The sequence below is a fragment of the Streptomyces sp. CB00455 genome (assembly GCF_001905445.1).
Taxonomy (GTDB): Bacteria; Actinomycetota; Actinomycetes; order Streptomycetales; family Streptomycetaceae; genus Streptomyces.
The window spans coordinates 113,649-171,020 of record NZ_LIVQ01000005.1 but is presented as its reverse complement, the minus strand read 5'-3'; the positions used below and the strand labels follow the sequence as shown (position 1 = coordinate 171,020).

Annotated in this window: 51 protein-coding genes (2 of these 51 running past the window's edge); 34 read left to right on the top strand and 17 right to left on the bottom strand. The window is 74.0% G+C overall.

The window, feature by feature from the left end:
• The 6 genes from AMK16_RS20990 to AMK16_RS20965 form a co-directional block, all read left to right on the top strand.
• Positions 1-458, top strand: partial view of an MFS transporter gene (locus AMK16_RS20990; protein WP_073918093.1) — the final stretch only. 958 nt of this gene lie to the left of the window's left edge; 458 of the gene's 1,416 nt are visible here — the last part of the coding sequence; its start codon lies off the left edge, out of view; its stop codon occupies positions 456-458.
• Between the two features lie 104 nt (positions 459-562).
• The gene (locus AMK16_RS20985) at positions 563-1,753 is read left to right on the top strand and encodes an MFS transporter (protein WP_073918091.1); all 1,191 of its coding nucleotides are present in this window, start codon (positions 563-565) and stop codon (positions 1,751-1,753) included.
• A gap of 207 nt (positions 1,754-1,960) precedes the next feature.
• Complete coding sequence (locus tag AMK16_RS20980) at positions 1,961-4,030, top strand: SpoIIE family protein phosphatase (protein ID WP_073918089.1); 2,070 nt, start codon at positions 1,961-1,963, stop codon at positions 4,028-4,030.
• 130 nt (positions 4,031-4,160) lie between these two features.
• Positions 4,161-4,517, top strand: a complete 357-nt coding sequence (locus tag AMK16_RS20975) for a hypothetical protein (RefSeq protein ID WP_073918087.1) — start codon at positions 4,161-4,163, stop codon at positions 4,515-4,517.
• A gap of 101 nt (positions 4,518-4,618) precedes the next feature.
• A complete protein-coding gene (locus AMK16_RS20970) occupies positions 4,619-4,987 on the top strand; it encodes a PRC domain containing protein (protein ID WP_073918085.1) in 369 nt (122 codons plus the stop codon).
• Between the two features lie 697 nt (positions 4,988-5,684).
• Positions 5,685-6,461 carry a PP2C family protein-serine/threonine phosphatase gene (locus AMK16_RS20965; RefSeq protein ID WP_073918083.1) on the top strand — a complete coding sequence of 259 codons (777 nt, stop codon included), beginning with the start codon at positions 5,685-5,687 and terminating at the stop codon, positions 6,459-6,461.
• Between the two features lie 34 nt (positions 6,462-6,495).
• Here AMK16_RS20965 and AMK16_RS20960 read toward each other — a convergent pair whose 3' ends face one another.
• The gene (locus tag AMK16_RS20960) at positions 6,496-6,945 is read right to left on the bottom strand and encodes a PRC-barrel domain-containing protein (protein WP_073918081.1); all 450 of its coding nucleotides are present in this window, start codon (positions 6,943-6,945) and stop codon (positions 6,496-6,498) included.
• A gap of 168 nt (positions 6,946-7,113) precedes the next feature.
• Here AMK16_RS20960 and AMK16_RS20955 point away from each other — a divergent pair, with 168 nt between their 5' ends.
• Entirely contained in the window at positions 7,114-7,506 is a 393-nt protein-coding gene (locus AMK16_RS20955; RefSeq protein ID WP_073918079.1) for a DUF3662 domain-containing protein, read from the top strand.
• A 59-nt stretch (positions 7,507-7,565) separates the two neighbouring features.
• Here the strand turns inward: AMK16_RS20955 and AMK16_RS20950 are convergent, their stop codons facing one another.
• Complete coding sequence (locus AMK16_RS20950; RefSeq protein WP_073918077.1) at positions 7,566-8,861, bottom strand: sensor histidine kinase; 1,296 nt, start codon at positions 8,859-8,861, stop codon at positions 7,566-7,568.
• A 293-nt stretch (positions 8,862-9,154) separates the two neighbouring features.
• On the opposite strand from AMK16_RS20950, the gene AMK16_RS20945 reads away from it, so the two are divergent.
• Positions 9,155-9,520 (top strand): hypothetical protein, encoded by a 366-nt coding sequence (locus tag AMK16_RS20945; protein ID WP_073918075.1) that lies wholly within the window; start codon positions 9,155-9,157, stop codon positions 9,518-9,520.
• A 195-nt stretch (positions 9,521-9,715) separates the two neighbouring features.
• On the opposite strand, the gene AMK16_RS35850 is transcribed toward AMK16_RS20945, so the two are convergent.
• Positions 9,716-10,729 (bottom strand): hypothetical protein, encoded by a 1,014-nt coding sequence (locus tag AMK16_RS35850; protein WP_073918073.1) that lies wholly within the window; start codon positions 10,727-10,729, stop codon positions 9,716-9,718.
• Between the two features lie 174 nt (positions 10,730-10,903).
• On the opposite strand from AMK16_RS35850, the gene AMK16_RS36695 reads away from it, so the two are divergent.
• Positions 10,904-11,050: a hypothetical protein gene (locus tag AMK16_RS36695; RefSeq protein WP_199885510.1), complete on the top strand. Its 147-nt coding sequence runs from the start codon at positions 10,904-10,906 to the stop codon at positions 11,048-11,050.
• Between the two features lie 162 nt (positions 11,051-11,212).
• Here the strand turns inward: AMK16_RS36695 and AMK16_RS20935 are convergent, their stop codons facing one another.
• Positions 11,213-12,904 (bottom strand): phospholipase D family protein, encoded by a 1,692-nt coding sequence (locus AMK16_RS20935; protein ID WP_073918071.1) that lies wholly within the window; start codon positions 12,902-12,904, stop codon positions 11,213-11,215.
• A gap of 126 nt (positions 12,905-13,030) precedes the next feature.
• On the opposite strand from AMK16_RS20935, the gene AMK16_RS20930 reads away from it, so the two are divergent.
• The 5 genes from AMK16_RS20930 to AMK16_RS20910 all read left to right on the top strand — a co-directional run bounded on the left by AMK16_RS20930 (position 13,031) and on the right by AMK16_RS20910 (position 20,473).
• The gene (locus AMK16_RS20930; RefSeq protein ID WP_073918069.1) at positions 13,031-13,567 is read left to right on the top strand and encodes a zinc ribbon domain-containing protein; all 537 of its coding nucleotides are present in this window, start codon (positions 13,031-13,033) and stop codon (positions 13,565-13,567) included.
• A gap of 238 nt (positions 13,568-13,805) precedes the next feature.
• The gene (gene lanKC, locus AMK16_RS20925; protein ID WP_073918067.1) at positions 13,806-16,448 is read left to right on the top strand and encodes a class III lanthionine synthetase LanKC; all 2,643 of its coding nucleotides are present in this window, start codon (positions 13,806-13,808) and stop codon (positions 16,446-16,448) included.
• On the top strand, positions 16,445-16,582 hold the full coding sequence (locus AMK16_RS35205; protein WP_073918065.1) for a SapB/AmfS family lanthipeptide: 138 nt from the start codon (positions 16,445-16,447) through the stop codon (positions 16,580-16,582). Before lanKC ends, AMK16_RS35205 begins: the two co-directional genes overlap by 4 nt.
• Positions 16,583-16,649: 67 nt before the next feature.
• Positions 16,650-18,617, top strand: a complete 1,968-nt coding sequence (locus tag AMK16_RS20915) for an ATP-binding cassette domain-containing protein (RefSeq protein ID WP_073918063.1) — start codon at positions 16,650-16,652, stop codon at positions 18,615-18,617.
• Positions 18,614-20,473: an ATP-binding cassette domain-containing protein gene (locus tag AMK16_RS20910; RefSeq protein ID WP_073918061.1), complete on the top strand. Its 1,860-nt coding sequence runs from the start codon at positions 18,614-18,616 to the stop codon at positions 20,471-20,473. Before AMK16_RS20915 ends, AMK16_RS20910 begins: the two co-directional genes overlap by 4 nt.
• 50 nt (positions 20,474-20,523) lie before the next feature.
• On the opposite strand, the gene AMK16_RS20905 is transcribed toward AMK16_RS20910, so the two are convergent.
• On the bottom strand, positions 20,524-21,132 hold the full coding sequence (locus tag AMK16_RS20905; RefSeq protein ID WP_073918059.1) for a response regulator transcription factor: 609 nt from the start codon (positions 21,130-21,132) through the stop codon (positions 20,524-20,526).
• A 431-nt stretch (positions 21,133-21,563) separates the two neighbouring features.
• On the opposite strand from AMK16_RS20905, the gene AMK16_RS20900 reads away from it, so the two are divergent.
• The 3 genes from AMK16_RS20900 (at position 21,564) to AMK16_RS20890 (ending at position 27,403) form a co-directional block, all read left to right on the top strand.
• Positions 21,564-23,453: a serine/threonine-protein kinase gene (locus tag AMK16_RS20900; protein WP_158071231.1), complete on the top strand. Its 1,890-nt coding sequence runs from the start codon at positions 21,564-21,566 to the stop codon at positions 23,451-23,453.
• 346 nt (positions 23,454-23,799) lie between these two features.
• Complete coding sequence (gene helR / locus AMK16_RS20895) at positions 23,800-25,953, top strand: RNA polymerase recycling motor ATPase HelR (protein ID WP_073918055.1); 2,154 nt, start codon at positions 23,800-23,802, stop codon at positions 25,951-25,953.
• A 124-nt stretch (positions 25,954-26,077) separates the two neighbouring features.
• Positions 26,078-27,403, top strand: coding sequence for a hypothetical protein (locus tag AMK16_RS20890; protein ID WP_199885509.1), 1,326 nt, complete (start codon positions 26,078-26,080; stop codon positions 27,401-27,403).
• A 33-nt stretch (positions 27,404-27,436) separates the two neighbouring features.
• Here AMK16_RS20890 and AMK16_RS20885 read toward each other — a convergent pair whose 3' ends face one another.
• A complete protein-coding gene (locus tag AMK16_RS20885; RefSeq protein ID WP_073918051.1) occupies positions 27,437-28,420 on the bottom strand; it encodes an aldo/keto reductase in 984 nt (327 codons plus the stop codon).
• A gap of 98 nt (positions 28,421-28,518) precedes the next feature.
• Here AMK16_RS20885 and AMK16_RS20880 point away from each other — a divergent pair, with 98 nt between their 5' ends.
• Complete coding sequence (locus AMK16_RS20880; protein ID WP_073918049.1) at positions 28,519-29,094, top strand: TetR family transcriptional regulator; 576 nt, start codon at positions 28,519-28,521, stop codon at positions 29,092-29,094.
• A gap of 21 nt (positions 29,095-29,115) precedes the next feature.
• Here the strand turns inward: AMK16_RS20880 and AMK16_RS20875 are convergent, their stop codons facing one another.
• Positions 29,116-30,381 carry an MFS transporter gene (locus tag AMK16_RS20875; protein WP_073918047.1) on the bottom strand — a complete coding sequence of 422 codons (1,266 nt, stop codon included), beginning with the start codon at positions 30,379-30,381 and terminating at the stop codon, positions 29,116-29,118.
• Positions 30,382-30,647: 266 nt separating this feature from the next.
• Entirely contained in the window at positions 30,648-31,328 is a 681-nt protein-coding gene (locus AMK16_RS20870) for a M15 family metallopeptidase (RefSeq protein WP_073918045.1), read from the bottom strand.
• Between the two features lie 154 nt (positions 31,329-31,482).
• Here AMK16_RS20870 and gdhA point away from each other — a divergent pair, with 154 nt between their 5' ends.
• Complete coding sequence (gene gdhA / locus AMK16_RS20865) at positions 31,483-32,832, top strand: NADP-specific glutamate dehydrogenase (protein ID WP_073918044.1); 1,350 nt, start codon at positions 31,483-31,485, stop codon at positions 32,830-32,832.
• A gap of 200 nt (positions 32,833-33,032) precedes the next feature.
• On the opposite strand, the gene AMK16_RS20860 is transcribed toward gdhA, so the two are convergent.
• The gene (locus AMK16_RS20860) at positions 33,033-34,505 is read right to left on the bottom strand and encodes an MFS transporter (protein WP_443333591.1); all 1,473 of its coding nucleotides are present in this window, start codon (positions 34,503-34,505) and stop codon (positions 33,033-33,035) included.
• Between the two features lie 101 nt (positions 34,506-34,606).
• On the opposite strand from AMK16_RS20860, the gene AMK16_RS20855 reads away from it, so the two are divergent.
• The 3 genes from AMK16_RS20855 (at position 34,607) to AMK16_RS20845 (ending at position 37,993) form a co-directional block, all read left to right on the top strand.
• Positions 34,607-35,521, top strand: a complete 915-nt coding sequence (locus AMK16_RS20855; protein WP_079191621.1) for an MmyB family transcriptional regulator — start codon at positions 34,607-34,609, stop codon at positions 35,519-35,521.
• 62 nt (positions 35,522-35,583) lie between these two features.
• Entirely contained in the window at positions 35,584-36,138 is a 555-nt protein-coding gene (locus AMK16_RS20850; RefSeq protein ID WP_073918039.1) for a PadR family transcriptional regulator, read from the top strand.
• 133 nt (positions 36,139-36,271) lie between these two features.
• A complete protein-coding gene (locus tag AMK16_RS20845) occupies positions 36,272-37,993 on the top strand; it encodes an acyl-CoA dehydrogenase family protein (protein ID WP_073918037.1) in 1,722 nt (573 codons plus the stop codon).
• Positions 37,994-38,065: 72 nt separating this feature from the next.
• Here the strand turns inward: AMK16_RS20845 and hemC are convergent, their stop codons facing one another.
• On the bottom strand, positions 38,066-39,001 hold the full coding sequence (hemC, locus tag AMK16_RS20840; RefSeq protein ID WP_073918035.1) for a hydroxymethylbilane synthase: 936 nt from the start codon (positions 38,999-39,001) through the stop codon (positions 38,066-38,068).
• Between the two features lie 214 nt (positions 39,002-39,215).
• Between hemC and AMK16_RS20835 the strand changes: the two genes are divergently transcribed.
• Complete coding sequence (locus AMK16_RS20835) at positions 39,216-40,118, top strand: aminoglycoside phosphotransferase family protein (protein WP_073918033.1); 903 nt, start codon at positions 39,216-39,218, stop codon at positions 40,116-40,118.
• A gap of 45 nt (positions 40,119-40,163) precedes the next feature.
• On the opposite strand, the gene AMK16_RS20830 is transcribed toward AMK16_RS20835, so the two are convergent.
• The 3 genes from AMK16_RS20830 to AMK16_RS20820 form a co-directional block, all read right to left on the bottom strand.
• Positions 40,164-40,421 carry a hypothetical protein gene (locus AMK16_RS20830; protein ID WP_073918031.1) on the bottom strand — a complete coding sequence of 86 codons (258 nt, stop codon included), beginning with the start codon at positions 40,419-40,421 and terminating at the stop codon, positions 40,164-40,166.
• A complete protein-coding gene (locus tag AMK16_RS20825; protein ID WP_242438827.1) occupies positions 40,408-40,734 on the bottom strand; it encodes a DUF6400 family protein in 327 nt (108 codons plus the stop codon). The genes AMK16_RS20830 and AMK16_RS20825 overlap by 14 nt, the downstream gene beginning before the upstream one ends.
• Positions 40,735-40,825: 91 nt before the next feature.
• Entirely contained in the window at positions 40,826-41,281 is a 456-nt protein-coding gene (locus AMK16_RS20820) for a DUF7144 family membrane protein (RefSeq protein ID WP_073918029.1), read from the bottom strand.
• 313 nt (positions 41,282-41,594) lie between these two features.
• On the opposite strand from AMK16_RS20820, the gene AMK16_RS36275 reads away from it, so the two are divergent.
• From AMK16_RS36275 to AMK16_RS20805, 3 genes are all read left to right on the top strand, one after another.
• Entirely contained in the window at positions 41,595-41,930 is a 336-nt protein-coding gene (locus AMK16_RS36275; protein WP_158071230.1) for a hypothetical protein, read from the top strand.
• 381 nt (positions 41,931-42,311) lie between these two features.
• Positions 42,312-42,515 carry a hypothetical protein gene (locus AMK16_RS20810; RefSeq protein ID WP_073918025.1) on the top strand — a complete coding sequence of 68 codons (204 nt, stop codon included), beginning with the start codon at positions 42,312-42,314 and terminating at the stop codon, positions 42,513-42,515.
• Positions 42,516-42,672: 157 nt separating this feature from the next.
• Positions 42,673-43,518, top strand: coding sequence for a polysaccharide deacetylase family protein (locus AMK16_RS20805; RefSeq protein WP_073918023.1), 846 nt, complete (start codon positions 42,673-42,675; stop codon positions 43,516-43,518).
• 16 nt (positions 43,519-43,534) lie between these two features.
• Here the strand turns inward: AMK16_RS20805 and AMK16_RS20800 are convergent, their stop codons facing one another.
• On the bottom strand, positions 43,535-44,035 hold the full coding sequence (locus AMK16_RS20800) for a hypothetical protein (RefSeq protein ID WP_143196845.1): 501 nt from the start codon (positions 44,033-44,035) through the stop codon (positions 43,535-43,537).
• Between the two features lie 26 nt (positions 44,036-44,061).
• On the opposite strand from AMK16_RS20800, the gene AMK16_RS20795 reads away from it, so the two are divergent.
• Positions 44,062-44,403 carry a hypothetical protein gene (locus tag AMK16_RS20795; protein WP_073918019.1) on the top strand — a complete coding sequence of 114 codons (342 nt, stop codon included), beginning with the start codon at positions 44,062-44,064 and terminating at the stop codon, positions 44,401-44,403.
• A 191-nt stretch (positions 44,404-44,594) separates the two neighbouring features.
• Positions 44,595-45,074, top strand: a complete 480-nt coding sequence (locus AMK16_RS20790; RefSeq protein WP_242438826.1) for a hypothetical protein — start codon at positions 44,595-44,597, stop codon at positions 45,072-45,074.
• A gap of 22 nt (positions 45,075-45,096) precedes the next feature.
• Here the strand turns inward: AMK16_RS20790 and AMK16_RS20785 are convergent, their stop codons facing one another.
• Positions 45,097-45,804: a hypothetical protein gene (locus AMK16_RS20785; protein WP_073918015.1), complete on the bottom strand. Its 708-nt coding sequence runs from the start codon at positions 45,802-45,804 to the stop codon at positions 45,097-45,099.
• Between the two features lie 73 nt (positions 45,805-45,877).
• Positions 45,878-46,372: a hemerythrin domain-containing protein gene (locus AMK16_RS20780; protein ID WP_073918013.1), complete on the bottom strand. Its 495-nt coding sequence runs from the start codon at positions 46,370-46,372 to the stop codon at positions 45,878-45,880.
• Positions 46,373-46,716: 344 nt separating this feature from the next.
• Here AMK16_RS20780 and AMK16_RS20775 point away from each other — a divergent pair, with 344 nt between their 5' ends.
• From AMK16_RS20775 to AMK16_RS20750, 6 genes are all read left to right on the top strand, one after another.
• On the top strand, positions 46,717-50,679 hold the full coding sequence (locus AMK16_RS20775) for a Pls/PosA family non-ribosomal peptide synthetase (protein WP_073918011.1): 3,963 nt from the start codon (positions 46,717-46,719) through the stop codon (positions 50,677-50,679).
• Between the two features lie 140 nt (positions 50,680-50,819).
• On the top strand, positions 50,820-52,229 hold the full coding sequence (locus AMK16_RS20770) for a M1 family metallopeptidase (protein ID WP_073918009.1): 1,410 nt from the start codon (positions 50,820-50,822) through the stop codon (positions 52,227-52,229).
• 195 nt (positions 52,230-52,424) lie between these two features.
• Positions 52,425-52,913: a helix-turn-helix domain-containing protein gene (locus AMK16_RS20765; protein WP_199885507.1), complete on the top strand. Its 489-nt coding sequence runs from the start codon at positions 52,425-52,427 to the stop codon at positions 52,911-52,913.
• Between the two features lie 38 nt (positions 52,914-52,951).
• Positions 52,952-53,587 (top strand): hypothetical protein, encoded by a 636-nt coding sequence (locus AMK16_RS20760; RefSeq protein ID WP_242438825.1) that lies wholly within the window; start codon positions 52,952-52,954, stop codon positions 53,585-53,587.
• A 14-nt stretch (positions 53,588-53,601) separates the two neighbouring features.
• Positions 53,602-54,843, top strand: coding sequence for an MAB_1171c family putative transporter (locus tag AMK16_RS38135; RefSeq protein WP_073918007.1), 1,242 nt, complete (start codon positions 53,602-53,604; stop codon positions 54,841-54,843).
• Positions 54,840-56,414, top strand: coding sequence for an amidase (locus tag AMK16_RS20750; protein ID WP_073918005.1), 1,575 nt, complete (start codon positions 54,840-54,842; stop codon positions 56,412-56,414). The genes AMK16_RS38135 and AMK16_RS20750 overlap by 4 nt, the downstream gene beginning before the upstream one ends.
• Positions 56,415-56,700: 286 nt before the next feature.
• On the opposite strand, the gene AMK16_RS20745 is transcribed toward AMK16_RS20750, so the two are convergent.
• Positions 56,701-57,372 carry the 3' portion of a serine/threonine-protein kinase gene (locus tag AMK16_RS20745; RefSeq protein ID WP_073918003.1) on the bottom strand. Its footprint extends 198 nt past the window's final position, so only the last 672 of its 870 coding nucleotides appear in the window; its start codon lies off the right edge, out of view — the gene reads right to left on this strand; the stop codon is at positions 56,701-56,703.

Here is a 57,372-nt window from a genome sequence, read left to right as displayed (position 1 = left end):
GTCTGGTCTTCGGCGTCCAGGGCGTCGCCTCCGTCCTCGCCGGGTCCTGCGCCCCCCGGGTCATCGGCCGCTTCGGCGCCCGGCGCACCCTGGTCGGCTCCCTCTTCGGCCAGGGCGTGTTCGTCGCCGCACTGCTCGCCGTGGGAGCGGAGTCGGGCGCGCTCACCGCGACCGTAGCCGTGTCGCTGGCCAGCATGTTCCACCTCGGCGCGATCATCTCGTACGGGCTGACGGTGACGAGCGGCGTGCCCGACGAGGAGCAGGGGCTGGCCACCGGGCTGGTCACCACCACCCAGCAGGTGGGCCTCACCGTCGGCATCCCCCTGCTGGGTGTCCTCGCCACGACGCAGGCCTCGCTCTTCGACGGGGTGCGGACGGTCCTGGTGATCGACGCGGCCCTGGTGATCGCCGCGGCGCTGCTGGTGGCTGTCGGCCTCGGCCGCCGGAAGACCTCGTAGCCGCGGCCCCGGGGAGCGGGGGTGGTGAGTCATGAGGGTGATGACGCGGACCGCCCCCCTTCCCCTGCCCGGCAACGGCGGCGGGCGGGGTTACCGTCGGCGGCATGGACGGTGATCGCCGAGGGCGGCGCGCGTGTTTGCTCAGCGGCGCGGTCTTCGCCGTGTGCATGGCCGGCACCACGCTGCCCACCCCCCTCTACGGCCTCTATCAGGAGGAGTTCGGCTTCTCCGAGCTCACGGTGACCGTCGTGTACGCCGTGTACGCCTTCGGGGTCATCGGCGTCCTGCTCCTGGCAGGCAACGCCTCGGACGCGCTGGGCCGGCGGCCGGTCCTGCTGGCGGGCCTGGCCTGTGCGGCGGCGAGCGCCGTCTGCTTCCTGTGCGCGAGCGCACTGGGCTGGCTGTACGCGGGACGGCTGCTGTCGGGACTTTCGGCCGGCCTGTTCACCGGGGCCGCCACGGCCTACGTCATGGAGCTGGCCCCGCCGCGGGACGCCTCCCGGGCCACGTTCGTCGCGACGGCCGCCAACATGGGCGGGCTGGGCTGCGGCCCGCTGCTCGCCGGGGTGCTGTCCCAGTACGCCCCCTGGCCCCTCCACCTGACCTTCGCCGTGCACCTCGTCCTCGTGGCGGCCTCGGCGGCCTGCCTGCTGTGGCTCCCGGAGACCGTACGGGAGCGGCGCCCGCCGAGTTCCGTACGACCGCAGCGGCCGGGCCTGCCGGCGCAGGTGCGGACGGTGTTCGGGCCCGCGGCGATCGCCGCCTTCGTGGGCTTCGCCCTGTTCGGGGTGTTCACCTCGGTCAGCCCGGCGTTCCTCGCGCAGTCCTTGCACATCGACAACCGTGCGGTGATCGGACTCTTCGTCGCACTGGCCTTCTTCGCCTCGACCGCAGGGCAGCTGGCGGTCGGCCGTGTCGGGGTGGGGCGTTCACTGCCGCTGGGCTGCGCCGTACTCCTGGCGGGGCTCGCGCTGCTCGCGGGCGCGCTGCGGTGGGAGCTGTCGGCGATGGTGGTGCTCAGCGCGCTCGTCGGCGGGGTCGGGCAGGGACTGGCCTTCCGCGGGGCGCTGTCGGCGGTGGCCGGTGCGTCTCCCGAGGACCGGCGCGCCGCGGTGATCTCGACCCTGTTCGTGGTGGCGTACGCGGGCATCTCGGTGCCCGTGATCGGGGTGGGGGTGCTCGTGGGACCCCTTGGCCTGGAGGGTGCGGGCCTGGTGTTCATCGCGTGCATGGCCGTCCTGGTCTCGGCCGCCGGCCTCTACCTGCTGCGCCGTCCGGTCCGCGCCGGGACCTGAGCCCCGGCGGGGCCGGCGCGGCGCCGGGAGGCGGCGGGCGCGGACGCCGGCGCCGCGGCGCCGGGAGGCGGTTCCGGGTCCGCCGGACGACGATGGAGGGGCACCGCCGGCCCGGTCGGCCGGACACCCCCGGGCGGCAGATCCTCCAGCCCGTGGCCGCCGGGTACGCGCCCGCAGCGGGCACGGTCTCCCACAGTGCGAGCGCCCATGAACGCACACATGCCGGTCGAGGACCTCATCAGCAGCGCCGCCCAGGCGGCGGGCGGATGGCTCGGCGCGCTGCCCGTGGCACTGATCGCCACCAGCGCCGACGGCACCATCGTGCGCTGGAACCAGGTCGCCCAGGACCTGCTGGGCTACGCGCCGCGACAGGTGCTGGGACGCAACATCGCCGGCCTCCTCCAGCCGGCCGCCGACCGCAGCCTGGGACGCTCCTTGTGGGAGACCGCGGCCGGCGGGCGGGGCGTGATGGGCACGGTCACCGCCTGGCACCACGACGGGCACCCCCTGGAGGTGGAGATCTGGGCGGCGCCCGTGCCCGACCGCCGGCACAGCGCGGCCACGGTGCTGGTCTTCGCCGCCGACGCGCACGCGGCACGGCGCATCCGGGGCTCCTCGGCGGTGTGGGAGGGCCTGTTCGCCCGCTCGCCCGTCGGCATCGCCATCCTCGACACCCAGCTGCGGTTCCTCCAGGTCAACGCCGCGCTGGAGGTGATGAACGGTCTGCCGGAAGCCGCCCACGTGGGACGGCGGCTGGCGGAGATCCTGCCCGAGGTGAACGCCGGGGAGATGGAGGCGGCGATGCGGGAGGTCCTGGCCGGCGGGGAGCCGGTGCTGGACCGCCGCCGGGTCGGACGCACCCCGGCCGAACCGGAACACGACCGGGTGTGGTCCTGCTCCTACGTCCGCGTGGAGGATCCCGCGGGCCTGCCGATCGGGGTCATCGCCACGCTCCTGGACATCACCGAGCAGCAGCGCGACCACTCGGAAGCCGAAGCGGGCCGGCGCCGGCTCGGCCTGCTCAGCGAGGCCAGCATCCGCATCGGGGGCAGCCTGGAACTGGAGCGTACGGCCCAGGAGCTCGCCGAGCTCGCCGTGCCGCGCCTCGCCGACGCCGTGACCGTCGACGTCCTGGGCGCGCTGGCCGACGACGACGATCCCGGCTCCGGCCTGACCGGTGGCGCGGCCCTGCGGCGCCTGGGCAAGGCCCCGCTCGGCTCACCGGTCGCCGACGTCCTGACACCGCTCGGCGGGTCCCTCACCTTCCCCGCCGCCGCCCCCTTCAGCCGGGCGCTCGCCGCCCGGCAGCCGTTCCTGGTTGCCCGCTTCGACGAGTGGAGCACGTCGCCCGCCGCCCGCCACTCCGGCGCCCCCGCCCGGCTGCTCGCCGCGGGCGTGCACTCGATGCTCATGCTTCCGCTCGTGGCCCGGGAGACCGTGCTGGGCGTCGCCACCTTCTACCGGGCCGAGCAAGCCGCCCCGTTCGTCTCCGACGACGTCACCCTCGCCGGGGAACTCGCCGCCCGCGCCGCCGTCAGCATCGACAACGCGCGCCTCTACCACCGCGAACACGAAACGGCGCTCATCCTCCAGCGCAGCATGCTGCCGCAGCACATCACCCCGCCCCCCGGCATCACGGTGACCCACCGCTACCTCCCGGCCAGCGACGTCAACGAGGTCGGCGGCGACTGGTACGACGTCCTCAGCCTTCCCGACGGCAAGGCGGCGCTGCTCATCGGCGACGTGATGGGCCACGGCATCGGCGCCGCCGCGGTCATGGGCCGCCTCGCCGCCTCCGTACGGGCCCTCGCCCGCCTCGACCTCACCCCCGTGCACCTGCTGCGGCAGCTGGAGGCGGCACTCAGCGACCTCGCCGAGCCGATGCTGGCCACCTTCCTCTACGTGGTCTGCGATCCGGCGACCGGCCACTGCACCATCACCCGCGCCGGCCACCCGCCGCCCGTCCTCGTCGAACCGGACGGCGCCGCCCGGATCCTGGACACCCCGCCCGGTGTCCCCCTGGGCGTGGGCGGCATCGACTTCACCCCCACGGATTTCACCCTGGTCCCGGGGAGTCTCCTCGTCCTGTACACCGACGGGCTCATCGAGGCGCGCGGTCACGACCTCGACGAACGGCTGGCCGAGCTGACCGAGCTGCTCTCGGGCCGCGACCGGCAGCTCGACCACATCTGCGACTCCCTGGTCACCCACCTCGTGCCCGTGGCCGCCGACGACGACATCGCCCTCCTCGTGGCGCGGATAGGGCACGGGTCGTGAGAGGCGGGCGCGCCCGCCCGGGAACCGCGCCGCCGGGTTCCGCGCCGGACCGGGCGTGGTGCGGCCGGGACGGGGTAGCGGCGTCGGTGGGGCATCACGGCACCAACCGCTGCGTGGAGAGGTGAGCGACATGACCGTTCCCGAGGAGACGGACGGGCCGGACAGGTCCGGGTCCGTGGCGGGAGTGCGTCCCCTGGCGGACGTCGATCGCGCGCTGGAGCGGCTGGCGCCGCCCGGGAGAGCGGCCGGGCAGTCTGCCGCCGGCGCGGCCGCCGCCTACCGTTGGGCCCTGGGCCGCACGGCGCGTGCCCCGGTCACGAGCGCTCATGCCCACGGCGTGCCGGACCTGGAGCTGCTGACGGCCGAAGTCGACGCCGCCATCGTCCAGTTGGGGGATCCCACCCTCCCGGTCGACCTGCGTGACTTCACCCTCGGTGTGCACGACGCCCTCGGCTGGGTCTGCGGGTACAACGACCAGCAGCCCTGACCCCGTGTGAGGCGGCGCGTGCGGGGCACGCGGGAGTCCGGGCGGACCCACGAGAAGGACAGCCGACGGTCCGCCGTCCGTACCGGAGGAGATGTATTCGCGTGACTGAGCATGTGTGGAGCTACAAGTCGACCTCGGGCTACCTGGCGGGCACCGACCTCACCGGCTTCAAGGTCGAGGCGACGGACGGCGGGATCGGCACGGTGGACGAACACTCCGACCAGGTAGGCGACGCCTACCTGGTGGTCGACACGGGAGTCTGGATCTTCGGCAAGAAGCTCCTCCTGCCCGCGAGCACCGTCGTCAGCGTGGACCCGCAGGAGCGGAAGGTCCATGTCGACCGCACGAGGGGCCAGATCAAGGACGCTCCCGAGTTCGACCGCGACCGGCACCTCGACGACCCCGTGTACCGCGACGAGCTGGGCGGCTACTACGGCACGGGCATCCCCTTCGGGGGGCGGCCCGCCTGAGCGTTCCCCACGGACGACCACCGGGGCCCCCGGCCACTCCAGGCCGGGGGCCCCGGTGCGTCCCGGTCCGGTGGCCGGGCCGCGGCGGCACGGTCGGCCGGGGGCGCCGACGGATCCGCGTCGGACGGCCCGCCACCGGGGGGACCAAAGTCCCGGTGGGTGCGGCGGCGTACGGGGCAGGGGGACGGGGGGACCGCCGCGCGGGTATGGACGGGCCCCGGCGCCCGGGACCGGGCCGCCCCGACAGGCCGTCCGTGTACGAGCCCCCGCACACCACAGGGGGCTCCGTACGACGGCTCAGACCACTGCTCCGGAGGATGTTCGGCCATGCAGCGTTTCGATGCCCCGGCGGCCCGCACGGGAGCCCGCCGGACGGCCCTGGCCCTCCCCTGGCTGTTGTGGGCGGCGACGGTCGCGGCCGAACTGTGGACCGGGCCCGGAACACACCTGGGCCCGCTCCTCGCCGCGGTCCCCGCCCTCGCGGCGGCCAGCCACGCCTGGCCCCGGGTCCTCGTCTTTGGCGCGCTGTCCGTCGTCACCCTGGCGGCCTTCCGCTGGTGGGGCCCGGTGCCCCGGCCCCCGGTCCTCGGCGTGCTGCTCGCCATCACGCCGAGGACCGGGGGCCGGGGCACCGGCGGCCGCAGCCCGCGACCGCGAGCACGAACGGCTGGAGCGGCTGGAGCGGCTGCGCTCCACCGTGGGCAAGGTCCAGCGGGCCGTACTGCGCGAGCTGCCCGACCAGGTGTGCGGGTACCAGGTCGCCGGCACCTACCGGTCGGCTGATCCCGAAGCCCGGGTCGGGGGAGACTTCTACGAGGCACTGGCCACGCCGTACGGGCTGCGGGTGGTCCTCGGTGACGTGTGCGGCAAGGGTCTGCCGGCCGTCGATGCCACCGTCACCCTGCTCGGCGCCTTCCGGGAGGCCGCGTACCAGGAGGCGGACCTCACCGACGTCGCCCGCCGCATGGACCAGTCGCTGCTGCACCGGCAGGAGGCGACCGGGGACGCACGCTTCGCCAGCGCGCTCCTCGTACAGGCAACGGCCGGAGGCAGGATGACGCTGGTCAACTGCGGCCACGTACCGCCCCTGCACATCGAACACGACGGGCGGGTCCGGGAGATCCCCCTGCCTGCGGGACTCCTCCTCGGACTGCCCGACAGCGGACGTCACCTGCCGCCCGCGACCGCGCACACCCTGCCGTCAGGGGCCTGCCTGCTGGCCGCGACCGACGGCATCACCGAGGCACGCGACCCCGGCCGCACCTTCTTCGACCTCGTTGCGGCCGTCGCCCGGCACCCCCACACCGGCGCCCGCGACCGCATCCGGACCCTGCTGGACGAGTTGCACCTGCACACCCGGGGTCACCTCAACGACGACGTCGCAGCTCTCGCCATCGCCTGCCCGGAGCAGGTACGGGCCGGGACGGCGGACCGGCAGGCGCCCCCACCCGCGCCCACCGCGGCCGCCGGATGACGCGCGCCGTACCGCCCCGCCCCGGCCCCCCGGGTCACTGCCCGGGCCGGGCCGACCGCAGACGGGAACGGTCCTGCTCCTGGCCCGCCGTGCCCTCCCGGATGGTCTGGGCCCGGTCCATCTTCGCCCAGCCGGCGCCGCCCTCGGCATTCACCTCGTCGCGCACGTCCCTGATGCCGTAGTGCCCGAACAACCGCTCCTCCTCGGCCACGGAGAGCACGCTCCCGCAGTCCAGCGCCGCGCACGGGGCCTGCTCGATCACGGCGACGGCATACGGGACCACCAGTCGCCCGTCCTCCAGCACCGCCTCGCGCAGCGGGACGAAGACGCCGCCCAGACCCGAGGCCCGATCGGTGATCCGCGCCCATTCGGGCCGGCCGGTGGTGTCGTCCACCAGGACGTAGTCCACCGCCCCCACGCGCTGGCCCTGGGCCGTGTGGGCCGCGCATCCGGTCACGGCCACCAGCTGCTCCTGAGTGATCACTGCTTGCTCCTCACCTCTCTGCCGCGCGCACTGTCCCCCGTCGGCTACCCGCGCAGCCCCCTGAGAAGCACGGTTCCGGGGCCGGATCTGCGCCGGGAGCGGCCGGAAAACACCGAATGCGCGGGCGGACCGGGGGTAGGGCGCGGCGCGGGCGGGCAAGCGCGCTCCATGAACGCTCTGAGCAGATGGGAAGACGCCGTCGAGCGGTGGGAGGACGCCCTGCTTGCCCGGGTGTCGCCCCGTGAACCCGTCGAACTGATCGAAGCCCTGCGCCGCGAGTGCGACGAGCAGGCGGTCGTGTGCAGCCACCGCCGGGTCGTGGTGCCCAACGCCTACGAGGTGGAACTGCCCCCGGACGTCCACGGACAACTCGCACCGCACGCCGACGGCATCGGGCTCCAGCTGACCGACGCCCTGGCCCGGCACGGCGAGGCGCGGGACTACGAGTGGGCCGGTCCGCTGACGGTACGGCTGCGCGCCTCGGAACACCTCGGCGACAGCCGCTACCGGGTGGCCAGCGCGGCCATGCCTCACATCAGCGCGGACGCGTTCCCCGGCTGAGGCCCGGCACTCGGGGGGTACGGGGCAGGCGCGGGCGCAGGCAGGGCGAAGCGGAGGACTCAGGCGGGATCGCCGCTGCTGCTGTTGTTGCTGCCGTTGCCGCCATCGCTGCCGCCGGCGCGGTCGCCGTCGTTGTCGCCGTCGGCCCGACGGGGTGGCGGCGTACCGAGATCGAGGAGCGCCTGGGCGCCCCCGCCGGGCGGGTTCGTGAACCGGAGTTCGGCACCGATCAGCTGCGCCTGCGCCGCCGCGATGGTCAGCCCCAGCCCCAGCCCCGACTGCGCGGCGCCGGTGCGAAAACGCTGCGGGCCGTGGGAGAGCAGGTGCACCGGGAAACCCGAGCCGTGGTCGCGCACCCGTATCACCTGGCCCGTCACCTCGACGAGGACCGGCTGCGCCCCGTGCCGCAGCGAGTTGCTGACCAGGTTGGTCAGCACGCGCTCCACGCGACGCGGATCGGTGTGCACGAGCATGTCCCGGACCACCTCCACGCGCACCGCGGGGGCCGGCCGACCGGGCACCGCACGCCCCTCCACGGCCGCCCGGGCGGCGCGCCGGGCCAGCACGCCGCTCTCCACCCAGCGCATCTCGGCGTCCTCGCCGCCGTTGTCGAGGCGGGCGACTTCGAGGACGTCCTCCACCAAGTCGCGGAGCCTGCCCACCCGTTCCCTGACCATGTTCTCCGCCGTCCCCTCGGGGAGCAGCCCGGCGGCCGCGACCAGACCGGCGACGGGGGTGCGCAGTTCGTGCGCGATGTTCGCGGTGACCTCGCGCTCGGCCTGGAGCCGGCCGCCGAGCGCCTCGGCCATGGCGTTCACGGCGCGGGTGAGGACGGTGATCTCGTCGCGCCCCTTCTCGGAGAGCCGCGCCGACAGTTCGCCCCGGGTGATCCGCTCGGCCGCCTGCGCCGAGAGCCGCAGCCTGCGTCCGAAGCGGGCGGCCACGGCGACGCCGATCAGGCCGGCGACCCCGACGCCCACGGCGCCGGACTTCCACATCACCTGCTCCAGCTCGTCGATGACGGGGCTGCGCCGGCCCGTCATGACCAGGTAGCCGCGCTCCGTGGGCGCTCCGGCCCAGATCCGCTTGCCCTGCGGCGTGTCCTGCACGTGCGTGGCCCGGCGGCCCCGGTCGAGCTGTTCGCGCAGCGGAACAGGCAGGTTGGCGGGGTTGAGCCGCAGCCCGAACCGGGTCTCCCCGGACTCGTCGTAGATCCGCTCGGCGAACTGGAGCCGCTCCGCCACGGTCTCGCGCTCGCGGTCGGTCAGCATGCCGGGCACCTGCACCGCGGTGACCAGCACCGCGATGGTCGAGGTCGCCGCGATGGTCGTCCCGATCTTGACCCGCAGACCCATTCGACGTCCCCCCGAACTGTCGCCGCCCCCTGTGTCCGGAGACGTGCCGCCCCGAAACCGGCTTTGCGATCATACCGGGCGTGATCACGGCAGACCGGGCCGCGCCCCGCGGCGGGCGGTACGGTGCGGCCGGGCATAGGCTGGAAAGTGGCGGCCGGTGGGTGAGCGGCCTCCCGGCCGCTGGGCCTGGCTGCGGGCTCACCCCTCCCTGAATCGGCCCGCGCCGGCCCCCCGCTTCCCGGGCGGGGTGTGCCTCCTCGGCCGCGCTCCGGTACCGGGGCTACCCTCCCAGGATGGAACGCGCAGAGGTCCTCAAGCGAGTCATCGGCATCCTCACCGAATCCCAGGAGATCCGCCGGGCGGCCGAAGCCGGAGAGGCGGACGACGTCCCCGAAGCGGAAGCGGGTGTCGTCACCCAGCTGCTGAACGAGATGCTGCCGTCGATCAGTGTGCCCGCCGAGGCCACCCCGCAGCAGGTGGCGCGCCTGGTCGCCGAGGCGCTCGGCCCGGCTCTGCACACCATGGTCGCCGGTTTCAGCCTGGCCTTCACCAGCCTGGCCATGGCACACGACGGCGGCCGTACGGACGTCTCCTCGATCCAGGTCCTCCAGGAACTCGCCCTGGAGGTGGAGGCGGGGACTTACGACGAGGGGGCCTGAAGGCCATCGCCGCGACCCTGCCGAGGGAGGGCAGCCGGATGCGCGGTCGGCCCCGCCCTGCGGGGGTGCGTGGGCGGGGCCGTTGACCTCTCCTCGGGGGAGGGGAGAAGGTCACCGCCGGCACAGCATTGCACTGGTTTCAGCCAAGCGACAAGACCTTGGCCGAAAAGCTGCTCCTCGGCCGGTGCGGGTGAACTAGGGCTGCGCAGGCGCCTTCTCGGGCGCCGCCTCGGAAGCCGGAGCCGCAGAGGTGGCCGCAGGGGCGCCGGTGGCCGCAGCGGTGTCGGTGGCCGGAGCGCTCGCGGGGGCAGGGATCGCGGTGTACATCACGGAGCCCTGCTTGTGCTCCTTCTCGATGAGCCCCTTCTTGGCGAGGGCTTCCAGGGTGTTGCGCACCACCTGGGTGGAGGCGGGGCGGCGGCCGGGGTGCGTCTCGGCCAGTTCGGTGGTGACCTCGCTGACCATGCGGGGCTCCGCGGCGCCGAGCAGCAGGGCCAGGACGAGCTCGCGCAACGGGGGTTCGCCCGCGGCGGCGCCCGCCTTCGCCTTCGCCCGGGGGGTCACGGCCGTCTGCGGCGTCGTTTGCGGGGTCTTCCCAGAGGCCTTTCGCGGGGCCTTGCGCGCCGCCTCCTCCTGCGGCGCCGCCTTCGCGAGCGTCTTCGCGGCCGCCTTCGTGGCCGTCTCCGGCGCCTTCCGCCCGGCTGCCGGTGCGGTCTTCTCCGCAACCGGGGCGGTCTGCTCCTCCACCGGTGCTGTCTTCTTCCCCGCCGCCGTGGCGGCTTTCTTCGCGGCCGGGGCAGCGGACCGCGCGGCGGCCTTGGCCTTCGTGCCGGAGGCGGCCGTCCCCGAGGCCTTCTGGGCCTGCACCGGCTTGCGGGTCCGCGCCGTCGCCCCCGCGGTCTTCTTCGCCCGCCGCGGTGCGGGGACGGCGCCCGCCTTCGGTGCGCCGTCAGCGGCGGGGGCCGGGGCGGGGGCCCTCTTCACGGCGCCCCGGCCGGTGGCCGCGACCGCCCGGTCCCCGCCGGTGGGCAGCGCGTCCTGCACCCCGGCCAGCCAGTTCTCCTCCGCCTTCAGTTCCTTCAGGCGCGCGTCGAGCTCCGCGATCTGCGCGGAGACGTCCTCCTGCTCCTTGCGGTTGGTCTCCAGGTCGGCGGCGAACCGCTGTGCGTACACGCTGTGGATGGGCATGGTGTTGGGCTCGTTGGCCATTGCGGCTCGCTTTCCTCATACCTCACGGTGTTGCTGTCGGATGCTACTCACCATCCGGCAGCCGCAGTTCCTGTTCCCGCATGATCGGGACCTCACCCGTGCGCCCGCGCATCAACGGACCGTGGCCGGGTACACGGCGTTGTGTCACCAGGGACTACGCACCGGGAGGATTCCGTGCCGGGACTACTCGCCAAGATCAAAGAGTTCAGCCGTAGCCCGCAGGGGCAGCGCACGATCGCCTCGGTCCGCCGTGCGGCGGCCGATCCGCGCAAGCGGGAGCAGGCCCGCGGGCTCATCGGCCGCCTGCGGGGCAGGCGCTGACCGCCGCGCACCCGACCGCCGGAGCGCGCCCGCACACCGCGCCGCTCCCCCCACGCACACGACGCCGGCCTGCCCCGTAGAGCAAGGGGCAGGCCGGCGTCGTCGTGTGCATGGGGGGAACCGCCGTACGGATGCGCGGCACCGAACCGATATGACAAGTGGTCAGAAACTGCGGCGCCGGCGCAGCCGCAGGGGCCGGCCGTCCGGATCGACGAGCAGGCGGTACAAGGGCATGGACCACGCCTTGGTCACCGACGACAACTGCGGAGGTCCGTAGGCGCGCAACCGGCCGGGCGGCCTGGGACCACGGCGACCGCCCTCGTGCCAGGCGTCCAGTGCCGCCGCCGTCCCGGCGAACATGTCGTAGGCGCGCACGGGATCACACAGCGGGTCCTCGGCCTGTGGCAGCGCGGGCTCCTGCACACCGAGGTGTTCGCGCGAGAGCCGCAGCCGCAGTTCCCTGGCGAAAGTGCGCGCCCCGTCCCCCAGACCGGCGGGATCGAGCGGCTCGCGCGGATCCGCGCTCTCGTCCAGCACGGCGCAGTTGAGTTCCGAGTCGTGGGTCCAGGAACGAAGGTTGATGTTGTCGGAGCCGACCGAAGCCCACGCGTCGTCGATCAGGCACACCTTCGCGTGCACGTACACCGGCGTCCCCGCGTCGTTCTCCAGCCCGTACACCGCGACGCGGTCACCGCCGGCCCGGCGCAGCGTCTCCAGCGCGGTGACGCGTCCGACCAGGTTCATCGGCAGCGTGAGGCGGCCGTCCTGCTCGGGGACGGCGGGAATGACCGCGATCAGGCGCAGCTCCGGGTTGGCGGCCAGGGCGTCGGCGAAGCACTTCACGACGTGCGGGGACCACAGGTACTGGTCCTCCAGGTAGATCAGTTTCCGCGCCCTGCGCAGGGCCTTCAGGTAGCTGCGCGCGATGCTGCGCTCCCCGTCGGGCGCGAAGGGGTAGCCGCGGAACAGGCGGTTCGGATACGTGCGCAGCACCTGCACGGTGTGCGTACCGCAGGGCTCGGGGTCCGGCAGCTGGGGCGGCAGGGGATCGGCGGAGGTGTCCTCGTGATGGAGCAGTTCCCGCAGCCGGTTCAGCGGGCTGCGGCTGAGCGGCGCCGGGTCCTCCCAGCGCTCGCGGAAGCCCGCCTCCAGGTCGCCGACGGCCGGACCGCGCACCGCGAGCTGCACGTCGTGCCACGGGGGACGGGAGCCGTACGCCTCGGCGAGGGGCACGGCCTGCGGGTCCCCCTCGTGGGAGGCGTCGTCGTTGCGGCTGTGGCACAGGTCGATGCCGCCCACGTACGCGACGTCCCGCTCGGGGCGGCCGGGGTGACGCAGCACGACGAGCTTCTGGTGGTGCGAGCCGCCGGGGCGCACCCGCATGTCCAGGAGGCATTCGCCGCCGGCGGCTTCGATCTCCTCGCCCAGGTGCCGGTTCTCCGTCTCGCTGAACTGGAGGCCGTCCAGGTGAGAGCGCCAGATCAGACCCTTGACGATCACGCCTCGCTCGGCCGCCGCGCAGAGCACGGCCCCGATGGCGCTGTCGCTGTCGCTGTCGCTGTCGCTGTCGCTGTCGCTGTCGCCGCCGCCGTCGCTGTCGCCGGGTTCGCCTCCGCCGCCGCCGAGCCGCTGGTCCGGGTCGCCGCGCCAGTCGGTGAAAAGCAGCAGGTCCCCGGCGCGCTGCGCGCGGATCGCGTCGTGCAGCTCCCGGAAGTACGTACTGCCGTGGACCAGGGGACGTACGTCATTGCCGCGCGACCATGCCGCGCCGTCGCGGTGGCGGCTGTCCAGACGCGTCGCGTCGTTGCCGCGCTCGCCGGTCGTCAGCAGCCAGTCGGATGGTTCCACGCTCATGGGCCTCCCCTTCGCGGGGGCGCCTACCCCGTTTGGGTACGCTCATTCGAGCACCGCGCGCGAGCCGGCCGCTGTGTCGTATACCGGAGTGGACCGTCAGGCGCCGGCGAGGGGAAAGCAAGGTCGATGGCAGGAACGGCCCAGGTCCAGGAGACGACGGGAGCCGAGGGGACCGTCGAGGGAGTCGCCCTCGGTGAGCTCCTCCAGGGCGTCGCACAGGACGAGAAGGGTGCCCTGTGGCGGCTGCGCCGCCACGGCCGGCAGCTGGACGCCAACGTGGTGCGACTGCCTTCCGGCGGTGAGGTCGCCGTCCACACCGAGGCCCACCTCGATGTCGTCGTCATCGTCGTCGCGGGCGGCGGCCGGCTGACCGTGGCCGGGCAGGAGCGGGAGGTGCGCCGGGGCACCCTCGCCGTCCTGCCGGCCGGTGCGCCGCGCGGCTTCCGGGCCGGCCGCGACGGGCTGGTGTACCTCACCGTCCACCGCCGCCGCGCCGGGCTGCGCATCGGGCGCCGGCCCGCCGCCGCAGCGGTGCCCGAGACCGGCGACCACTGCGAGCTCCATGTTGTCTGCGGCCAGTGCCACCGGCACGCCATCGAGGCCGACGCCCGTTTCTGCAGCCGCTGCGGCACTCCCCTCAAGCCCGCGGAGGACCAGGGCTGAACCACCCCGGCGAGCCCGCAGCGCTCCCGCGACGGGCGGCCCCTCCCTCCCTCCCTCCCCCCTCCCCGACTCCCTCGCCCCTCCCTCCCCCCTCCCACTCTGAAGGTGCGCCCCGAGGGGCCGCCCCGCCCCCAAGTGACCCGTGCGTACTGCACACCCCACCGGTGACACCCGTGACTGTCGCAACCCCCCTTCGGAGTGACACGGTTTGTTCACGCCACCGACCGAGGGAGCAGGAGTGAACAAGGGGTACGCAGCCTTCTGCGACGCCGACCGCTGGTTCTACGACGCGCCGTACCGGCGGGTCGAGGAGAGCTACCCGGCGGCCCTCGCTCCCGTACCGGCGGGGTGGCAGACGCACCGCAGCGGGGACTGGCTCGCACTGCGCCCCCTCGACGCCGAGCTGCCCGCCCAGGGCTGGAAGATCCACGTATCGGCCTGCCTCGACAACGCCGAGTCCGTCCTCCAGCGGGTCTACGACCACTGTGTTTCCCGCAGGATCGCGTTCAAGTTCGTGCCAAGCCGCTACCTGCTGCAGATACGCAACGCGAAGTACGCCGACCGCGGGGCGAGCGGCAAGTTCCTCACCGTCTACCCGGCGGACGAGGAGCAGTGCCGCCAACTGGCCGGGGAACTGGACACCCTGCTGGCCGGCGAGCCCGGCCCGTACATCCTCAGCGACCTGCGCTGGAACGACGGACCGGTGCACCTGCGCTACGGCAGCTTCACCCTGCGGCACTGCTACGACGACAGCGGCGAACTGGTCCCGGCCATCGAAGAGCCGGGGGGCCGGCTGGTGCCCGACCCGCGCGGCCCGGTGTTCCAGCCGCCCCGGTGGATGGAACTGCCCGCGTTCCTGCGGCCCCACCTCGACCGGCGCGCGGCCGTCACCCTCGAAGGCATCCCCTACACCGTCGAGAGGGCCCTGCACTTCTCCAACGGCGGCGGCGTCTACGCCGGCCGCGACACCCGCACCGGCGAAGCGGTGGTCCTCAAGGAGGGCCGCCCCCACGCCGGGCTGGCCGCCGACGGCGCCGACGCCGTGACCCGGCTGCACCGCGAGCGCCGCGCGCTGGAGCAGCTGGCCGGGCTGGACTGCGTCCCCGCCGTCCACGGCACCTTCACCGTCGCGGACCACCACTTCCTGGTCATGCAGCACCTCGAAGGGCGGCCGCTCAACACCTACTTCGCCCGCCGGCACCCCCTGATCGAGGCCGACCCCGATCCGGCGGAGCTCGCCTCCTACACGCAGTGGGCGCTGAAGATCCACCAGCGGGTGACGGAAGCGGTCGACGCCGTGCACGCCCGGGGCATCGTCTTCAACGACCTGCACCTCTTCAACATCATGGTCGCGGAGGACGAGACGACCGGCGAGCCCTCCGTGGCGCTGCTCGACTTCGAAGCCGCGGCGCACGTCGACGAGGGGCTCCGGCAGACCGTCGCCAACCCGGCCTTCGTCGCGCCGCCCGACCGACGGGGCTTCTCCGTCGACCGGTACGCGCTGGCCTGCCTGCGCCTCGCCCTGTTCCTGCCCCTGACCAGCCTGCTCGTCATGGACCGCGCCAAGGCGTCCCACCTGGCCGAGATCGCCGCCGCGCAGTTCCCCGTACCCCGGCGGTTCCTCGACGAGGCCGTCGAGGAGATCCTCGCCGGACCCACGGGCGAAGCGCCCCCCGGGCGGACGTCCGCCGCGGCCACCCGCTACCTGCCCGTGGAACCGGGGGACTGGGAAGGGGCCCGCGCCTCGATGACGGCCGCCCTGCACGCCGCGGCCACCCCCGACCGGGAGGACAGACTCCTTCCCGGCGACATCGCCCAGTTCGCCACCGCGGGCGGCGGAACCGCCTTCGGCTACGGAGCAGCCGGCGTCCTCTACGCACTCGCCGAGACCGGCGCCGAACCGTGGCCGGAAGCCGAGGAATGGCTGCTGGCCCGCACCAAGCAACCCGCCTCCGGCACGCCGCTGGGCTTCTACGACGGCCTCGCGGGGCTCGCCTGGACCCTGGAGCGGCTCGGCCACCGCGACCGCGCCATGACCCTCGCCGAACAACTGCTGCGCCAGCCCTGGCAGTCCGCCGGCCCCGACCTGCACAGCGGCCTCGCCGGCATCGGCCTCGCCCTGGACTCCCTGGGCACGGCCACCGGAGAGGGCGAACTGCACGCCGCGGCCCTGCGCTGCGCCGAGCTGGCCTCCGCATCGACGCCGGGTCTCAAACGCACCGGGCTCCTCCACGGCCACAGCGGACCGGCGCTGCTGTACCTGCGCCTGTACGAACGCACCGGCGACCAGGAACTGCTGACCCGGGCCGGCCGCGCGCTGCACCGCGACCTCGACCACTGCGTGACCAGCGCCTTCGGCACCCTCCAGGTCAACGAGGGATGGCGCACGATGCCCTACCTCGGAGCGGGCAGCGCGGGCATCGGCATGGTGCTGGACGACTGGCTGGAACACGCCGCGGACGACCGCTTCGAAGAGGCCCGTCCGGCCATCGTCCGAGCGGCCCAGGCGACCTTCTACGCCCAGCCCGGCCTCTTCCGCGGCGCCGCCGGCATGATCCTGCACCTGGCGCGGACCACGACCCCCGGACCCGGCACCCGGGCCGAGGACATCGCCCGGCAGATCGAGGCCCTGGCCCGCCACGCCGTCCCCTACCAAGGCCATCTGGCCTTCCCCGGCGAGCAGTTGATGCGCCTGTCCATGGACCTGTCCACGGGCACGGCCGGTGCGCTCCTCGCCCTCGGCAGCGCCGCGCCCGGCGGGCGCGCACACCTGCCGTTCCTTCCGCCGCTGCGGTCCACCGCGGCGGCCCCAGAGCCGGTCCCCCACCGGGGGGCCGTGTCCCATCGGAACACCATCACAGTGAAGAGGAATCAGACATGACGCTTCTCGACCTGCAGTCGATGGACACCCCCAAGGAAGAGACCACCGAGGCCGGGCACCTCACGGGTGGCGGCAGCCGCGCCAGCCTGCTCCTGTGCGGCGACAGCAGCCTGAGCGTCACGACCTGTAACTGATCAGGTCTCTTCCGGGCCCGGGCGGTTCCACCGCCCGGGCCCGCACCACACCCCTGGAGCCGCCGCCATGACCGCGCCCGATCCAGACGGGGAACCGGACGCCGAAAGGGCCTTGGCCGCGGACAAGACGCGGGCTGCGGCCCCGGCCGAGGAGACCGACGCGGCCGTCGCGCGCGACGCCGACCGGGCCCTGAAGGCCGCGGCGCGGCACAGCGCCGGCCGCACCACCGCCGTGTTCGGCTGCTCGGTGGCCGCCGCCTGCGCCGCGCTCGCCGAGCCCGCCGTCCTCGGCCATACCCTCGACCTGCTGTTGCGCCGCGACCCGTCCGCGAGCCCGTGGATCCTGTGGTGCGCGGTGGTGATCACCGCAGAGGTCCTGCTCGACGCCGCGACCGCACGGATCACCGGGAGCGTCGACGCCCGCTCCACCGGCCTGCTGCGCCGGCTCGCACTGACCCGGCTGCTGCGCACCGCACCGCACCACGCGGCCCGCCACCGCCCCGGTGACGTCTCGGCCCGGCTCACCGCCCACGCCACCGAGGCCGGCACCGTCCCGGCCGCCACCGTGACCGCCGCCGCGGCCCTGCTGCCCCCGCTCGGCGGTCTCGTCGCGCTCTTCCTCATCGACGTCTGGACCGCGCTGGCCTTCCTCGCCGGGCTTCCGCTGCTGGCGCTGCTCCTGCGGGCCTTCGCCCGCGCCTCCGGCGCCAGTGTCACCCGCTACCAGCAGGTACAGCTCGCCATGGCGGCCCGCCTCGTCGAAGCCCTCGACGGCGCCCGCACCATCGCCGCGGCCGGCACCGGAGAGCGCGAAGCCTCACGGATCCTCTCCCAGCTGCCGGAACTGGGCCGCGAAGGACGCCAGATGTGGCGCGTCTACGGCGCGACCATGGCCCGCACCAGCGCCCTGATGCCCCTGCTGCTCTACGTCGTGCTCGGCGTGGGCGGCATCCGGCTCGCGGCCGGAGCCCTCGGCGTCGGCGCCCTGCTCGCCGCCGTCCGCTACGCCGGCCTCGCGGCCGGCGTCGGCGCCGTCACCGGCCGGCTGGCCGCGGTGGTACGGGGCAGGGCCGCCGCCCGCCGTACCGCAGCCCTCCTCGGCCTGCCGGAACTGCCGCAGGGAACCCGTGAGCTGCCGACGGGCGGGCCGGGCACGCTGGAGCTGCGCGGGGCAGGGGTGGTGCGCGCTGGCGCCGTCGCCCTGCGCGACATCGACCTGCGGATTCCCGGAGGCACCACCGCCGCCGTCGTCGGGCGCTCCGGCTCCGGCAAGTCACTGCTGGCCGCGGTGGCGGGGCGGCTCACCGCCTGCGACGAGGGCCGGGTGCTGCTCGACGGGGTACCGCTCGACGAACTCTCCGCCGAAGCGCTGCGCCGGGAGGTCGGCCACGCCTTCGACCGGCCGGCGCTGTTCGGGGAGAGCGTGGGCGAGACCATCGCCTTCGGGGCGCCGGCGCAGCCGGGGGAGAGGCCCGGCCCCGGCTGTGGGGCCGTCCCCCGCTCCGGCCCCCGCCCGGACCCCGAGGCCGTGCGGGCGGCGGCCCGGGCGGCCGGGGCGGACCCCTTCGTACGGCGCCTGCCCGAGGGCTACGACACGCCGGTCGCCGATGCGCCGATGTCCGGCGGGGAGCTTCAACGCCTGGGCCTGGCGCGGGCGTTCTTCCATGCGGGACGACTGCTCGTACTGGACGACGCCACCTCCAGCCTGGACACCGTCACCGCGCGCGAGGTGGAACGGGCCCTGGCCCACGAGGTGCGGCCGGGCACCCGCCTGGTCGTCACCCACCGCCTGTCCACGGCGGCCCGCGCCGACCTCGTCGTATGGCTGGAGGCGGGGCGGATCCGGGCGACCGGCACGCACGCGCAACTGTGGCGCCACGCCGACTACCGCTCGGTCTTCGGCCCCGAGGGCGAGCCGCCGGAGGCGCGGACCGGCGACCTGCCCCCCGCCGAGGAGCGGCCCGAGCACGAAGCGGCCGCGGATCCCGCGCACGGGGCCGCCGCGCCGCGGACCGCGCGCGAGGCGGTCCGGTGAACGGGTCCGGGGCCTGGGGGCGGGTGGCCCGCGAGGGCCGCCGCTTCCTGCGCGGCCGCCCCCGCACCCTGGGGCGGCTCGTCCTCTGGTCCCTGCTGGAGTCCGCGCACACCTTCCTCGGCGGCTACGCGGTGGCCCGCGCCCTGGACGACGGCTTCCTCGCCGGCCGTACCGGGACGGGTCTCGCCTGGCTCGCCGTCGCCGGGGCCGGCGCCCTGCTCGGCGCCCTCGCCATGCGCGGCGTGTTCGGCGGCCTCGCCGACCTGGTCGAGCCGCTGCGCGACGGCCTGGTCCGGCGCGCCGTGCGCCAGGCGCTGGAGCGGGCGCTGGCCGATCCGCGGCGGGCCGGCGACTCGGCCGCCGTCTCCCGCCTCACGCAGCAGACCGAAATGGCCCGGGACTCCTTCGCCGGCCTGGTCCTGGTCGCCCGCTCCTTCGTCTTCACCGCCGCCGGTGCGCTGGCCGGCCTGGCCGCGCTGGCCCCCGTACTGCTGCTGTTCGTGCTGCCTCCGCTCCTCCTGGGCACGGCCGCCTTCCTGGCCACCCTCCCTCCGATGGCACGCGTACAGCGAGCCGCCCTCGACACCGACGAGGCGCTGGCCTCGCGCGCCGGCGAGCTCGCCGCCGGCCTGCGTGACGTGGTCGCCTGCGGTGGCGGGGCGGCGGCCGGAGCCCGGGTGGACGTGCTGGTCGCCGAGCAGGAGCGGCTGACCGGCCGACTCGCCCGGTGGACCGCGCTGCGCACCCTGGCCCTCGGCGTCGCCGGCCGCCTGCCCGTCATCGTGCTGCTGGCCGGGACGCCCTGGCTGCTGGGGCGCGGGGTGAGCGCCGGCGCGCTCGCCGGTGCGCTGACCTACCTCGTGCAGTCCCTCCTCCCGGCCCTGGACTCCCTGATGGCCGCGCTGGGGGCGGCGGGCACCCGGCTCGTGGTGGTGCTGGACCGGTTCTGCGCACGGGAACCGGCAGCGGCCACCTCGACGTCGGTCCGCGCCCCGGCGGACCCGGAACGGCGGGACCCCGACCCCGCCGAGGCTCGCCCGCAGCCGGACCTGCAGCCGGACCCGGACCCGGACCCGGACCCGGACCCGCACCCGGACCCGAAGCCGGCCTCCGGCGAAGACGGCCGCCGCCCCGCCGCCGAACTGCGCCGGGTCCGCTTCGCCTACGGGCCGCACGCCCACCCGGTGATCGACGGCCTCGACCTCGTCCTGCGCCCCGGCGAGCACCTCGCCGTGGTGGGGCCCAGCGGAATCGGCAAGTCCACCCTGACAGCCCTGCTCGCCGGGCTGCTGCCGCCCGACCGCGGGACCGTACTGGTGGCGGGTGCCCCGGCGCGGCGCGGGCCGGGACGCGCCGCCGCCGCCCCCGATCCCCGCCGCACCCTGCTGCCGCAGCAGGCGTACGTCTTCACGGGCACCGTCCGCGAGAACCTCACCCACCTGAACCCCGGGCCCGTGTCCGAGGAGCGGCTGGGACGGGCCGCGGCCGCCCTCGGCGCCGACGGGCTGGTGGACCGGCTGGGCGGCCTGGAGGCGACCGTCGACCCGGGCACGCTCTCCGAGGGCGAGAAGCAGCAACTGGCCCTCACGGCCGCCTATCTCTCCCCGGCTCCGCTGCTCCTGCTCGACGAGGCCACCTGCCACCTCGACCCGCGTACGGAGGAGCGGGCCGAGCGGGCGCTCGCGGCCCGGCCGGGAACCCTGGTGGTGGTGGCCCACCGCATCTCCTCCGCGGTGCGCGCCGACCGGGTCCTCGTACTCGACGGGACCCGCGCGGTGTGCGGTACACATGCAGAACTCCCGGCCAGGTCAGCCCTGTACCGGGACCTCGTGGGGATGTGGAACGCCGGATCCTGAGGGGGGCGCCTGCGGCACGGGCGGACCCGGCGCCGCAGCGCTCGCGCGGCTCAGACCCATCCGGCCCGGCGGGATATCCGTATGGCGTCTATCCGGTTGCGGGCGCCGGTCTTGCGCGTCACGGCGGCCATGTAGTTCCGTACGGTTCCGCTGGCAAGGTGCAGGGCGCGGGCGATCTCCGCGACCGAGTCGCCCTCGGCGGCCCGGGCCAGCACGCTCAGCTCGCGCGGGCTCAGCGGCATGGGGTCGGCCTCCATGAAGGCCGAGGCCAGCGAGGCGTCGATGAAGCGTTCGCCCGCCGCGACCTTGCGGACCGCCCGGACCAGCCGGCCCGGTGAACCGTCCTTGTCGACGTAGCCCAGGGCCTGGGCCTGGAAGGCCCGCTGCAGCGAGCCGGGGGTGGCGGAGGTGGCGAGGACCAGCAGGGGAGTGGGCGATTCGAGGGGCAGGCAGGCGGTCCTCTTGGAACTTCCGAAAGCGGCCGAAGCCCCCGGACAGTCGAGGTCGACCACGGCCACGTCCGGTCGTAAACACTGCGCCTGGCGGGCCGCGGTGCGCCAGCCGGCGCAGGTGACGTCGAATGCGCCCTCGGATCTCAGCAGGGCCGCGAGGGCCGACCTCACGAGGTTGACGCTGTGCAGCACGAGGACCTTGGTCATCAGGGCTCTCTTCCTCAGGTGGCGATCGATCAGCACCCCAAGCGGTTGCCCAGCAAGCACCCTGGCGGAACGTCACTGCCGGGAGCGCGCGGGGGCGCGTGGCCGAAGCCGGTGCTCCCTTCGTGCCACCGGTGCGCGCCGTCACCCACCGCCCCACCTCAGCAGCCCCGTCCGTACCGCCGCCGAGCGGGTGCCGGCGGACACATCCGGATGGGCTGGTTCCGGGCGCATGCGGGCGCGGATGCGAAACCCGGACGGCCCGGGGGGCCCGTGCACCTGCGTCACCGCCGGACTGGCCGGAATTCAGGTAACGGTCGGGGGAGCAGCTGGCCGGAACGTCTGTTGCAAAGGGGGGCAACGCTGACATCATGGCGCGGCAGCGGCGGGCGCGATCGCCGTGCCGGCCGGAAAGGTGCGGTGTGGAGCGGGACATGGAATCGTTGCGGACGGGGGACCCCACCCAGGTGGGTTCGTACCGGATCGCCGCTCGGCTGGGCAGTGGGGGAATGGGATCCGTCTACCTCGGGCGCTCACGCGGGGGCCGGTCGGTCGCCGTCAAGGTGATCCGCCCGGAGCTGGCGCAAGACCCGGATTTCCGGCGGCGCTTCGCCCGCGAGGTCGACGCGGCCCGGCTGGTGAACGGCGTGTACACGGCCGGAGTGATCGATGCCGATCCGAACGGCGACCCGCCGTGGCTGGCCACCGCCTACGTCGCCGGACCGTCCCTGAGCGAAGCCGTCCGTGACCACGGACCGTGGCCCGAGGCGTCCGTACTGGCGCTGGCGGCGGGCGTGGCCGAGGCCCTGGAGGCCATCCACGTCCACGGCGTCGTCCACCGGGACCTCAAGCCGTCCAACGTCCTGCTCTGCGCAGACGGGCCGCGCGTCATCGACTTCGGCATCTCGGCCGTCACCGAGGCCGCCACCGAACTCACCCGCGCCGGCACCGTCATCGGCACCCCCGGCTTCATGGCACCCGAACAGCTCACGGGCGAGAGGGTCACCGCGGCAACCGACGTGTTCTCACTCGGTGCGCTGCTGGCCTTCACCGCGACCGGCACCGGCCCCTTCGGCACCGGCACGGCGCCCGGGCTCATGTACCGGGTCGTCCACGACGAGCCGGACCTCGGTGCGCTCCCGGCCCGGCTGCGCGACCTGGTGGGCCGCTGCCTGTCGAAGGATCCCGCCCGGCGCCCCACCGTCTCGGCGCTCCTCGACCAGCTGGCCGCGGGCCCGGACGCCGCCGACGGCCTCCAGTGGCTGCCGCCGCAGCTGGCCCGGCTGCTGTTCGCGCCGGCGCGGTCCGGCTCCCCGTCCGTACCCCGCACGCTCGCCGACCCGCGTACGCCGGGGGACGCGCCGACGCCGGTGGACCCGCGGACGCCGGTCGGGCTCTCGAAGCCCGCGGTGCCCCCGGGTTCCCCGACGCCGACGGGTCCGCCGACGCCGACGCCGACGCCGACGCCGACGCCCGTCGACCCGGCGGCCGCCACCCGGACGGCGTCCCCGGCCGCCCCGCGCCCCGCCGATCAGCAGACGCCCCCTCCTCCCCGGCAGACGCCCCCTCCTCCCCGGCCCGCCGGCCAGGGGCAGCAACCCGCACCGCCGTCGATGCCGCCGTCCATACCGCCGCTGGTTCCGCCGCAGCCGCCCGTCGTGCACGACACCGTGCGCGGTTCGTACGGTCCCGCAGGTCCCGCCGGGCCGGCCGGTGCGCGGTCACAGGGGCGCGTCCTGGCTGCCGTCGGGGCGGCCGTGGCCGCGGTCGGCCTGCTGGCCTGGCTGGTGCCCCGGGCGCTCGACACCGCCACGACGGGCGCCTCGCGCCCGCCCTCCGCCCCGTCCTCGTCATCGGCGTCGACACCGCCGTCGTTCCCGCCGTCGCCCGCGGCGGGCAGCGGCCCCACCGGCCGTGCGGCGACGGGCGGCACCCGCACACCCGTCATCCCCGCCCCGCCGACACCGGCGGCGCAGACGCTCCCGGTGGTCGGCTCGTGGCAGGGGACGTACCTGTGCGGCCAGGGGCTAACCCGGCTCGACCTGAAGGTCACATCCCCGGGAGGGCACGCGCTGGCGGCGGTGTTCACCTTCTCCGCGCACCCCGACAACCCGGGCGTGCCCAACGGATCCTTCACCATGGTCGGTTCGTTCGAGAACGGCCGGATGACCCTGCGCGGGGACCGATGGGTCGACCAGCCCGCGGGCTACCTCATGGTCGACCTCGAAGCGTCCGTGGCGGGGGACCGCCCGGCCGTCCTGTCCGGCGCGGTGGTCAGTTCCGTGGCCAGCTGCACCCAGTTCGTGGTTGGTCGCCAAGGCTGAGCCGTGAGCCGTGAGCCGTGAGGTGCGCGGGCGTCCGCCCGGTGAGCCGGAGAAGTGGCGCCGGCGGGGCCGTCCAGGGCGGGTGCGGAGTGCCCAACCACCGTGGGCGACAGGGGCGAAGAGGAATACCCACTCCTCGCCACTTTCAACTTATAGCGCACAGGGGGGCTTGCGGCAAGACCCCCGTCATACCGCAGAATCGCTCGTCGAAGCCAGAACCTGGGGAAATGGGGGATTCTCGACGTGCGTGTGTTTTTGTCGGTGTATGGAACGTTCGGTGACGCCGGCGTGTGGATGTGCGCGCCCTTGGACGTCGCGGCAGCGACCACGGACCGGAGCTAATGGCATGGATCGCCTGACGACCAGCGCGTTCGACCTGCCCGACCACCTCGCACCCAAGGCCGATCCGGCGCTGATCGACGGTGACGAGAAGCACTTCGCGGCCATCTCGGAGAGCCTGGAGGAGGCAATCGCCGAACTGTCCGACCGGCTCGGGGCCGTCCGCCGGGCACCCGGCGGCATCGGCCGGGAGGCGATGGACCGGGACTCGGAGATCCACCGGCTGACCGGCCGCCTGCGTGCCCTGCGCCGCTTCGGCCTGGACCTGTGCCTCGGGCACATCGTCGGTACGGATGATGCGGAGCCCGTGTACATCGGCCGCCTCGGACTCACCGACAGCGCGGGGCGCCGGCTGCTGCTCGACTGGCGTTCCCCGGCGGCCGAGCCGTTCTTCGCGGCGACCCACGCCCGGCCGATGGGTCTGGCCAGCCGCCGCAGGTACCGCTGGACGCGCGGCCGGGTCAGCGACTACTGGGACGAGGTGTTCACCGCGGACGGGCGCGAGGGGCACGCGGCGCTCGACGACCAGTCCGCCTTCATCGCCGGCCTGGGCGGCAGCCGGTCGGCCCGGATGCGCGACGTCCTCGCCACCATCCAGGCCGACCAGGACGCCGTCATCCGGGCGGGATCCCGCGGCGCCCTGGTCGTCGACGGCGGTCCCGGTACGGGCAAGACCGTCGTCGCCCTGCACCGCGCCGCCCATCTCCTCTACTGCGACCCGCGCCTCGGACACCGCCGGGGCGGCGTGCTGTTCGTCGGTCCGCACCAGCCCTACCTGGCCTACGTCGCCGACGTCCTGCCGAGCCTCGGCGAGGAGGGCGTGCAGACCTGCACCCTGCGGGACCTCGTCCCCGAGGGAGCGGCAGCCACGGTCGAGACCGACCCGGCCGTGGCCCGGCTGAAGTCGTCCGCGGATCTGGTGAGGGCGATCGAGCCTGCCGTCGCCCTTTACGAAGAGCCGCCCACCGAGGGCATGACGGTGTCGACCGACTGGTCCGACATCCGGGTGAGCGCCGCGGACTGGGCGGCGGCCTTCGACGCCGTGGAACCCGGCACGGCGCACAACGAGGCGCACGACCAGATCCGGGAGGAGCTGGTCACGATCCTGGCGGACAAGGACGACAGCGACGCCCCGCCCGAACTGCTCCGCAGGTCGCTGCTGGCGGACCGGGGGCTCGCCAAGGCCCTCAACCGGGCGTGGCCGGTGCTCGAAGCGACCGACATCGTCGGCGACCTGTGGTCGGTGCCCGCGTACTTGCGCAAGTGCGCCCCCGGCCTGGGCCCCGAGGACGTCCGCACGCTCCAGCGCAAGGACCCCGACGCCTGGACGGTCAGCGACCTGCCGCTCCTGGACGCGGCGCGGCAGCGGCTGGGCGACCCGCGGGCGGCACGGCGCAAGCGCCGCCACGAAGCCGCCGTCGCCGCCGAACGCGCCCGCAGGGCCGACGCCATCGACAGCCTGCTGCAGAACGTGGTGATCGACGAGAGCGAAGGCGCGATGGGGATGCTGCACGGACGGGACCTGCAGGACACCCTCATCGACGAGAGCGCGCTGACCGGCGCCGCACCGGACCTGCTCGCCGGTCCGTTCGCGCACGTCATCGTGGACGAAGCCCAGGAACTCACCGACGCCGAGTGGCAGATGCTGCTGCTCCGCTGCCCGTCCCGGAGCTTCACCATCGTCGGCGACCGGGCCCAGGCCCGGCACGGGTTCACGCAATCGTGGCAGGAGAGGCTGGAGCGGATCGGGCTCGACCGGATCAGCGTGGCCTCCCTGAGCATCAACTACCGCACGCCGGAGGAGGTCATGGCCGAAGCGGAGCCGGTGATCCGCGCCGAACTCCCCGACGCCAACGTGCCCACCTCCATCCGCAGCAGCGGCATCCCCGTCGTCCACGGTCGCGCCGCCGATCTGGAGGCGACCCTCGACACCTGGCTCGCCGAGCACACCGAGGGGACCGCCTGCGTCATCGGCGCGCCCGCGTTCCGTGCGACGCCCCGCGTCCGGTCCCTGACCCCGGAGCTCTGCAAGGGCCTGGAGTTCGACCTGGTCGTCCTCGTCGACCCCGAGGACTTCGGCGAGGGCGTCGAAGGCGCGGTCGACCGCTACGTCGCGATGACGAGGGCGACCCGCCAACTCGTCGTCCTCACCAGCCCCTGACGCCTGCCGGCCGGTCCACCGGGACGCCGGTCGGAGCGAACGGGGGCGGCGCCGGGCGGCGTCGGGCGGCGCCGGGTGAGGGGAGCCGCTTCCCGGCTCTCGCGAAGTGAGTACGGTCTGCTCTATGCAGAACATCGGGCTGGAGCAGCAGCGGGGGCACGTGCTCCTCATGGCCGGAGACGTCGCCGTGAGGCGCCGCAGCGTTCAGGTCGCGCCGAGCGCCAATCTGGCGGCGATGGGAGTGGTGCCCGCCTCGATCCTGCTGAACAGCGAGGTGCCCAGCGACACGACGTACCTGGACGGGATCCGGGACCCGAACACGGCCCTGACGCGGCTGCGCACGGCCGCGGCCACCCCGGGGCCCCTAATGGTCTACCTGTCCGGCCGGCTCACCGTCGACCGGCGCAGTCGCCGGCTCCACCTGGCGCTTGCGGGGACGTCGACCGCTTCCGTGCGCTACACGGCCCTGCCGTGGGAGTGGCTGGGCAGGGAGCTGGGCGGCCGGCCGGCCGGGCTGACCACGGTGCTGCTCGACCTCGCCGCGGACCGGACGGCGTGGCCACTGCTGCAGGAGTACGGCAGCCTGCCCGCGCCGCCCTCCGCCGAGGTGTACGGAGTGGTGGCCCCGCCCGGTTTCGCCGGTGGCGGAAACGTCGTGAGCGGTTACACCAGGCAGTGGATCGACCAGCTGCGGTCCGGCCCCTCCCGCCCGGGCAACATGCAGTTGCACGCCCTCGCGGCGGGTACCGCCGCCCTGCCGCCGGGTGCGCTCGTCCTGCCCACCGCCCGAGAGCTCGGCGTGTGGACGGCGCCGCCACCCGGGACGGGCGCGGGACCCGCGCCGCGGCCGGATCCCGGGACCTGGGCGACGCCCGCGAGCGCGGTCGCGCCGGGAGCCGCGGCGATGCCCGCGACCCCGGTGGCGCCCGAGGCCGCTGCGGCGGCCGGGACGGTGGTGGCGACCGCCACGGCCACCGCGACCGCCACAGCCACGGTGACCGCCACCGCGACCGCCACCGCTCAGGATCCGCGCCCGCACATCCACGCCCTGGCGACCTCCGGCCGGCACCTAGAGGCGGCCATGCTCGCGCAGGCGTGGGAGCAGCACGCGGTGCAGACCTACGGGTTCACCTCTCCGGAGGCCACCCAGTGGGTCGAGATCCGCGCGGACCTCGCCCGCATGGCCGGGAACTTCCGGCTGGCGACGCAGTTGTGGACCAGCGCCGGCCGGACCCGGCTGGCCCACCAGCCCGTCGACGCGCCCGACGTCCAGGCTGCCGCGGCCGGCGCCCTCTACTGCTGGACGCAGCTCAGCGACCAGGCGGAGGCCGCCGACACGGGCCCCGAAGTCATCGGCCTCCTGCGCGCGGTGCCGTGCTTCGACCCGCGCCACCTCCAGCTGGCACAGAACCGGCTCGCACTCCTGCACCGCGCACCGAGCCGCCGCTGAGTCGCGCCGTCATCCGGGCCGTCAGCCGCGCCGTCAGCCGTTCAGCGACGTCATCAGTTCGGGGGCGTAACGGTCGCCCGAGGCGATCCCGTGCGGTGCCACCGCGTCGATCGCGGCCAGGTCGGCGTCGGTGATCGTCACGTCCGTGGCGGCGACGTTCTCCTCCAGGTACCGGCGCCGCTTGGTGCCGGGGATGGGCACCGCGCCCTGGCGGATGGTCCAGGCGAGGGCCAGCTGCGAAGGTGTGACCCGCTTCTCGGCGGCCAGGCGCCGCACCTGCTCGACGACGGCCAGATTGCGGTGGAAATTTCCGCCTTGGAAGCGGGGGTCCGTGCGACGGAAGTCGTCGGCGGCGAAGTCGTCCGGAGTGGTGATGGCGCCGGAGAGGAAGCCCCGGCCGAGGGGGGAGTAGGCGACGAGGCCGATGCCGAGGTCCCGCAGGGTGTCGAGGACGCCGTCGTGCTCGATGCCGCGCTCGAAGAGGCTGTACTCGGTCTGTACGGCGGTCAGCGGATGCACGGCATGGGCGCGCGCGATGGTGGAGGGGGCGACCTCGCACAGGCCGATGTGCCGGACCTTGCCCGCCGCGACCAGCTCGGCGAGGGCGCCGACGCTCTCCTCGACGGGCACCCCCGGGTCCACGCGGTGCAGGTAGTACAGGTCGATGTGGTCGGTCCCCAGGTGGCGCAGCGAACGGTCCGCGGAGCGGCGGATGTACTCGGGGCTCCCGTTGTGACCGAGGAACGCGCCGTCGTCGGTGAACTCGATGCCGGTCTTCGTCGCGACCAGGGCGGCTTCCCGGCGGCCGGCCAGCGCCCTGCCAAGAAGCTGTTCGTTGCGGAAAGGCCCGTAGCCCTCGGCGGTGTCGAGCAGGGTGACGCCCAGCTCCAGCGCACGGTCGATGGTGGCCAGCGACTCGGTCTCGTCGGTGGCTCCGTAGTGGGCGCTCATGCCCATCAGGCCAAGGCCCTCGGCGCCGACCTCGAACCCCTGGCTGCCCAGTGCGCGGATCTCCATCGTGCTCTCCCTCATAAGTAACTAACTGGATAGGTTGAGAATGCGGGACGGATGACCCGCATGTCAATAACCAGATAGTTACTTGCTAGGATCCGGTCATGGCAAGGGACTCCAGTGCGACCAAGGCACGCCTCCTCGACGCGGCCCTCTCCGAGTTCGCGACGTACGGCATCGCCGGGGCGCGGGTCGACCGGATCGCGGAGAACGCGCAGGCGAACAAGCGGCTCATCTACGTCTACTACGGCAACAAGGAGCAGCTCTTCGACGCCGTCCTGCGGCGGGCGCTGGAGACGGGCTCGCAATCCGTGCCCTTCGACGTCGGCGACCTTCCCGGCTACGCGGGCGCCGTCTTCGACCACCTCGTGGAGCGCCCGGCGCTGATGCGGCTGATGCTGTGGAAGCAGCTGGAGCACCCGGGGTACACGGAGGCGGAGGCCGCCTCCTACCGGGACAAGATCGAGGCGGTACGGCAGGCGCAGGAGGCCGGCCGGATCGACCCCGCAGTAGACCCCGCGGACCTTCTGACGCTGGTGATGGGCGTGTCGCAGGCCTGGTTCGGCGCGGCCGGAGGCGAGGGGGGCGCGGCCCCGGCCCCCGAGCAGCTCGCCCGCCACCGGGCGGCGGTGGTGGAATCCGTACGCCGCATCACGGCGCCGCCCGGCCGCGGAGCCTGACCGCGTCGAGCACGCCGGAGTTCATCCGGGTCCCGACCGCGGGGGCGGCGGAGACGAACCGCCCCGGATCGCGTCGCGCAGGAGGAGCGTGGTGATCACGCTGCTCACTGCTGTCAGGGCGATCGTCCGGCCGACCGGGAGGAATTGCGCGAACGCACCGAAGACCAGGGGTCCGATCCCCTGGATGGTCATGGTCGTGGTGTTGAGCAGTGCGAAACCCTGTCCCTGGAGGTCGGACGGGACCACCTCCAGGAAGCGGCGCTGCAAGCCGAGCAGGTAGGCGGATCCCACGCCAGTGATCGCGTACACCGCGGCGATCGCCTGATACGGCAGGTCCAGGACGAGTGCGGTCGTGGGCGTGCCCATCACCAGCAGCAGTGGCAGGACGAGTCGTTCCCGGGTGGCAGGCGCGAACGCTCGCCCGACGACGACGTCGCCGATGAGCATGCCGACCGAGGTGGCTGCCAAGAGGGTGCCGGTCTGCGTCGGGCTGAACGCACGCTGCGCGCAGTACGGGATGAGCAGGCTTCCCGCTGCGGCCAAGTACGCTGCGGGCAGGCACTGGACCATGATCAGCTTGAGGACCCCCGGGGCGGCGACGAGCGCGGCGTTGCCCTGCAGGGTCCTTTGCACGATCGATGCGCCCACCGTGGTCGACCCGCCCGCCACGGTCGACCCGCCGGCGCGGACCACCTCGGTGTGCGGCAGGAACAGGCGGCTGATCACCGACGCGAGCAGGTGCGCCCCAGCGGTGACCAGCATCGTCCGATCCACGCCCAGCCACACGATCAGCGCCCCACCGGCGGCCATGCCCACCATCTGCGCCGAAACCGCGACGAGGTAGGACAGTGAGCGCCCGAGCACGTAGGTGTCGCCGGTGAGGCCCTCCGCCAGGACTCGGCCCGCAGCCCCGGTGGTGACCGGTGTCAGGCAGGCCACGGCCGCGGCGAGGAGCAGGCTGACGGAGACCGGGAGGTGTCCGGACGCGAGCAGCAGCCCGACCGCGCACTGGAGGGCGTAGCCCGTGGTGATGAGGGTCCGCGGCGAGAACCGGTCCGCCATCGCGCCGAGGAACAGGCCGCCTGCGGCCTGGGGGAGGAAGCCGATCGTCATCGCCATCGCCGTCAACAACGCAGAGCTGGTCCGGCTGAACACCAGCACCGCCAGCGCGACGGACCGCAGCGTGTCCGACAGGACGCCCAGCAGCCGACCTGCGAACAGGGCACGGAACTGGGCGACCGCGAAGACGTGGCCGTAGGTGGCCTTCGTCGTTGACCCGCCGGTCATGAGCAGGATGCTCCCGAACGCCGGCCGCCGGGCGCCATTGAGGTGCTCTCGCAGGACCAGACGACGTCCCGACCGCTCGCACCTGCGTCACCCGGGAACGCAATCAGCCCCACGTCGCCCTCCCCCTGCCCGTCGAGTGGGCCAAGGATCAGCCGGAAACGTGACCACTGCAATCGAATTGATCCCGCGGTCGCCGGTGTGATCGCGGCGTCGGAGGTGCTGCTGCTGGTGGCGGCCCGGCCGGCGGACGACCGACGGGAGGGCTCTCAGCCGCCGGTGGCGGAGAAGTGCTGGTAGTCCGGGTTGCTCCAGCGGCCGCCCCAGTACCAGCCGGCCGCGCGGAACGCCGAGGTGACAAGGTCCCCGGACCGGATCGTCCCCGGGCCGGCCGGGGTGCGGTCGAGGTGGGCGTGCCCGTTCGCGGGATGGGCGGTGCCGCGGACGTCCACGTACGGGTTCTCGACCGGGTTGATGTCCACGGCGTCCCCGTAGGCGTGCCGCGACAGCCGCCCGGGATCGCCGGTCACCGGCCGGCAGTTGAAGGCCGAGGTGTTGTCGTCGGCCATGGCGCGGGCATCACTGCCCCCGTACACGGCCGTCACCCGCATCCTGCGGATCGGGAAGCGGGCTTCGAAGGCCGCGCCGAAGGCGTCCAGTACGGGCTCGACCGCATCCCGGTGGACGATCAGCTCACCGCGGTGGACCTTGCCGTCGAACCCCCAGTGGTTCATCCGGACCAGTCTCAGCTCCCCCGGCCCCACCGGACAACCGGGACGGTAGCTGGCCCCCAGCTTGTCCGGGGGAACGGCGCCGACCTGCGCGGACAGCGCGGCCACAGGCCGCTGCGGCAGTGCCCGCAGGCCCGCCGCGCGCGGGTCCGCGGCGCAGGAGACGGCGGCCGTGCACAACACCGCGGTCGCCGCGACGGCTGCGAAGTGAGGGCGCACTGAATCACCGTACGACCGTCCGGGTCAACGAGCCCGTCGGCCCGGAGCGGGGCTGGACATCCGCTGGACACCCCTGCCCGGGAGGCGGGGCCGCGCGGTACGCTCCCGGCTGGGCCCGCACGCCCTCACCGTCCGCATCCGAGAGGAACACACCGTGACCGTCGCGAAGGACAGGCTGGACGCACTGCGGGACGACATCGAGCGCCGCAACCCCGCGCAGCCCGAGTTCCACCAGGCCGTACGGGAAGTGCTGGACACCCTGGCGCCGGTCCTCGCCGCGCACCCCGAGTACGCCGAGGCCGGGATCGTCGAGCGACTCCTGGAACCCGAACGGCAGATCATCTTCCGGGTGCCGTGGACGGACGACCGCGGCCGGGTGCACGTCAACCGCGGTTACCGCGTGGAGTTCAACAGCGCCCTCGGACCGTACAAGGGCGGCCTTCGCTTCCACCCGTCCGTGGACATCGGCGTGGTCAAGTTCCTCGGCTTCGAGCAGATCTTCAAGAACGCCCTGACCGGCCTGGGCATCGGCGGCGGCAAGGGCGGCAGCGACTTCGACCCGCACGGCAAGTCCAGCGCCGAGGTCATGCGCTTCTGCCAGTCCTTCATGACCGAGCTGCACCGGCACATCGGCGAGCACACGGACGTACCGGCCGGTGACATCGGCGTCGGAGGCCGTGAGATCGGCTACCTGTTCGGCCAGTACCGGCGGATCACCAACCGCTGGGAGGCCGGGGTCCTGACCGGCAAGGGCAGCGGCTGGGGCGGTTCGGCCATCCGGCCCGAGGCCACCGGCTACGGCAGCGTGCTGTTCGCCGCCGAAATGCTGGCGGTCCGGGGCGAGTCGCTGGACGGCCTCGGCGCCGTGGTCTCCGGCTCCGGGAACGTCGCCATTTACACGATCGAAAAGCTCCAGCAGCTCGGCGCCAACCCGCTGACGTGCTCGGACTCCCAGGGCTACGTGGTCGACGAGAAAGGCATCGACCTCGCGCTGCTGCGGCAGATCAAGGAAGTCGAGCGCGGACGGGTCAGCGAGTACGCGGCGCGGCGCGGGCCGTCCGCCCGGTACGTGCCCGGCGGCCGGGTCTGGGAGGTCCCGGCCGACGTGGCCTTCCCGTCGGCGACGCAGAACGAACTCGGCGCACAGGACGCCCGCACGCTCATCGAGAACGGCATCAAGGCGGTCTCCGAGGGCGCCAACATGCCCACCACCCCCGAGGCCGTCCACATCTTCCAGGCGGCCGGGGTCGCTTTCGGACCCGGCAAGGCCGCCAACGCAGGCGGCGTCGCGGTCAGCGCCCTCGAAATGGCCCAGAACGCGGGCCGGGTGGCCTGGCCGGCCGCCCGCGTCGAAGAGGAACTCGCGGGCATCATGCGCGCGATCCACGCGGTGGCGCACGAGACGGCCGAACGGTACGGGGCCCCCGGCGACTACGTCACCGGCGCCAACATCGCCGGTTTCGAGCGGGTCGCCGACGCGATGCTCGCGCAGGGGATCATCTGAGGGATGCCCTGCCGGTCAGGCCGGGCCCGGGACCACCGGGCCCGGCGATCCGCTCGACGCGAGCGGGCGCCGCGCGCCGAACAGGCCGGCGGCCTGCGGACCGTGTCGTCCGGGCAGGCCTTCGGCCGCCCACTCGGCGGGGGCCGCGGCGAGCCGGTCCGGTCAGCCCCGGCCTGCTCGGCGCCCGTCCCGCGCCCGGTTCACCGTACGAGGCGGGGCAGCCGCAGGCTGAGGAGGGCCGTCAGTGCGATCATGGCCAGCTGCACCAGCAGGGTCGCGGCCAGGGCGTCGCGCATGCCCGTCGCCGGCACCATCGCGAGGAAGAGGCTGCCCAGGGTCGCGACGCCCAGCGCGAGCGCCGACTGCTGGGTGGTGACCATGACCCCGCCGCCCACCCCGGCCCGGTCGGCCGGCACGTCCGACAGCATCAGGCGCATCAGCACCGGCAGTTGCAGGCCCTGGCCGAGACCCGCGACGGCGACGCCGGGCGCGAGCGCGGCGAGCCCGAGGTCCGGCCAGCCGCGCAGGACGGCCGACAGGATCAGGCAGATGCCCACCGCCTGAAGGACCCCGCCCGCCGTGACGACCCGGCTGCCGAAGCGGCCGACCAGCCGCGGCCCGGCCAGGGAGGCCGCGAAGAACGCCACGGCCATCGGCACCAGAGCCAGCCCCGCGGCCACCGGCCCCATGCGCAGGCCCTGTTGCAGAGCCACCGCCACCACGAACATGAATCCGCTGAAGCCGATCGAGAACGGCACGACCATCACCAGGCCGCGCCGCAACGACTCCAGCCGCAGCAGGCTCGGCGGCACCAGCGGGGTGCGCCCCAGGCGGTCCGCGCGGCGCTCGGTGCGGTAGAAGGCGGTCGCGGCGAACGGGAAGACCCCGAGCGACACCCACGTCCACAAGGGCCAGCCCGTCGCCCTGCCCTCCGTCAGCGGCAGCAGCAGCGAGACCAGCGACAGTGCGAGCAGCAGGGTCCCCGGTACGTCGACCGACGCCGGGCGGTCCGAACGCGTCTCGGGGACGGCGCGCACGGCCAGCACCAGGCCGAGGAGCACCACCGGCACGTTCACGAGGAAGACCGAGCGCCAGCCGGAGCCCGCCACGTCGGCGGCGACCAGCACCCCGCCCAGGATCTGCCCGGCGACCATGGACAGCCCGGCGGTCGCACCGTAGAGGCTCATCGCCCGGGCCCGGCGCGGTCCCTGCGTCGTGGCCTGGATGGTGGCGAGCACCTGCGGCAGCATAAGCGCCGCCGCGGCTCCCTGCGCCACCCGCGCGCCGACCAGGGTCCAGGCGGTGGGGGCCAGCCCGCAGGCGAGCGAAGTGAGGCCGAAGGCTGCCATGCCGGTCAGGAAGAGCCGGCGGCGGCCGGCCGTGTCGCCGAGACGGCCGCCGAGGACGAGGAGCACGGCGTACGAGACGCCGTACCCGCCGACGATCAGTTCGAGCACGGCGGGTCCGGCCGCGAGGTCGTGGTCGATGGTGGGCAGCGCGACGTTGACGATGAAGAAGTCGATCAGGGGGAGGGCGGCGCCCAGCAGCACCGTGAACAGGCCGAGGGGGCCCAGTGCCGCTCCGTGGCGGGCGGCGGGGACGGACGGGGGCAACGGCGACGGGGATGACGACTGGGATGACGACGGGGACTTGCGCAGGGTTGCTTCGCTCACCAGGACGACGATCCTCCGTCCCCCAGCCTGGTACCAGAGTCTGCTCATCCTGGTACCAGCACTACCTGGCAACCGGCTGGGCACTGCGGCACCCTGGACGCATGACCACTGTGGCCCCGGAGGCCGATGTCCGCCGGCACGAGCTCGCCGACTTCCTGCGCAGCCGTCGTGAGCGGATCACACCCGAGCAGGTCGGCCTCGTCCGCGGGCCCCGCCGACGCACCCCCGGGCTGCGCCGCGAGGAGGTCGCGCAGCTCTCGGCCGTCGGCGTCACCTGGTACACCTGGCTGGAGCAGGCGCGCGAGATCCAGGTGTCGTCGCAGGTCCTGGACGCCCTGGCACGGGCCCTGCTGCTGGACGTGAGCGAGCGCGCCCACCTCTTCGCCCTGGCCGGCAGCCCCGACCCGTCGCCGCACGCCCCCTGCCCGAGCGTGACCCCGGCGCTGCGGGCCATGCTGGACCAGCTGGACCCGGTGCCGGCCTGCATCCAGAACAGCCGGTACGACATCCTCGCCTACAACACGACGTACGGGCGGCTGCTCTGCGACCTCGACCGCCTGCCCCCCGAGGACCGCAACTGCATGTGGCTGGCGTTCACGGACGCGGACTGGCGGGCGGCCGTCGTCGACCTGCCCGAGGCGAACCGGATGATGGCGGCCAAGTTCCGCGGCTCCATGGCCGAGCACCTGGCCGAGCCCGCCTGGAAGACGCTGCTGGCCCGGCTGGAGGGGGCATCGGCCGAATTCCGGGAGGTGTGGGCCCGGCACGAGGTCATCGGCCAGGGCGGGAAGACGAAGTACATCCGCAACGCCCACGTCGGGCTGCTGCACCTGGAACACACGAACCTGTGGCTGGGCCCGGCGGCGGGTTCGCGACTGGTGACGTACGTGCCGGTGGACGAGGAGACCCGGGCCCGCCTGGTCCGGCTCCAGGCCCTGGCGCCGCCGGCGGTGCGGCGCCCGCCCGCCCTCGCCGCCGCCCTCGCCGCCGGCCGCCCGGGGGCCGGTCCGGCGTGAGCCGTGTCTCACCGGGGCGGCGGCGCTTGTCTATGCAACGAGTTGCATAGAAAGATCGGGGCATGGCGCTCGAGCACGCGATCCTCGTCTCCCTGCTGGAGAAGCCGGGTTCCGGCTATGAACTGGCGCGCCGGTTCGACCGGTCCATCGGCTACTTCTGGACCGCCACCCACCAGCAGATCTACCGCGTCCTCAAGCGCATGGAGGGCGACGGCTGGCTCGACGTCCGGGAAGTGCCCCAGCAGGCGCGCCCGGACAAGAAGGAGTACTCCGTCGCCCCGCCCGGCCGCGACGCCCTCTTCGCCTGGCTCCAGGAGCCGATCCAGCCCGAGAGCCTGCGGCACGAGCTCGCGGTCAAGATCCGCGGCGCGGCCTTCGACGACCCGGCCGCCCTGATCAGCGAGGTCGAGCGGCACCACCAGGCGCACGGCGACCGGCTCACGCACTACCTCGCGGGGGAGCTGCGCGACTTCACCGGCCCGGACGCCCCCGGCGGCCGCGATGCCGGGCGGGAGCTGCAGCACGTCGTGCTGCGCGGCGGGATCGCCTACGAGCGGATGACGCTCGCCTGGCTCCAGGACGTACTCGACACCCTCCACCGGCTCGCCGGGACCTGAACCGTACGGCGGCAGGGCCCGGTGAAGCGGCAACGCCCAACCCGCCGCTGCCGTAGCCGAGTTGCCACCGTCCGGCCGGGCCGCCGGCCGACCCGGCCCGTACCCCACCCTTCGACCCGAAAGGCGAACACCCATGAGCGACCCGCTGCTGTTCAACCCGCGGACCTACGACCCCGCGCACTTCGACGCCGAGACCCGCAGGCTGCTGCGGGCCACCGTCGACTGGTTCGAGGACCGCGGCAAGCGCCGGCTCATCGAGGACTACCGCTCCCGCGCGTGGCTGGCGGACTTCCTCGCGTTCTCCGCGAAGGAAGGGCTCTTCGCGACCTTCCTCACCCCGGCCGCCGCCGGCCAGGGGGAGCCGGACAAGCGCTGGGACACCGCACGGATCGCCGCCCTCAACGAGATCTTCGGCTTCTACGGCCTGGACTACTGGTACGCGTGGCAGGTCACCATCCTCGGTCTCGGACCGGTCTGGCAGAGCGAGAACGCCACCGCCCGCGGGCGCGCCGCCGAACTGCTCTCCGAGGGCGAGGTGTTCGCCTTCGGTCTCTCCGAGAAGACCCACGGCGCCGACATCTACTCCACCGACATGCTGCTGGAGCCCGACGGCGACGGCGGGTTCCGGGCGACCGGTTCCAAGTACTACATCGGCAACGGCAACGCCGCCGGTCTCGTCTCCGTCTTCGGCCGGCGCACGGACATCGAGGGCCCCGACGGCTACGTCTTCTTCGCCGCCGACAGCCGCCACCCGGCGTACCGGCTCGTGCAGAACGTCGTCGACTCGTCCAAGTACGTCAGCGAGTTCCGCCTCGAGGACTATCCCGTGAGCGCCGAGGACGTCCTGCACACCGGCCGCGCCGCCTTCGACGCGGCCCTCAACACCGTCAACGTCGGCAAGTTCAACCTCTGCACGGCCTCGATCGGCATCTGCGAACACGCGATGTACGAGGCGGTCACCCACGCGGCCAACCGGATCCTCTACGGCCGCCCCGTCACCGCCTTCCCGCACGTGCGCCGGGAACTGGCCGACGCCTACGTCCGCCTCGTCGGGATGAAGCTGTTCAGCGACCGGGCCGTCGACTACTTCCGCTCCGCCGGGCCCGAGGACCGCCGCTACCTGCTCTTCAACCCGATGACGAAGATGAAGGTGACCACGGAGGGCGAGAAGGTCATCGACCTGATGTGGGACGTCATCGCGGCCAAGGGCTTCGAGAAGGACACCTACTTCGCCCAGGCGGCCGTGGAGATCCGCAGCCTGCCCAAGCTGGAGGGCACGGTCCACGTCAACCTCGCGCTGATCCTCAAGTTCATGCGCAACCACCTGCTGGATCCGGCCGGGTACGCGCCGGTGCCGACCCGTCTCGACGCGGCCGACGACGCCTTCCTCTTCCGGCAGGGACCGGCGCGCGGTCTGGGTTCCGTGCGGTTCCACGACTGGCGCACCGCCTACGACGCGTTCGCCTCCGTGCCCAACGTCGGCCGCTTCCGTGAGCAGGCCGACGCGCTGTGCGAGTTCGTGGAGACCGCCGCCCCGGACGAGGAGCAGAGCCGCGACCTCGATCTCCTGCTCGCCGTCGGCCAGTTGTTCGCGCTGGTCGTGCACGGGCAGCTGATCCTGGAGCAGGCGCGCCTGACCGGCCTCGACGAGGACGTGCTGGACGAGCTGTTCTCCGTGCTCGTACGCGACTTCTCGGCGCACGCGGTCGAGCTGCACGGCAAGGACTCCGCGACCGCGGAGCAGCAGAGCTGGGCGCTCGGCGCGGTCCGGCGCCCGGTCGCCGACGCCGACCGGGCGGCGCGCGTCTGGGCGCGCGTGGAGGCACTGGCCGGCGCGTACGAGATGGCGCCGTAACGCCCCGGGGGACCGGCGGGCCCCGACGGCAGCGCCGTCGGGGCCCGTTCGCCGTGCGGCTCCCCGTGGTGATCAGTGGGGGATGCCGTCGATCAGTTCCCGGGCGCCCTGGCGCAGGAGGGCGACGGCGACCGAGGTGCCCAGCGTGGCGGGGTCGAGGCGGCCGGCCCATTCGTGCGCGTTGAGGACGGTCTTGCCGTCGGGGGAGAAGACGCAGGCCCGCAGCGAGAGGTCGCCCCCGCGTTCGGCGCGGGCGTGAGCGGCGATCGGACTGTTGCAGTGCCCCTGGAGGACGTGGAGCAGCATGCGTTCGGCGGTCGCCTCGCGGTGGGTGTCCGGGTGACCGAGGCCGCTGACGAGGTCGATGAGGGGCGTGTCGTCCTGGCGGCACTGGAGGGCGAGGATCCCGGCGCCGACGGGAGGCATCATCGCCTCCGTGGACAGGACCTCGGTGATCATGTCGGCGCGGCCGATGCGTTCGAGGCCGGAGACCGCCAGCAGGGCGGCGTCGACCTCGCCGGCCGCGAGCTTGTCCAGGCGCCGGTTGGCGTTGCCGCGGAAGGGTACGCACTCCAGCCGGGGGTGGCTCGCGGCGAGCTGGGCGACCCGCCGGACGGACGAGGTGCCGATCCTGGTCCCGGCCGGCAGCCGGTCCAGGGTGAGACCACCCGGGTGGACCAGGGCGTCACGGATGTCGTCGCGCCGCAGGAACGCGGCGAACACCGTCCCGGCGGGCAGCGGCCGGTCGCACGGGACGTCCTTGAGGCAGTGGACGGCCAGGTCCGCCTCGCCGCTCAGCAGGGCCTCGTCGACCTCCTTGGTGAACGCCCCCTTCCCCTCGACCCGGGACAGGTCGCCCATCCACTTGTCACCGGTCGTGACGACGGGGACGACCTCGGTACGGACCCGGGGATGCAGCGCGGCCAGCTCGCGGCGCACGCGCTCCACCTGGGCCAGGGCCATCGGGGAGTTGCGGGAGACGATGCGGATCAGCTCAGGAGCGGACATGCCGCCCACGATAGACCCGGCGGGCCCCCTCCCGGCCGCGGGCCACAAGTCCATCCTGGTTGCCCCGTCGGCGGGTTGACCGGTGCGGCCGGTGCGGCCGGAGCTGCCGGGCGGCCGTGGAGCCGGGGGCCGGCCGTGCGGAGGCGGGCGGAGGCGGGCGGGAGCGGCGGAAACCGGTTGACGGGCGGGCGGGACTGGGGTCGGATGGCGGGCCATGAGCACAGGACAGACGCCTGCCGGCCCGCCCCGCCTCCACGACGACCTCGTGCGGCGGCTGATCGCCGGACAGTTCCCCCGATGGGCCGGGCGGTCGGTGCGGCGGGTCCCGTCGGGCGGCACGGTCAACGCGATGTACCGGCTCGGTGAGGACATGGTCGTACGGCTGCCACTGACGGCGGGCGGCGCCGAGGACGTGGCGGCGGAGCGGGCGTGGCTGCCGCACCTCGCCCGGCTGCTGCCCGTGGCCGTACCCGAAGTGCTCGGCGCCGGGGAGCCGGCCGAGGGGTATCCCTGGCCCTGGTCCGTCTACCGGTGGCTGGCGGGGGAGAATCCCCGGGCCGGGGCGCTGGGCGCACCCGAACTGCTGGCGGGGGACCTGGCCGCCTTCGTGGCGGCGATGCGCCGCATCACCCTGCCGGGGGCTCCGCCGGCCTACCGGGGCGGCCCCCTCGCCACCCTCGACGACTCGACCCGGGCGGCGATCGAGACGCTGCGCGGCATCCCGGAGGAAGGCGTCGACTGCGGCGCCGTGACCGCCGTGTGGCAGGACGCGCTGCGGGCCCCGGCCTGGGACGGTCCGCCGGTGTGGCTGCACGCCGACCTGATGCCCGGCAATCTCCTGGTGGACGGCGGCCGGCTGACCTCGGTGATCGACTTCGGCTGCACGGGCGTGGGCGACCCGGCCTGCGACCTGTTCCCGGCCTGGAACCTGCTGCCGGCCGCAGCCCGGAAGGTCTTCCGCGAGGCGCTCGATGTGGACGACGCGACCTGGCGGCGCGGGCGCGGGCGGACACTGTCGCAGGCGCTGATCGCCCTGCCGTACCACCGCGGAACGAACCCGGCGATGGCGGGCAACGCCCGGCACGTCATCCGGGCCGTCCTGGAGGAAGGGGCCTGAGGATCGCTCCCGACCGGCCCCGCCCCCGGTGCGCCCTTCGGCCGGTCAGGGCCGGGGCAGGCCGCTGATGACGCGTTTCCACAGGGAGCGGGTGGCGCCGAAGCCGCTCTCGTGCACCCAGATGTGGGCGCAGCCCGGGCACTGGAGGTGCAGCAGGCTGCCGGTGCTGGAGAGCATGTAGCGCCAGTGCTCGCGGCACGTCCGCTGCTGCGCGCACGGCTCGCACCCCTGGGTGTCCCGGCAGTTCGGGCAGGCCACCCAGGCCCGGCGCCCGATGTCGGCCTGCGGATCAAGCGGCAGCACGGCCGCCACCGCCCGGGCCCGCGGAGCCGGGCAGCACGCCCGCCGCGACCAGGTCGTCGTACACGCGCTGCTGCTCGGCGTCGAGTCCGGAGTACAGCAGCGCGTAGGCCGCCTCCTCGCCCCGCAGGACCTCGATCGGGTCCCAGTCGGGGCCCAGGGCGGCCATCACCTGCGCCCGCCGGAGGACTTCCTGGGAGGTGAGGTCGACGGTGAAGTCGGCCAGCCCGTCCGCGTCCGGCGGACCGGGCGCGGGCGGGTACGCGCCGACGGGCGCGTCCGGACCGGTCGGGGGTGTGGGGCGGTGCGAGGTCATGCAACGAACTTAGGTAACCCTTCCTTGCCGGGTCAAGGGAGGGTGGGCGGAGTCACAGCGGACGTCGGGGGCTCCGCCCGGGCACCTCCCGTCAGGCCTGGGGGGCGGCGGTGCGGCCGTCCGTGCACAGGGCCCAGATGACGAAGACGCCGATGGCGATCGAGATGATGGCCCACACCGGCGTGTAGGGCAGCCACATGAAGTTCACGACGATGTCGATCGCGGCCACGGCCACACCCAGCCCGCGCGCCCAGCCGGCGCCCTTGAGGATGCCCGCGCCGACGACGACGAGGATGAGACCGAAGATGAGGTGGATCCATCCCCAGGCGGTCACGTCGAATTTGAAGACGTAGGTCCCCAGACGCGCGTACACGTCGTCCTCCGCGATACCGACGATGCCCTTGATGATGCCGAGCACGCCGTCCACGAGGAGCAGGACTCCGGCGAACACGGTGCCACCCGCCGCCCAGGCGCTCCCTCCGGCATACGGGTCGCTGCTGCGGTGCGGGCTGCCGCTGGGGGACGCGGGATTCGTTGGCTGTGCCACGGGAAAACTCCTTCACCCGGAAAAACGGACAGACGGACAGTGGGACAGTCCCCAGCGTCAGGTGCCCGGCGAGCGAGCGACACCTGGCCGCGTCCGTTCGGGGAACCGCGTCCGGCTCCCGCCTATTGGTTCCGGCGAACACCCAGGTCATCCTTGGTGCAGCGGTGCCGGAGCGGGGGTCTTCGGTACCTTGTGCCTCACGCTCGTCCGTCACGCGCCGTCCGGGGGGACCGTGGACCAACCAGTGCGCGCCGCGCATTCGTTACGTGCCGAGGCCGCGTTCCGCGTCCACCTCGAAGCGGCCGGGGCGCGGTTGCTGGAATCCCGATGGCTCGGCAACGGCGTCGGGCACCGAGTGCGGTGCGCCGCCGGTCACCTGTGTGCGCCGCGCCCGTCCAACGTCCAGCAGGGCCAGGGGCTGTGCCGTACCTGCGCGCGCAAGGACCCCCTCGCCGCCGCGGCCGCCTTCCGGGAGCGGCTGGCCGCCGCTGGTGCCCGCCTGCTGGAGCCGGTCTGGCTCGGCGTGCACGCCCCGCACCGCATCCGGTGCGCCGGTGGCCACGAGACCTTGCGGCGGCCCTCCGCCGTGCGGCGCAGCGGGTGGGTGTGCCGCCGCTGTCCGCGTCCGGCAGCCGCCGCCCTGACATGACCCCCCGGTGCCTCCCGCTCCCGGTGTCTTCCGGTGCGGCCGCGCGGCCGCAGGGCGGCGTCACTGCCCGGTGTGAAGCCATTCGGGCGGCATGTCGGCGCACCGGAAGGCCTCCGGCCACAGGGGCCCGCAGACGCCGACCGCGGGGGAACTCGCACCTCCCGGCCCGCGGACGGCGCCGCCGGAGCGGGGCGAGGGGCGGTTTTGCGTACCGCGCCGGACGGTCCCACGGCCCGGCGCGGGGCCCGCGCGCCGAACATCCGCTTTCCGCAACCGGGAACCGCACCCGCTCGCCCATCCGACGAAGGAGGCGTTTCGGTGGCCCCGGCGGGGGTGATCCCTGTGGTGCACATCACCACTTCTCTCCCACAAGGAGCAGTCATGCGTATTCGGGCCGCAGTCACCACGGCGTTCCTGGCCGCCACCGTCGTCCTCGGTGGCGCCGCCACCGCCGTGGCCCACGGCGGGGACGACGACCACAGCGGTTCCGCCCACTACGGCGCCTGTGGCTTGTCCGCGGCCGTCATCCACGGCAACCCGCTGTTCCACGAAAGCTGTGAGCGCGGCGCCATCGACTGGCACTGATCGCCGGAGCACCGCCGGCACTGCCGGTGGTGACGGGAAAGGCGCGGCCCGAGCCCTGCTCCGGGCCGCGCCTTCTCGCGTCGAGGACCGCCGCGCATTCCTTACCCTTGACCGGCAGCACAGATCGGGGGGTCGAGCACGAAGGAAGAGCGCATCCATGGGCGTCATCAGCACTACCGGATACGGGCGACGGGCAGGCGTCGCCGTCGCTGCGGCCGTATGCGGCCTGCTCGCCGCGGCCGGCACTCCGGCCTTCGCCACGACGGACACCCCGGCCGGCCGGAACCCGGCGGGCAGCGCTGCGGCGGCCGCGGCGGCTCCCCGCGCGAGGGAAATCCCCGAGACCCCTGAGATACCCGTCACACCTGCGCATCCGATCGCTCCGGCTCAGGTGCCGGTCGGCATATCCCGGCTCGCCCAGGGCCCGGGTCACGCCATCGCCATCACGATCGACGACGGCCCGGACCCGCGCTGGACGCCCCAGGTCCTGAAGATCCTCAAGGACAACAACGTCAAGGCCACGTTCTGCATGATCGGCACGAGTGCCCGGGCGAACCCGGGACTGGTCCGGGACGTGGCGGCCGCCGGGCACCGGCTGTGCGACCACTCCGTCGACCACGACGTGACCATGGACCACAAGCCCGTCGCCTATCAGCGGCAGCAGATCCTCGACGGCAAGGCCATGATCGAGGAGGCCGCGCCGGGGGTCACCGTCGACTACTACCGCGCGCCGGGCGGCGCCTTCACCCCCGACAGCCGCGCGGTGGCCGCCGCGAGCGGCATGCGGCCCCTGGGATGGAGCGTGGACCCGAAGGACTGGAGCAGGCCCGGCCTGCCGGCCATCGTGTCCACCTTGGAGGGCAAGCTGCCCCCGCAGCCCACCGTCCTCTTCCACGACGGCGGCGGCGACCGCAGCGAGACCGTGGCGGCGCTCGCCCAGTACCTGCCCTGGCTCACCGCACACGGCTACACCTTCACGTTCCCGGCCCGCACCGCACCCTGACGACAGGGCCCGGCCCCTACAGCCGTACGGCGGCGCGTTCCCTCTGCCGATGCCCGGACAGGCCGCGGACGGCCTGCGCCACCGTCGCGTAGACCGGCGGGTGCGAACCGTCGTGATCGGCTGCGCCCAGCGGTTGCGCGGGAAGCGCCGCGCAGGCCACGGCCAGCGGGATTCCCCAGTGCCGGCACAGCCGCTGGGTGCGCAGCATCAGGCTGACCCCGGCGGGGGAGACGGCGGGCGCGCCCAGCTTCACCACCACAGTGCCGGGACGGCACGTCCGGATGAGGTGCTCGGTCGCCAGTGCCGCCGCGGCCCGCTCGCCGATGCCGATCGGCCGGTCGAGGGAGACGACGAGCGTTCCCCGGTCAAAGACGTGCGTCAGCATGGTGGTCCCTTCGGCAGCGGTGGAGTTCGTGGGTCGCTCGGCGCTCTTGTGCCCGCGCTCCCGCACGGCAAGCGCCCGGGTCGACAGCCTGGCGAACTCGCCCGTACGAGGTGCCGCTTGGGTGAATCGCATGCCGCCGTGCGGGGTAGGCGGGCCGCATGAAGCCGCCGAAATCGCTGAAGTCGCTCCAGTCGTCCGATCCCCTCGCGGCGCGAGCCGTACGACAGCTGCGCCGAGTCCGCACCGTCTACGCCGCCGGCATCGCCCTGTGGGCGGCGGCCGCCGCCTGGGAAGCGTGGCAGCATCCCGGCAGCCGCCAGATGTGGGTGTCCCTGATGCTCATGGTGCTGTTCGCGGGGCTGCTGTCCCTCACCGTCGTCTCGCTGTGGCGCCATCGGGTGGCCGTGCGCCTGCGGGCCGCGCGCCGGCGCCTCACCCGCGGCCGCACCGGCGTGCCCCGCCCGGCACGGCCCGGTGGTATGTCGGCCCTGACCAGGTGACCTCCCGCGGTGCACTGTGAGCCGCGGGTCCGGGGGCCCCTCCGCGGCCCGCGGCCCGCGGTGAGTCCAGCGGGTGCGGGGTGCGGCCGGATGGGGGAAGCTGGGCATGGCGAAGCCGGGCACGGACGCAGCGCCGACGGGGACGGGCACACCGCAGCGCCGACCGGGACACCGAATGCGAGGAGAGTCTCGTGCACGCTTCAGGACACGAACGGCCCGTGCGGGAACCCCGCCCCAGGATGCGGACCGCCGCGCTGCTGTGCGCCGCTGCGGCCCTCGTGGCGACCGCGGTACCCGCCTCCGCGCAGACCCGCGCCGCACCCTCCGCCCCGGATCCGCTCGTGGTCGTCGACTGCTTCTCGCAGCCCCAGGTGGGCCCCGAGGAGTACGTACTGGCCTGCGGTGACGGCAACAACCGCCTCGTCGACCTCCGCTGGACGGACTGGGGGCCGCGCACCGCGACGGCCACGGGCACGGACATGGTCAACGAGTGCCGCCCCAACTGCGCGGCGGGGCGCTTCCACCCCTACCCGGTGACGGTCACCCTGAGCAAGCCCCGGCCGTGGCCCGGACACCCCGACGTCGAGCGCTTCACCTCGATCAGGCTCTTCTACCCCCACGGCGCCCCGTCCCCGGTCTCCCAGGACGTGACCTACAAGCTCGTGTACTGAGCCCGTCACGCCGCGGCGTCAGTCAGGAGACGGCGTACCACTGGCTCCCCCAGCCGGTGTTGATGGTGCTGGTGGACTGCTCGGCGAGGTTCACGGACGCCGGCAGCGAGGTCTGGCCGGTCAGGACGGTGCTGTAGCGGAGGTTCGGCGGCGCCAGACCGGCATTGACCGAGATGCCCGCGCCCGTGGACTTCAGGGTGAGCCCGTTGGTGGCCCAGTTCCCGTTCAGCAGCAGCGCCACGAAGTAGGTCCCGGGGGCGGCGGTGAACGGCTTGCCGAGGGCCAGCGGCTTGGCGACGGCGTCGGTCGCCAACTGGGGCGAGATGTCCGGAGTCGAGGCCACCAGGGTGCCGGTCGCGTCGTACACGCCGAGGTAGCAGTTGGCGAGCTGGGCGTTCGGGTCCACGCCGGCCAGGCCGAGCCAGATGGCGGACCAGGTGATCCGCTCGCGCAGGACGATCCGTACCAGGGTGACCCGCCCGCCGACTCCGGCAGCCGACTGGGCGGTGACGTGACCTGCGTCGTTCGGGTCTCCGGTCCAGGCCAGGAGGTTCTGGTCCTGCGGCCGGGGCCCTTCGAAAGCCGGCGCGACGCTCTGCGCGGGAGCCGGGGTCCCGGGGCCGGCCGCACCGCTCGGGCCTTGCTTCGGTGCGGTGCAGCCGGCCAGGACGAACAGCGCCGCGGTGGCGGCGGCGAGGCCGGTCGCGGCGGTGGTGGTGCGGGTGCGCATGGTCCCCCCATGAGGTGCGGATGTGCCGGGGGGTCATGGTCACACGGCCGCCCGCCGGGCGGGCGCGCGCGGGTCAGTGTTCCCGCACGATCCTGCGGACGTTGTCGATGCTCCCGCAGTCCGCCTTCAGGTGCTTCTCCCGATCGCGGAGGAACGCCTCCGCGAGCTCCGCGCGGCGCTGGTCCGGGACGTTCTCGCGGGCGCCGTTGAGGATGGTGCGCTCCTCCTCGTCGATGTGGTGGGTGATGGCCTTCGCGAGCTCCTCCAGCTTCTCGTCCCACGCGTCGGAGCCGACCTCGTCCACCTCCATCAGGGCGAGCAGGGCCTCGTTGCCCTCGTGGTGTTCCTCTTCCCCGTGCTCGACCTCCTCGTTGTCCACGTTGCGGAAGCGCTTGAGCGCGGGATAGACCTCCGCCTCCTCGGCCTCCCCGTGGGCGATGAGCAGCGCGGCGAACTCGTCCAGTGCCGCCCCGCGGTCCTCCTCGACGCTCCGCATGCGGCGGAACAGCTCTTCCATCCTGCGGTGGTCCTTGAGGATCACGGCCACCACGTCCTGCGTTGCGGACACCACAAGCTCCTTTCCTCGACTGGTGCTCCGCTGCTACCCGCAAGCAGGCGGGGCAAGCGCGCCGGTCGAAGGGCCCGGCAGGGAGGCAGGCAAGGGAGGCAGGCAAGGGAGGCGGAGGCAGGGAGGCGGAGGCAGGGAGGCAGGCAGGCCGGCCGGCCCGCCGTGCGGGCCGCGGTGGCCCGCGGGCGGTACGGCCCCTTCCTGGCCAGGGGCAAGGCTTCAACGAGAAAATCCTTGACGACGCACTAGGCTGGTGGGTTGTTCGGCGCCGAACCGGAACAACCCGGGCAGACCTGGGCTCCACCGGCGCCCCGGACGTTTCCGGGAGCGAGACGCGAGGGCCGATGACAGCCACACCAGAGCGCGGTGACACCACTCTGCTCGGCGGCGGGGACCAGGACGAGGAGACCGGCAAGTCCGCCCGTTTCTCCGCCGGACCGGCCGCCCCCGCACGCACCCTCGTCGACGTCTTCGAGGCCACCGTACGGGCGTACCCCGACGAGCCGGCCCTGGACGACGGCGCCACCCGTCTGACCTACCGCGCACTGGCGGCCGAGGTCGAGTCCCGGCGGCGCGCCCTCGCCGCCGCCGGAGTGCGGCTCGGCGACCGGGTCGGCGTCCGCGTGCCGTCCGGGACCAACGAGCTGTACGTGGCCATCCTCGCGGTGCTGGCCGCGGGCGCCGCCTACGTGCCGGTCGATGCCGAGGACCCGGACGAGCGGGCCGCACTGGTCTTCGGCGAGGCCGGGGTACGGGCGGTGCTCGGCGCCGGACAGCGCATCGAGGTCACCGGCGCCATGGACGCGGGCGCGGACGCGGGCGCGGACGCGGGCGCGGGCGTGGACGCGCCGGCGGCCCCGGCCCGCGCCGCCGACCGGCCCGGCCCCGGGCACGACGCCTGGATCATCTTCACCTCCGGCTCCACCGGCAAGCCCAAGGGCGTCGCCGTCAGCCACCGCAGCGCGGCCGCCTTCGTGGACGCCGAAGCCGCGCTGTTCCTCACCGAGGAACCGATCGGGCCCGGCGACCGGGTCATGGCCGGACTGTCCGTCGCCTTCGACGCCTCATGCGAGGAGATGTGGCTGGCCTGGCGGCACGGCGCGTGCCTCGTGCCCGTGCCCCGCTCGCAGGTGCGCAGCGGCGCCGACCTCGGCCCCTGGCTGATGGAACAGGAGATCACCGTCGTCTCCACGGTCCCGACCCTGGCCGCGCTGTGGGAACCGGAGGCGCTCAACGAGGTCCGGCTGCTGATCTTCGGCGGCGAGGCGTGCCCGCCCGAGCTGACCCAGCGCCTGGTCACCGAGGGCCGCGAGGTCTGGAACACCTACGGCCCCACCGAGGCCACCGTCGTCGCCTGCGCCTGCCTGCTGACCGGGGCCGAGCCGATCCGGATCGGGCTCCCGCTGAGCGGCTGGGAACTGGCCGTGGTCGACGAGTCCGGCGAACCGGTGCCGATGGGCGGCAGCGGCCAGCTCGTCATCGGCGGCGTCGGCCTCGCCCGCTACCTCGATCCGCAGAAGGACGCCGAGAAGTACGCCCCGCTGGAATCCCTCGGCTGGCAGCGCGCCTACCGCAGCGGCGACCTCGTCCGTGCCGAACCGGAAGGGCTGGTCTTCCTCGGCCGCGGCGACGAACAGATCAAGCTGGGCGGCCGCCGGATCGAACTGGGCGAGGTGGACGCCGCACTGCAGGCCCTGCCCGGCGTCGCCGGCGCGGCCGCCGCCGTCCGCACGGCCCGCAGCGGCAACCAGCTGCTCGTCGGCTACCTGGTCACCCAGGACGGCTGGGACCGCGCGGCCGCGGTCGAGCGGCTGCGCGGCGAACTGCCCGCCGCGCTCGTACCGCTCCTCGCCCCCGTCGGCGAACTGCCGACCCGCACCTCCGGCAAGGTCGACCGGGACGCGCTGCCCTGGCCGCTGCCCGAACCGGAGACCACCGGCTCGGCCGAGCAGCTGTACGGAACCGAGGCATGGCTCGCCGAACAGTGGAGCGAGACCCTCGCAGTGACCGTCACCGGCGCCGCCGACGACTTCTTCGCGATCGGCGGCAACAGCCTGGCGGCCGCCCAGCTCACCACCCGCCTGCGCACCCGCTACCCGAGCGCGGCCGTCCTCGACATCTACCAGCAGCCCACCCTGCGCAGGCTCGCCCGCCGGCTGGAGAAGTCCGTCCAGGGCGACGGCCCGGCCCGCACCGTCGCGCCCGTACCGCTGCGCGCCAAGGTGATCCAGACGCTCCTGCTGCTGCCGCTGTTCACCCTGACCGGCCTGCGCTGGACGGTCGCCCTGGCGGCACTGGGCAACGTGCTCCACCACTTCGGCCCCTATCCGTGGGCCCCTACCGCCTCGTGGTGGCCCGTCGCCGCCGGCGCCGCACTGCTGTTCACCCCGCCGGGCCGGCTCGCCATCGCGGCCGGCGGCGCCCGCCTGCTGCTGCGCGGTGTCAAGGCCGGCCGCTACCCGCGCGGCGGCAGCGTCCACCTGAGACTGTGGACGGCCGAACGGCTGGCCGAGTGCAGCGGCGCGACGTCCCTCACCGGATCCTGGCTGGAACGCTACGCGCGGGCACTCGGCGCCAAGATCGGCCCGGAAGTGGACCTGCACTCCCTGCCCCCGGTCACCGGCATGCTCAGACTCGGCCGAGGCTGCGCCGTCGAGTCCGAGGTGGACCTCTGCGGGCACTGGCTGGACGGGGACCGACTGGAGATCGGCCCGGTCCGGGTCGGGGCCGGCGCGGTGGTCGGCACGCGCAGCATCCTCTTCCCCGGAGCCAGGGTCGGCAAGCGGGCCGAGGTGGCCCCCGGCTCCGCCGTCGTCGGCCAGATCCCCACCGGCCAGCGCTGGGCCGGCGCCCCCGCCGGCAAGCTCGGCAAGGCCAAACACAACTGGCCCGCGCACCGCCCGGCACGCTCGTTCCGCTGGCGCGCCGTGTACGGGGCCACCGGCACGTGCCTGACGGCCCTGCCCGTGCTCGCCCTCCTGCCGGCCCTGTTCGTGGTCGGTCGGTTCGTGCCCGCCGACGCCGGCCTCTCCCGGGCCCTGCGCGGAGCGCTGCTCGCCGTGGTGCCCGGAGCGCTCGCCTTCGGGCTGGCGTACGCCCTGCTGCTGCTGGTCTCGGTACGCCTGCTCAGCCTCGGCCTGCGCACCGGCAGCCATCCGACGCACAGCCGGGTCGCCTGGCAGGCCTGGACGGTCTCCCAGCTGATGGACCTGTCCCGGGAGACCCTCTTCCCGCTGTACGCCGGGCTGATCACCCCGGTGTGGCTGCGCCTGCTGGGGATGAAGATCGGCCGGGGCGCGGAGGTGTCCACCGTGCTGGCGCTGCCGAGCCTCACGACCGTGGGCGAGGGCGCCTTCCTCGCCGACGACACCCTGACCGCCCCCTTCGAACTGGGCGGCGGCTGGGTGCGGATCGGCCACTCCGAGATCGGCCGCCGTGCTTTCCTCGGCAACTCCGGGATGACCGCCCCGGGCCGGTCAGTGCCGGACGACGGGCTCGTCGGTGTCCTGTCCGCCACCCCGAAGAAGGCCAAGAAGGGCAGCTCCTACCTCGGCCTGCCACCGGTGCGGCTGCCGCGGTCCGCCGCCGACGGCGACCAGAGCCGGACGTACGAGCCGCCCGCGCACCTGTTGTGGGCGCGCGGCCTCGTGGAACTGTGCCGGCTCGTGCCGGTGTTCTGTTCGGCCGCGCTGGCCGTCCTGACCGCGGCGGCGCTCTGCGCGGCGGCCGCGGCGGCGGGCGGACCGGGGATCCGGGGAGCCGCCCTGCTGTCCGGGGTGGCCCTGCTCGCCGCCGGCGCGGCCGCTTGTGCGGTGGCGGTCGCCGCGAAATGGCTGCTGGTGGGCCGCCACCGGTCAGGCGAGCACCCGCTGTGGAGCGGATTCGTCTGGCGCAACGAACTGGCCGACACCTTCGTCGAGGTGCTGGCCGTGCCGTGGCTCGCCGGCTCGGTGCCCGGTACGCCCCTGATGACCCTGTGGCTGCGCGGGCTCGGGGCGCACATCGGCCGGGGCGTGTGGTGCGAGAGCTACTGGCTGCCCGAGACGGACCTGGTGGTGCTGGGCGACGCGGTCAGCGTGAACCGCGGCTGCGTACTGCAGACGCACCTCTTCCATGACCGGATCTTGAGGACGGATACTGTGGTCCTCCGCGAGGGCGCCACCCTGGGCCCGGGCGGAATCGTCCTGCCCGGGAGTACGATCGGGGCCCGCAGCACCCTGGGTCCCGCCTCGCTCGTCATGGCCGGGGAATCGGTCCCCGCCGACACCCGCTGGCTGGGCAATCCGATCGAGGCGTGGCGGTCCTGAACGGCCGGGCCCGGCCGCGCCCCGCCCCGGCCCCGGCGGTCTTCGCGGGGGCTGAGAACGCCCACGGAAACGGCACCGGCACCGGTCCCACCGGCACACCAGCACGTCGTACGAGCACAGCGCAGGGAGCGGAAGCGGCAGTGAGCGGCCAGAGGACAACGGCAACGGATCCTTACTTTCCGGCCAACGGCGACGCCCGTTACCGTGCGCACCGGTACGAACTCGCCCTGGAATACCGGCCCGGCCCCAACCGGCTGGCCGGGACCGCCCGGATCAGTGCGATCGCCGGGCGGGCGCCGCTCACCGACTTCGACCTGAACCTGGCCGAGTTCAAGATCGGCCGGGTCCTGGTGAACGGCCGGGCGCCGCAGTACACCCACCGGGGCGGCCGCCTGCGCATCCGCCCGGCCAAACCGCTGCCCGCAGGCGCCGCCTTCACCGTCGAGGTCCACTGGTCGGGCAACCCCCGACCGGTGCGCAGCCCGTGGGGCGGCATCGGCTGGGAGGAGCTGACGGACGGCGCGCTGGTGGCCAGCCAGCCGGTCGGGGCGCCCTCCTGGTACCCCTGCAACGACCGCCCCGCGGACAAGGCCTCGTACCAGATCTCCGTCAACACGCCGTCCGCCTACACGGTCGTGGCCGGCGGCCGGCTGCTCACCCGGACGACGAGGGCCAGCACGACCACCTGGGTGTACGAGCAGCCCGCACCCACCTCCAGCTACCTGGTGGGCCTGTCCATCGGCATGTACCAGACGGTGCTGCTCGGCGACCCGGGACTGGGCGGTGTGCCGCTGAGCGCCCACGTACCGCCCCACCTCCTGGCGCGGTTCTCCCGCGACTTCGCCCGCCAGCCCGCCATGATGCGGCTCTTCGAGGAACTGTTCGGCCCCTATCCCTTCGGCGAGTACGCGGTGGTCGTCGCCGACGAGGACCTTGACGTCCCGGTGGAAGCCCAGGGCCTGTCCCTGTTCGGCGCCAACCACGTGGACGGCGTACGCGGCTCGGAACGCCTCGTCGCCCACGAGCTGGCACACCAGTGGTTCGGCAACAGCGTGACCATCGCCGACTGGCGGCACATCTGGCTGAACGAGGGCTTCGCCAAGTACGCCGAATGGCTCTGGTCGGAGCGCTCCGGCGGCCGCACCGCACACGGGCACGCGGCCGCCGCGCACCGGCTGCTGGCCACACAGCCGCAGGACCTGCGCCTGGTCGACCCGGGTCGCAAGCTGATGTTCGACGACCGCCTCTACCAGCGCGGCGCTCTCGCCGTGCACGCGATCCGCTGCGCCCTGGGCGACGGCGCGTTCTTCCGCATGCTGCGCGACTGGGCCAGCGTGCACCGCAACGGCGTCGTGACCACCGTCGGCTTCACCACCCACGCCGCCCGCTACGCGGCCGAGCCGCTGGACGACCTGTACTCGGCGTGGCTGTACGAGCCCGCGCTCCCGCCGATGCCCCCGGCGCCCCCTTTGCCGCCGTCGGTACCGGCGATGCCCGGTCACCCGCCGGCGATGGGCGGGTCCCCGGGCGGCCGGAGCAATCTCGCCTGAGGGCCGGCCCGTTGCAGCTGGCCCGTTGCAGCCAACCGGGCGTGCCCACCCCGGCAGTGCCCGCGGCGAGCGGCGGAGCGCGCAGCGCCCTTGAGTCTCTGCAAGCAAGGGAGTTGAAGGTTCTGGGCCGTCAACTATAGTTACGCGTGAAGGGCGTCAGCCAGGGTCACGCCCGATGACAGGGAGCAGCACGCAGTGGCGGACGCAGAAGTGGGGCCCGGTGTTCCGGACGGGCCCCGGCAGGTTCCGGCCCCCGTCCCGGGTCCCGGTGCCTCCTTCAGCGACCGGCTCAACTTCCTGTTCGACCGGGTGCGGCCCCCGGGCGCGGAGGAATACACCAATGCGCATGTGGCCCGCACCATCTCGTCCTACGGCGAGGACAGTTACACGCGCTCCCACATCAGCTACCTGCGCGCCGGCAAACGCACCCCGACCATCACCATGGTGCCCCTCCTCGCCCGGTTCTTCGGCGTGGAGGCCGCCTACTTCGTGGAGGACGAGGTCACGAGGAAGATCGCGACCCAGTTCGAGATCCTGCGCAGGCTGAAGGAGAGCGGAGTCGAGCAGATCGCCCTGCGCGCCATGGGGGTGTCCGCCGCCGGCCAGCGCAAGGTCTTGGCGGCCCTCGAAGCCGTACGCAGGGAGGAAGGTCTGTCCGACGATCCCGAAAGGGACCTGCCGTGACCCGCGTGCGGCATCTGTCGAAGAGGAGGGGAAACCCGATGTGGCTCAGCCGTCGCAACCGCGGCGCCGGCCGCGGCCGGGCCGCCGGATCCGGCGGAGCCGCGGTGGCCCACGACGCCGACACGGCCCGCGAGACCGAGGGGGCCCGCACGTGCACGGCCGGGCGGGCACGCGACGTCGAATGCCGCAGCCGCGCCTTCGTGGAATCGCTCGGCCTGCCCGCGGTCGACAGCGTCCTGGACCTGGTGCCCTTCATGGAGGAGCGCTTCGACCGCTCGATCCGGCTCATGCCCTTCGTGTCCGACCCCGCCGACCCCGACTCCCTCGACGCGTCCGCCCCCTGCGGACTCTGGATCGCCACCGGCGACACGGACTACGTGTTCTACGACACCGCCATCAGCCGCGCGCACGCCGAGATCATCGTCGGCCACGAGTTCGGCCACATGCTGGGGCGCCACCGGGGCAGCGCCCCCGTGGGGGCGGCCGACCTCGGCGCTCTGATCACCGACATCGACCCCGCCACCGTGCAGCTCGTCCTCGGCCGGACCCGCTACGACGAGCCGGAGGAGTTCGAAGCCGAGATGCTCGGATCCCTCCTCCAGGAACACCTGAGCGCGTCGCGCGCCCCGGACTCCCGGGAAGCCGACCCCATCACCCGCACACTGCTGCGCTGACCGGACAGGGAGCCGTGAAAGACATCCTTCACCCCCTGTGCCTGGCCATCGCCGGCACCGGGTTCCTCATCCTCGTGCGCGACCTCGGCAAGGGCCGCCGCGACCCGGCACTCGTCGCCCTGGCCTGCACCTACGCCTTCTCCGCGCTCAGTTACGCCGTCTCCCTGACCTGGGTGTGGGTGCGCGTCGACGGCCTCCTCGGCGTCCCCAACATCGTCGTCCCCGTCGCCCAGGGCTGCGTGATCCTCGTACTCGCCCTGCAGGCCACCGTCCTCGCCCACTGGTCCAGGCCGCCTCCCGCGGCCCGCCGGCGCAGCCGCCACCTGCTCGCAGCGGCCGCCGCCGTCATCGCCGCCATGTCGGTGCTGTTCGTCCTGCTCACCCCTGCCACGACCAGGCCCACCGACTTCTCCCTCTACTACGCCCACGACCCGGTCTTCCAGGCCTACGTCCTGCTGTACTTCGGCACGTACAGCGTCGCCGAGATCTACCTGGCCCGCTCCTGCCGGACGTACGCGCGCACCGCCACCAACCGGTCCATCGCGTTCAGCCTGCGCCTGGTCGCCCTCGGCGCCGTCGTCACCCTCGCCTACAGCGGCATCCGGATCGCAGGGATCATCGGCGCCGAAGCCGGGTTCGGCGTGAGCCACCTCAACGGCTTCGCCTGGGCCTGCGGGGACGTCGGAGCCACCCTCACCCAGATCGGCTACCTCATCCCGACCGTCGCCCGGCGCACCGGCCGGGCCCGCGACTGGGCCACGGCGCACCTGCGCTACCGGCGCCTGGGCCCCCTGTGGAGCGCACTGGACGAGGCCGACCCCGGCATCACCCTGCGCCGCCCCGCCCGCCAGCGCCACGACCTCCTGCGGGGCCGGAGCGCCCACTTCCCCCTGCTGCGCCGCCGCGTCGAGATCCGCCAGGGCCAGAAGCTGATGCGCCGCTACCTCGACCCGGTCGTCCGGGAGCGGGCCGAGGCCCGGCGCCGCGCCGAGGGACTGGCCGGCGCCGAGCTCGCCGCGGCCGTCACCGCCGAACAGATCCGGGCCGCCCTCGTACGGCACCGGGCGGACGCGCCCGCCGCCGCGCCCGCCGAGTACGCCGACGCGGACCTGGACCTGGCCACCACCGAGGACGAGCTGCGCCACCTGCAGCGCGTCGCCTCCTACTTCACCGCGCCACCGCCACCGCCGACGGCCCCGCCCGAGAGCCACGACACCGCAGACACCCGCAGCAGCACCCCAGGAGCCCGTTCGTGATCCTCCGCCGCACCCTTCTCGTCGCCTGCACGGCCGTCGCCGCCGCGGCCTCCATGGCCACCGCGCCCACGCCCGCCGCCGCCGCGGCCCGCACCGGCGCGACGAAGCCGCCCCGCGCCGGCCTGCACCTGGCGTCCGCCCGCGAGCAGCTCACCGCGCTGCGCACCGGCGCGATCACCAGCCGGGCCCTGCTGGAGCAGTACCTGCGGCACATCGAGCGGACCAACCCCGGCCTCGGCGCCGTCGTCACGCTGGACGCCGACGGCGCCAGGGCGGCCGCCGACCGGGCCGACCACCACCTCGCCGAGACCGGCGAACCGCTCGGCGCGCTCCACGGCCTGCCCCTCACCGTCAAGGACGCCCTGGAGACGAAGGGCCTGCGCACCACTTGCGGTTCCCCCGACCTGGCCGACCACGTCCCCGGTGAGGACGCGGACTGCGTCGCGCTCCTGCGCGCGGCAGGCGCGGTCGTCGTCGGCAAGACGAACACCCCGGTCCTGTGCCAGGACATCCAGACCTCGAACCCCCTCTTCGGCACGACGAAGAACCCCCACAGCGCCGGCCGGACCGCGGGCGGTTCCTCCGGCGGCCCCGCCGCCGCCGTCGCCGCGGGCCTGAGCAGTCTCGAAGTCGGCTCCGACCTCGCCGGTTCGCTCCGCCTCCCGGCCGCCTACTGCGGCGTGTACGCCCTGCGCACCACCACCGGCATCGTCCCCACCCGCGGCCACATTCCCCGCCCGCCCGGCTGGCTCACCTCCTCCGACATGCTCGCCCTGGGACCCGTGGCCCGGAGCGCCGAGGACCTCGACGTCCTCCTGGACGTGCTGGCCGCGCCGGCCCCGGCCGACGCCGCCGCCTGGACGATCGGTCTTCCGGCGCCCAAGCACGGCCGCCTCGCGGACTACCGCGTCGGTGTGTGGCAGGACGACTCCCACTGCCGGGTCGACCGGGACACCCGCCTGCTCCTGGAACGGGTGGCCCAGCTGCTGCGGTCCGCCGGAACCACCGTCGACGACACCACCCGACCGGTGGACCTCGCCGACAGCGACAGGCTGTTCCAGCGCCTCATGTTCGCCACGGCGAGCGCCACCGCCACCGACGCCGCCTTCGCCGCCGACGTCGCGGCCGCCGACCGGACCCCCGCCGACCACCCGGCCGCCCTCTTCCTGCACTCGCGCACCATGCGGCACCGGGACTGGCTGCGCGCGAACGAGGAGCGCGAGAAGCTGCGCGCCCGTTGGGCCGCGTACTTCACCACCCATGACGTCCTCGTCACGCCGGCCGCCCCGACCGCCGCCGTCGAGGACCAGACGTCGATCCCGGTGCCCGACCGGTCCATCACGGTCGACGGCGAGAAGCGCCCGTACTTCGACCAGACGGCATGGCTGAACATGGCCGGGCACGTCGGGCTCCCCGCCCTCGTCATGCCCGCGGGCAGGACTGCCGACGGCCTGCCGCTGGCCATCCAGATCATCGGTCCCCGCCTGGCCGACCGCACGGTCCTCGACGTGGCGGGGCACCTGGCCCGTCGTCTGCCGAGGCCCGTCCAGCCGCCCGCGTTCACCGCGTGACCGGGCGCCCATGACCGGGCCCGTTCTGCCTCCACGGGGGTGGGGCGGGGCGGGCCCGTACAGCAGAGGGGCCCCGGCCCGGCCCGGGGCCCCTCTGCGCTGTCCCCGCAGCGCCGCCACATCAGGAGGCGCCGGCGCCGGTCGTGGCCGGGCCACGGGACGGTTTTTCGATCCTCCGCCGGCAGGGCGCAAGGCCGTGCGGCCGCCGGCCGGGACCCCGCCACGTCACCGGGGCCGCGACACCGACACGTCAGCGCCGCGTCACCGGGGCCGCGACACCGACACGTCAGCGCCGCGTCACCCGCATCGAGGGCCCGTCCGCCGGCAGGGGGCCGTAGTCGGTGGCCGGCGCCCGGAAGCACGTTGCCGCGTCCGGCCGGCTCCTCTCGTCCGGTGCCGTCATGGCCGCCAGCAGATCCCCCAGTCCGGCGGGCAGGCCCGGCGGGATCACCGGTCCCCGGCGCAGCCGCGCGGCGGCCGCCTCGGACGGCGGCCCCGCGTACTCCCGTTCGCCCTTGAGGGCTTCGAGGAGTACCAGACCGAGGCTGTAGACGTCCGCGGCCGGTCCCGCGCCCTCGCCCCGTACCTGCTCGGGCGCGAGGTAGGCCGCGGTTCCCACGACCGTGCCGGCAGCGGTGCGCGCGGGTGCGCCGAGCACCCGGGCGTTGCCGAAGTCCGCCAGGTGCGGCATCCCGCTTCCGTCCAGGAGGACGTTCGACGGCTTGACGTCCCGGTGCACCACGCCCGCCGCGTGCACGTGCGCCAGCGCCGCTGCCAGGGCGGAGCCGATCCGCACGACCTCGGCGGGGGCGAGGGGTGACGCCGCGATGCGGCGCCGCAGCGTACCGCCTTCGAAGAGCCGCATCACCAGGTAGCACTGGTCCTCGTCCCGGCCGGAGTCGTACAGGGTCACCAGCCCGGGATGCCGGAGCCGGGCCAGGACGCGGCCCTCCTCGAC

Coding starts and splice junctions, on each gene's coding strand:
- AMK16_RS20985 (WP_073918091.1), top strand. CDS start 563: ATGGACGGTGATCGCCGAGGGCGGCGCGCGTGTTTGCTCAGCGGCGCG.
- AMK16_RS20980 (WP_073918089.1), top strand. CDS start 1,961: ATGAACGCACACATGCCGGTCGAGGACCTCATCAGCAGCGCCGCCCAG.
- AMK16_RS20975 (WP_073918087.1), top strand. CDS start 4,161: ATGACCGTTCCCGAGGAGACGGACGGGCCGGACAGGTCCGGGTCCGTG.
- AMK16_RS20955 (WP_073918079.1), top strand. CDS start 7,114: ATGAACGCTCTGAGCAGATGGGAAGACGCCGTCGAGCGGTGGGAGGAC.
- AMK16_RS20950 (WP_073918077.1), bottom strand. CDS start 8,861: ATGGGTCTGCGGGTCAAGATCGGGACGACCATCGCGGCGACCTCGACC.
- AMK16_RS20945 (WP_073918075.1), top strand. CDS start 9,155: ATGGAACGCGCAGAGGTCCTCAAGCGAGTCATCGGCATCCTCACCGAA.
- AMK16_RS35850 (WP_073918073.1), bottom strand. CDS start 10,729: ATGGCCAACGAGCCCAACACCATGCCCATCCACAGCGTGTACGCACAG.
- AMK16_RS20935 (WP_073918071.1), bottom strand. CDS start 12,904: ATGAGCGTGGAACCATCCGACTGGCTGCTGACGACCGGCGAGCGCGGC.
- AMK16_RS20930 (WP_073918069.1), top strand. CDS start 13,031: ATGGCAGGAACGGCCCAGGTCCAGGAGACGACGGGAGCCGAGGGGACC.
- AMK16_RS35205 (WP_073918065.1), top strand. CDS start 16,445: ATGACGCTTCTCGACCTGCAGTCGATGGACACCCCCAAGGAAGAGACC.
- AMK16_RS20915 (WP_073918063.1), top strand. CDS start 16,650: ATGACCGCGCCCGATCCAGACGGGGAACCGGACGCCGAAAGGGCCTTG.
- AMK16_RS20905 (WP_073918059.1), bottom strand. CDS start 21,132: ATGACCAAGGTCCTCGTGCTGCACAGCGTCAACCTCGTGAGGTCGGCC.
- AMK16_RS20900 (WP_158071231.1), top strand. CDS start 21,564: ATGGAATCGTTGCGGACGGGGGACCCCACCCAGGTGGGTTCGTACCGG.
- helR (WP_073918055.1), top strand. CDS start 23,800: ATGGATCGCCTGACGACCAGCGCGTTCGACCTGCCCGACCACCTCGCA.
- AMK16_RS20890 (WP_199885509.1), top strand. CDS start 26,078: ATGCAGAACATCGGGCTGGAGCAGCAGCGGGGGCACGTGCTCCTCATG.
- AMK16_RS20885 (WP_073918051.1), bottom strand. CDS start 28,420: ATGGAGATCCGCGCACTGGGCAGCCAGGGGTTCGAGGTCGGCGCCGAG.
- AMK16_RS20880 (WP_073918049.1), top strand. CDS start 28,519: ATGGCAAGGGACTCCAGTGCGACCAAGGCACGCCTCCTCGACGCGGCC.
- AMK16_RS20875 (WP_073918047.1), bottom strand. CDS start 30,381: ATGACCGGCGGGTCAACGACGAAGGCCACCTACGGCCACGTCTTCGCG.
- AMK16_RS20855 (WP_079191621.1), top strand. CDS start 34,607: ATGACCACTGTGGCCCCGGAGGCCGATGTCCGCCGGCACGAGCTCGCC.
- AMK16_RS20850 (WP_073918039.1), top strand. CDS start 35,584: ATGGCGCTCGAGCACGCGATCCTCGTCTCCCTGCTGGAGAAGCCGGGT.
- AMK16_RS20845 (WP_073918037.1), top strand. CDS start 36,272: ATGAGCGACCCGCTGCTGTTCAACCCGCGGACCTACGACCCCGCGCAC.
- hemC (WP_073918035.1), bottom strand. CDS start 39,001: ATGTCCGCTCCTGAGCTGATCCGCATCGTCTCCCGCAACTCCCCGATG.
- AMK16_RS20835 (WP_073918033.1), top strand. CDS start 39,216: ATGAGCACAGGACAGACGCCTGCCGGCCCGCCCCGCCTCCACGACGAC.
- AMK16_RS20825 (WP_242438827.1), bottom strand. CDS start 40,734: ATGACCTCGCACCGCCCCACACCCCCGACCGGTCCGGACGCGCCCGTC.
- AMK16_RS20810 (WP_073918025.1), top strand. CDS start 42,312: ATGCGTATTCGGGCCGCAGTCACCACGGCGTTCCTGGCCGCCACCGTC.
- AMK16_RS20805 (WP_073918023.1), top strand. CDS start 42,673: ATGGGCGTCATCAGCACTACCGGATACGGGCGACGGGCAGGCGTCGCC.
- AMK16_RS20800 (WP_143196845.1), bottom strand. CDS start 44,035: ATGCGATTCACCCAAGCGGCACCTCGTACGGGCGAGTTCGCCAGGCTG.
- AMK16_RS20795 (WP_073918019.1), top strand. CDS start 44,062: ATGAAGCCGCCGAAATCGCTGAAGTCGCTCCAGTCGTCCGATCCCCTC.
- AMK16_RS20785 (WP_073918015.1), bottom strand. CDS start 45,804: ATGCGCACCCGCACCACCACCGCCGCGACCGGCCTCGCCGCCGCCACC.
- AMK16_RS20775 (WP_073918011.1), top strand. CDS start 46,717: ATGACAGCCACACCAGAGCGCGGTGACACCACTCTGCTCGGCGGCGGG.
- AMK16_RS20760 (WP_242438825.1), top strand. CDS start 52,952: ATGTGGCTCAGCCGTCGCAACCGCGGCGCCGGCCGCGGCCGGGCCGCC.